Origin of the sequence: Celeribacter persicus (genome assembly GCF_003050785.1) — a bacterium.
In the GTDB taxonomy this organism is placed as follows: Bacteria; Pseudomonadota; Alphaproteobacteria; order Rhodobacterales; family Rhodobacteraceae; genus Celeribacter; species Celeribacter persicus.
Window position 1 is genome coordinate 167,943 of the sequence record NZ_QAOH01000006.1, and the last position, 54,077, is coordinate 222,019.

At 60.1% G+C, this 54,077-nt stretch carries 58 protein-coding genes, 1 tRNA gene and 1 pseudogene (2 of these 60 cut by a window edge); 24 read left to right on the forward strand and 36 right to left on the reverse strand.

Annotated elements, in window-relative coordinates; genetic code table 11:
* Positions 1 to 1,011, forward strand: the 3' portion of a protein-coding gene (locus C8N42_RS09965) for a DegT/DnrJ/EryC1/StrS family aminotransferase (protein ID WP_107816415.1). Its footprint begins 192 nt before the window's first position; the window shows 1,011 of its 1,203 coding nt (coding positions 193-1,203); its start codon lies beyond the left edge, outside the window; the stop codon is at positions 1,009 to 1,011.
* Between the two features lie 52 nt (positions 1,012 to 1,063).
* Here C8N42_RS09965 and C8N42_RS09970 read toward each other — a convergent pair whose 3' ends face one another.
* From C8N42_RS09970 to phaC, 4 genes are all read right to left on the reverse strand, one after another.
* Positions 1,064 to 2,008 (reverse strand): LysR family transcriptional regulator, encoded by a 945-nt coding sequence (locus C8N42_RS09970; RefSeq protein ID WP_107816416.1) that lies wholly within the window; start codon positions 2,006 to 2,008, stop codon positions 1,064 to 1,066.
* 113 nt (positions 2,009 to 2,121) lie between these two features.
* Positions 2,122 to 2,652 (reverse strand): polyhydroxyalkanoate synthesis repressor PhaR, encoded by a 531-nt coding sequence (gene phaR / locus C8N42_RS09975; RefSeq protein WP_107816417.1) that lies wholly within the window; start codon positions 2,650 to 2,652, stop codon positions 2,122 to 2,124.
* A gap of 304 nt (positions 2,653 to 2,956) precedes the next feature.
* Complete coding sequence (locus C8N42_RS09980; RefSeq protein ID WP_107816418.1) at positions 2,957 to 3,400, reverse strand: Phasin; 444 nt, start codon at positions 3,398 to 3,400, stop codon at positions 2,957 to 2,959.
* A gap of 175 nt (positions 3,401 to 3,575) precedes the next feature.
* Positions 3,576 to 5,393, reverse strand: coding sequence for a class I poly(R)-hydroxyalkanoic acid synthase (phaC, locus tag C8N42_RS09985; protein WP_107816419.1), 1,818 nt, complete (start codon positions 5,391 to 5,393; stop codon positions 3,576 to 3,578).
* 176 nt (positions 5,394 to 5,569) lie between these two features.
* Here phaC and phaZ point away from each other — a divergent pair, with 176 nt between their 5' ends.
* Positions 5,570 to 6,844: a polyhydroxyalkanoate depolymerase gene (gene phaZ, locus C8N42_RS09990; RefSeq protein WP_107816420.1), complete on the forward strand. Its 1,275-nt coding sequence runs from the start codon at positions 5,570 to 5,572 to the stop codon at positions 6,842 to 6,844.
* A gap of 56 nt (positions 6,845 to 6,900) precedes the next feature.
* Here phaZ and C8N42_RS09995 read toward each other — a convergent pair whose 3' ends face one another.
* The 3 genes from C8N42_RS09995 to C8N42_RS10005 form a co-directional block, all read right to left on the reverse strand.
* Positions 6,901 to 7,614: an alpha/beta fold hydrolase gene (locus C8N42_RS09995; protein ID WP_107816421.1), complete on the reverse strand. Its 714-nt coding sequence runs from the start codon at positions 7,612 to 7,614 to the stop codon at positions 6,901 to 6,903.
* 71 nt (positions 7,615 to 7,685) lie between these two features.
* Positions 7,686 to 8,429 carry an alpha/beta fold hydrolase gene (locus tag C8N42_RS10000; protein ID WP_107816422.1) on the reverse strand — a complete coding sequence of 248 codons (744 nt, stop codon included), beginning with the start codon at positions 8,427 to 8,429 and terminating at the stop codon, positions 7,686 to 7,688.
* Positions 8,430 to 8,502: 73 nt separating this feature from the next.
* Positions 8,503 to 9,174 (reverse strand): DNA-3-methyladenine glycosylase I, encoded by a 672-nt coding sequence (locus C8N42_RS10005; RefSeq protein WP_107816423.1) that lies wholly within the window; start codon positions 9,172 to 9,174, stop codon positions 8,503 to 8,505.
* A 190-nt stretch (positions 9,175 to 9,364) separates the two neighbouring features.
* Between C8N42_RS10005 and thrS the strand changes: the two genes are divergently transcribed.
* Together thrS and C8N42_RS10015 are read left to right on the forward strand one after the other, a co-directional pair.
* On the forward strand, positions 9,365 to 11,311 hold the full coding sequence (thrS, locus tag C8N42_RS10010) for a threonine--tRNA ligase (RefSeq protein ID WP_107816424.1): 1,947 nt from the start codon (positions 9,365 to 9,367) through the stop codon (positions 11,309 to 11,311).
* A 117-nt stretch (positions 11,312 to 11,428) separates the two neighbouring features.
* Positions 11,429 to 12,931, forward strand: a complete 1,503-nt coding sequence (locus tag C8N42_RS10015) for an SLC13 family permease (protein ID WP_107816425.1) — start codon at positions 11,429 to 11,431, stop codon at positions 12,929 to 12,931.
* On the opposite strand, the gene C8N42_RS10020 is transcribed toward C8N42_RS10015, so the two are convergent.
* Positions 12,928 to 13,296 carry a hypothetical protein gene (locus C8N42_RS10020; RefSeq protein ID WP_107816426.1) on the reverse strand — a complete coding sequence of 123 codons (369 nt, stop codon included), beginning with the start codon at positions 13,294 to 13,296 and terminating at the stop codon, positions 12,928 to 12,930. The genes C8N42_RS10015 and C8N42_RS10020 overlap by 4 nt on opposite strands.
* Positions 13,297 to 13,346: 50 nt before the next feature.
* A complete protein-coding gene (locus C8N42_RS10025; RefSeq protein ID WP_107816427.1) occupies positions 13,347 to 13,658 on the reverse strand; it encodes an arsenate reductase family protein in 312 nt (103 codons plus the stop codon).
* A 244-nt stretch (positions 13,659 to 13,902) separates the two neighbouring features.
* On the opposite strand from C8N42_RS10025, the gene C8N42_RS10030 reads away from it, so the two are divergent.
* Together C8N42_RS10030 and C8N42_RS10035 are read left to right on the forward strand one after the other, a co-directional pair.
* Positions 13,903 to 14,109 (forward strand): cold-shock protein, encoded by a 207-nt coding sequence (locus C8N42_RS10030; RefSeq protein ID WP_066704420.1) that lies wholly within the window; start codon positions 13,903 to 13,905, stop codon positions 14,107 to 14,109.
* Between the two features lie 80 nt (positions 14,110 to 14,189).
* Complete coding sequence (locus C8N42_RS10035) at positions 14,190 to 14,825, forward strand: GDSL-type esterase/lipase family protein (protein ID WP_107816428.1); 636 nt, start codon at positions 14,190 to 14,192, stop codon at positions 14,823 to 14,825.
* A gap of 29 nt (positions 14,826 to 14,854) precedes the next feature.
* Here C8N42_RS10035 and C8N42_RS10040 read toward each other — a convergent pair whose 3' ends face one another.
* From C8N42_RS10040 to C8N42_RS10055, 4 genes are all read right to left on the reverse strand, one after another.
* Positions 14,855 to 15,157, reverse strand: a complete 303-nt coding sequence (locus C8N42_RS10040) for a hypothetical protein (protein WP_107816429.1) — start codon at positions 15,155 to 15,157, stop codon at positions 14,855 to 14,857.
* A 118-nt stretch (positions 15,158 to 15,275) separates the two neighbouring features.
* On the reverse strand, positions 15,276 to 15,593 hold the full coding sequence (locus tag C8N42_RS10045; RefSeq protein ID WP_107816430.1) for a hypothetical protein: 318 nt from the start codon (positions 15,591 to 15,593) through the stop codon (positions 15,276 to 15,278).
* 123 nt (positions 15,594 to 15,716) lie between these two features.
* Positions 15,717 to 16,190, reverse strand: coding sequence for a dihydrofolate reductase (locus tag C8N42_RS10050; RefSeq protein ID WP_107816431.1), 474 nt, complete (start codon positions 16,188 to 16,190; stop codon positions 15,717 to 15,719).
* A gap of 10 nt (positions 16,191 to 16,200) precedes the next feature.
* The gene (locus C8N42_RS10055) at positions 16,201 to 16,995 is read right to left on the reverse strand and encodes a thymidylate synthase (RefSeq protein ID WP_107816432.1); all 795 of its coding nucleotides are present in this window, start codon (positions 16,993 to 16,995) and stop codon (positions 16,201 to 16,203) included.
* A gap of 144 nt (positions 16,996 to 17,139) precedes the next feature.
* On the opposite strand from C8N42_RS10055, the gene C8N42_RS10060 reads away from it, so the two are divergent.
* Positions 17,140 to 17,562, forward strand: a complete 423-nt coding sequence (locus C8N42_RS10060; RefSeq protein ID WP_107816433.1) for a VOC family protein — start codon at positions 17,140 to 17,142, stop codon at positions 17,560 to 17,562.
* Between the two features lie 73 nt (positions 17,563 to 17,635).
* Here C8N42_RS10060 and C8N42_RS10065 read toward each other — a convergent pair whose 3' ends face one another.
* Positions 17,636 to 18,133, reverse strand: coding sequence for a MarR family winged helix-turn-helix transcriptional regulator (locus tag C8N42_RS10065; protein WP_107816434.1), 498 nt, complete (start codon positions 18,131 to 18,133; stop codon positions 17,636 to 17,638).
* A gap of 269 nt (positions 18,134 to 18,402) precedes the next feature.
* Positions 18,403 to 18,681 (reverse strand): succinate dehydrogenase assembly factor 2, encoded by a 279-nt coding sequence (locus C8N42_RS10070; RefSeq protein ID WP_107816435.1) that lies wholly within the window; start codon positions 18,679 to 18,681, stop codon positions 18,403 to 18,405.
* Positions 18,682 to 18,804: 123 nt separating this feature from the next.
* Here C8N42_RS10070 and C8N42_RS10075 point away from each other — a divergent pair, with 123 nt between their 5' ends.
* Both C8N42_RS10075 and C8N42_RS10080 read left to right on the forward strand, forming a co-directional pair.
* Positions 18,805 to 20,007: a pyridoxal phosphate-dependent aminotransferase gene (locus C8N42_RS10075; RefSeq protein ID WP_107816513.1), complete on the forward strand. Its 1,203-nt coding sequence runs from the start codon at positions 18,805 to 18,807 to the stop codon at positions 20,005 to 20,007.
* Positions 20,004 to 20,414, forward strand: a complete 411-nt coding sequence (locus C8N42_RS10080) for a hypothetical protein (protein ID WP_107816436.1) — start codon at positions 20,004 to 20,006, stop codon at positions 20,412 to 20,414. Before C8N42_RS10075 ends, C8N42_RS10080 begins: the two co-directional genes overlap by 4 nt.
* Before the next feature lie 16 nt (positions 20,415 to 20,430).
* On the opposite strand, the gene C8N42_RS10085 is transcribed toward C8N42_RS10080, so the two are convergent.
* The 4 genes from C8N42_RS10085 to C8N42_RS10100 form a co-directional block, all read right to left on the reverse strand.
* Positions 20,431 to 21,789, reverse strand: coding sequence for an MATE family efflux transporter (locus C8N42_RS10085; RefSeq protein ID WP_107816437.1), 1,359 nt, complete (start codon positions 21,787 to 21,789; stop codon positions 20,431 to 20,433).
* Between the two features lie 102 nt (positions 21,790 to 21,891).
* On the reverse strand, positions 21,892 to 22,392 hold the full coding sequence (locus C8N42_RS10090) for a lipocalin family protein (protein ID WP_107816438.1): 501 nt from the start codon (positions 22,390 to 22,392) through the stop codon (positions 21,892 to 21,894).
* Positions 22,380 to 22,733 carry a lipoprotein gene (locus C8N42_RS10095; RefSeq protein ID WP_107816439.1) on the reverse strand — a complete coding sequence of 118 codons (354 nt, stop codon included), beginning with the start codon at positions 22,731 to 22,733 and terminating at the stop codon, positions 22,380 to 22,382. The genes C8N42_RS10090 and C8N42_RS10095 overlap by 13 nt, the downstream gene beginning before the upstream one ends.
* Before the next feature lie 11 nt (positions 22,734 to 22,744).
* A complete protein-coding gene (locus tag C8N42_RS10100; protein WP_107816440.1) occupies positions 22,745 to 23,785 on the reverse strand; it encodes an aldo/keto reductase in 1,041 nt (346 codons plus the stop codon).
* A 198-nt stretch (positions 23,786 to 23,983) separates the two neighbouring features.
* Between C8N42_RS10100 and C8N42_RS10105 the strand changes: the two genes are divergently transcribed.
* A complete protein-coding gene (locus tag C8N42_RS10105; protein ID WP_107816441.1) occupies positions 23,984 to 24,739 on the forward strand; it encodes an SDR family NAD(P)-dependent oxidoreductase in 756 nt (251 codons plus the stop codon).
* Between the two features lie 138 nt (positions 24,740 to 24,877).
* Positions 24,878 to 26,596 (forward strand): methionine--tRNA ligase, encoded by a 1,719-nt coding sequence (metG, locus tag C8N42_RS10110; RefSeq protein WP_107816442.1) that lies wholly within the window; start codon positions 24,878 to 24,880, stop codon positions 26,594 to 26,596.
* A 72-nt stretch (positions 26,597 to 26,668) separates the two neighbouring features.
* Here metG and C8N42_RS10115 read toward each other — a convergent pair whose 3' ends face one another.
* From C8N42_RS10115 to C8N42_RS10125, 3 genes are all read right to left on the reverse strand, one after another.
* Entirely contained in the window at positions 26,669 to 27,493 is an 825-nt protein-coding gene (locus tag C8N42_RS10115; RefSeq protein ID WP_107816443.1) for a glycosyltransferase, read from the reverse strand.
* Between the two features lie 35 nt (positions 27,494 to 27,528).
* Positions 27,529 to 27,615, reverse strand: a tRNA-Leu gene (locus C8N42_RS10120).
* 175 nt (positions 27,616 to 27,790) lie between these two features.
* A complete protein-coding gene (locus C8N42_RS10125) occupies positions 27,791 to 28,630 on the reverse strand; it encodes a glycosyl hydrolase (RefSeq protein ID WP_245890027.1) in 840 nt (279 codons plus the stop codon).
* Positions 28,631 to 28,855: 225 nt separating this feature from the next.
* On the opposite strand from C8N42_RS10125, the gene C8N42_RS10130 reads away from it, so the two are divergent.
* Positions 28,856 to 29,602, forward strand: a complete 747-nt coding sequence (locus C8N42_RS10130) for a rhomboid family intramembrane serine protease (protein ID WP_107816444.1) — start codon at positions 28,856 to 28,858, stop codon at positions 29,600 to 29,602.
* Positions 29,603 to 29,635: 33 nt separating this feature from the next.
* Here C8N42_RS10130 and C8N42_RS10135 read toward each other — a convergent pair whose 3' ends face one another.
* From C8N42_RS10135 to C8N42_RS10145, 3 genes are all read right to left on the reverse strand, one after another.
* Complete coding sequence (locus C8N42_RS10135; RefSeq protein WP_146168256.1) at positions 29,636 to 29,851, reverse strand: hypothetical protein; 216 nt, start codon at positions 29,849 to 29,851, stop codon at positions 29,636 to 29,638.
* Between the two features lie 128 nt (positions 29,852 to 29,979).
* Positions 29,980 to 30,768, reverse strand: coding sequence for an inositol monophosphatase family protein (locus C8N42_RS10140; protein WP_107816446.1), 789 nt, complete (start codon positions 30,766 to 30,768; stop codon positions 29,980 to 29,982).
* Positions 30,769 to 30,886: 118 nt separating this feature from the next.
* A complete protein-coding gene (locus C8N42_RS10145) occupies positions 30,887 to 31,792 on the reverse strand; it encodes a LysR family transcriptional regulator (RefSeq protein ID WP_107816447.1) in 906 nt (301 codons plus the stop codon).
* A 94-nt stretch (positions 31,793 to 31,886) separates the two neighbouring features.
* Between C8N42_RS10145 and metF the strand changes: the two genes are divergently transcribed.
* Positions 31,887 to 32,720: a methylenetetrahydrofolate reductase [NAD(P)H] gene (metF, locus tag C8N42_RS10150; protein ID WP_107816448.1), complete on the forward strand. Its 834-nt coding sequence runs from the start codon at positions 31,887 to 31,889 to the stop codon at positions 32,718 to 32,720.
* A gap of 318 nt (positions 32,721 to 33,038) precedes the next feature.
* On the opposite strand, the gene C8N42_RS10155 is transcribed toward metF, so the two are convergent.
* Positions 33,039 to 34,088, reverse strand: coding sequence for a DUF2235 domain-containing protein (locus C8N42_RS10155; protein WP_107816515.1), 1,050 nt, complete (start codon positions 34,086 to 34,088; stop codon positions 33,039 to 33,041).
* A 143-nt stretch (positions 34,089 to 34,231) separates the two neighbouring features.
* A complete protein-coding gene (locus C8N42_RS10160) occupies positions 34,232 to 35,374 on the reverse strand; it encodes a type III PLP-dependent enzyme (RefSeq protein ID WP_107816449.1) in 1,143 nt (380 codons plus the stop codon).
* Between the two features lie 296 nt (positions 35,375 to 35,670).
* Between C8N42_RS10160 and C8N42_RS10165 the strand changes: the two genes are divergently transcribed.
* Positions 35,671 to 36,102, forward strand: a complete 432-nt coding sequence (locus tag C8N42_RS10165) for an Lrp/AsnC family transcriptional regulator (protein WP_107816450.1) — start codon at positions 35,671 to 35,673, stop codon at positions 36,100 to 36,102.
* A gap of 198 nt (positions 36,103 to 36,300) precedes the next feature.
* On the opposite strand, the gene C8N42_RS10170 is transcribed toward C8N42_RS10165, so the two are convergent.
* From C8N42_RS10170 to C8N42_RS10180, 3 genes are read right to left on the reverse strand one after another with little or no spacing between them, the layout of a single operon-like run.
* Positions 36,301 to 36,681 carry a hypothetical protein gene (locus tag C8N42_RS10170; protein WP_107816451.1) on the reverse strand — a complete coding sequence of 127 codons (381 nt, stop codon included), beginning with the start codon at positions 36,679 to 36,681 and terminating at the stop codon, positions 36,301 to 36,303.
* Positions 36,682 to 36,702: 21 nt separating this feature from the next.
* Positions 36,703 to 37,053, reverse strand: coding sequence for a serine hydrolase (locus tag C8N42_RS10175; protein ID WP_107816452.1), 351 nt, complete (start codon positions 37,051 to 37,053; stop codon positions 36,703 to 36,705).
* Entirely contained in the window at positions 37,054 to 37,251 is a 198-nt protein-coding gene (locus C8N42_RS10180; protein WP_107816453.1) for a hypothetical protein, read from the reverse strand.
* A 203-nt stretch (positions 37,252 to 37,454) separates the two neighbouring features.
* Here C8N42_RS10180 and C8N42_RS10185 point away from each other — a divergent pair, with 203 nt between their 5' ends.
* Complete coding sequence (locus tag C8N42_RS10185) at positions 37,455 to 40,571, forward strand: valine--tRNA ligase (RefSeq protein ID WP_107816454.1); 3,117 nt, start codon at positions 37,455 to 37,457, stop codon at positions 40,569 to 40,571.
* A gap of 77 nt (positions 40,572 to 40,648) precedes the next feature.
* Here C8N42_RS10185 and C8N42_RS10190 read toward each other — a convergent pair whose 3' ends face one another.
* Positions 40,649 to 41,431 carry a crotonase/enoyl-CoA hydratase family protein gene (locus C8N42_RS10190; RefSeq protein ID WP_107816455.1) on the reverse strand — a complete coding sequence of 261 codons (783 nt, stop codon included), beginning with the start codon at positions 41,429 to 41,431 and terminating at the stop codon, positions 40,649 to 40,651.
* 103 nt (positions 41,432 to 41,534) lie between these two features.
* Between C8N42_RS10190 and C8N42_RS10195 the strand changes: the two genes are divergently transcribed.
* Positions 41,535 to 42,638 carry a pyridoxal phosphate-dependent aminotransferase gene (locus C8N42_RS10195; RefSeq protein ID WP_107816456.1) on the forward strand — a complete coding sequence of 368 codons (1,104 nt, stop codon included), beginning with the start codon at positions 41,535 to 41,537 and terminating at the stop codon, positions 42,636 to 42,638.
* A 132-nt stretch (positions 42,639 to 42,770) separates the two neighbouring features.
* On the opposite strand, the gene C8N42_RS10200 is transcribed toward C8N42_RS10195, so the two are convergent.
* Positions 42,771 to 43,970 (reverse strand): pyridoxal-phosphate-dependent aminotransferase family protein, encoded by a 1,200-nt coding sequence (locus C8N42_RS10200; protein WP_107816457.1) that lies wholly within the window; start codon positions 43,968 to 43,970, stop codon positions 42,771 to 42,773.
* Between the two features lie 192 nt (positions 43,971 to 44,162).
* On the opposite strand from C8N42_RS10200, the gene C8N42_RS10205 reads away from it, so the two are divergent.
* Together C8N42_RS10205 and C8N42_RS10210 are read left to right on the forward strand one after the other, a co-directional pair.
* The gene (locus C8N42_RS10205; RefSeq protein WP_107816458.1) at positions 44,163 to 44,852 is read left to right on the forward strand and encodes a phosphatase domain-containing protein; all 690 of its coding nucleotides are present in this window, start codon (positions 44,163 to 44,165) and stop codon (positions 44,850 to 44,852) included.
* Positions 44,849 to 46,765 carry an ABC transporter ATP-binding protein gene (locus C8N42_RS10210; protein ID WP_425430523.1) on the forward strand — a complete coding sequence of 639 codons (1,917 nt, stop codon included), beginning with the start codon at positions 44,849 to 44,851 and terminating at the stop codon, positions 46,763 to 46,765. The genes C8N42_RS10205 and C8N42_RS10210 overlap by 4 nt, the downstream gene beginning before the upstream one ends.
* Here C8N42_RS10210 and C8N42_RS10215 read toward each other — a convergent pair.
* Positions 46,692 to 47,309, reverse strand: a pseudogene (locus tag C8N42_RS10215) (glycosyltransferase); the annotation flags it as partial. The gene C8N42_RS10210 and the pseudogene C8N42_RS10215 overlap by 74 nt on opposite strands.
* Positions 47,310 to 47,403: 94 nt before the next feature.
* Between C8N42_RS10215 and ygfZ the strand changes: the two are divergent.
* The 3 genes from ygfZ to C8N42_RS10230 all read left to right on the forward strand — a co-directional run bounded on the left by ygfZ (position 47,404) and on the right by C8N42_RS10230 (position 49,908).
* Positions 47,404 to 48,135 carry a CAF17-like 4Fe-4S cluster assembly/insertion protein YgfZ gene (ygfZ, locus tag C8N42_RS10220; RefSeq protein WP_107816460.1) on the forward strand — a complete coding sequence of 244 codons (732 nt, stop codon included), beginning with the start codon at positions 47,404 to 47,406 and terminating at the stop codon, positions 48,133 to 48,135.
* 140 nt (positions 48,136 to 48,275) lie between these two features.
* Positions 48,276 to 49,121 carry a 3-oxoadipate:acetyl-CoA acetyltransferase gene (locus C8N42_RS10225; protein ID WP_107816461.1) on the forward strand — a complete coding sequence of 282 codons (846 nt, stop codon included), beginning with the start codon at positions 48,276 to 48,278 and terminating at the stop codon, positions 49,119 to 49,121.
* Position 49,122: 1 nt separating this feature from the next.
* On the forward strand, positions 49,123 to 49,908 hold the full coding sequence (locus C8N42_RS10230; RefSeq protein ID WP_107816462.1) for a fructosamine kinase family protein: 786 nt from the start codon (positions 49,123 to 49,125) through the stop codon (positions 49,906 to 49,908).
* On the opposite strand, the gene C8N42_RS10235 is transcribed toward C8N42_RS10230, so the two are convergent.
* On the reverse strand, positions 49,901 to 50,209 hold the full coding sequence (locus C8N42_RS10235; RefSeq protein WP_107816463.1) for a hypothetical protein: 309 nt from the start codon (positions 50,207 to 50,209) through the stop codon (positions 49,901 to 49,903). The two genes, C8N42_RS10230 and C8N42_RS10235, sit on opposite strands and share 8 nt — an antisense overlap.
* Positions 50,210 to 50,413: 204 nt before the next feature.
* Positions 50,414 to 50,977, reverse strand: coding sequence for an elongation factor P (gene efp / locus C8N42_RS10240; protein WP_107816464.1), 564 nt, complete (start codon positions 50,975 to 50,977; stop codon positions 50,414 to 50,416).
* Between the two features lie 242 nt (positions 50,978 to 51,219).
* On the opposite strand from efp, the gene C8N42_RS10245 reads away from it, so the two are divergent.
* The 3 genes from C8N42_RS10245 to C8N42_RS10255 all read left to right on the forward strand — a co-directional run bounded on the left by C8N42_RS10245 (position 51,220) and on the right by C8N42_RS10255 (position 53,676).
* Entirely contained in the window at positions 51,220 to 51,540 is a 321-nt protein-coding gene (locus C8N42_RS10245) for a DUF6280 family protein (protein ID WP_043868949.1), read from the forward strand.
* A 94-nt stretch (positions 51,541 to 51,634) separates the two neighbouring features.
* Complete coding sequence (locus C8N42_RS10250) at positions 51,635 to 52,126, forward strand: cupin domain-containing protein (RefSeq protein ID WP_107816465.1); 492 nt, start codon at positions 51,635 to 51,637, stop codon at positions 52,124 to 52,126.
* A gap of 98 nt (positions 52,127 to 52,224) precedes the next feature.
* Entirely contained in the window at positions 52,225 to 53,676 is a 1,452-nt protein-coding gene (locus C8N42_RS10255) for a cobyric acid synthase (protein WP_107816466.1), read from the forward strand.
* Positions 53,677 to 53,688: 12 nt separating this feature from the next.
* On the opposite strand, the gene C8N42_RS10260 is transcribed toward C8N42_RS10255, so the two are convergent.
* Positions 53,689 to 54,077: the end of a hypothetical protein gene (locus C8N42_RS10260; protein WP_107816467.1), read on the reverse strand. Its footprint extends 751 nt past the window's final position; the window shows 389 of its 1,140 coding nt (coding positions 752-1,140); the start codon falls outside the window, past its right edge — the gene reads right to left on this strand; its stop codon occupies positions 53,689 to 53,691.

Sequence of the window (54,077 nt, forward strand, 5' to 3'; positions counted from 1 at the left end):
GCCGCCCTGTTCCTGTCGCTCAAGGCGCTGAACCTGCCGCGCGACGCCAAGGTGCTGATCCCGGCCTTCACCTTTGCCGCCGTGCCCTCCTCCATCGTGCATGCCGATTGCAAACCGGTGCTCGTGGAGTGCAACGACAACTACCGGATCGACCTCAACGATTTCCACGCCAAGATTGAAGATGCCGATGCGGTGATGATTTCCCACATGCGCGGCCATACCTCCGACATGGATGCGATCAAGGCGGCCTGCGATGCCAAGGGTATTCCGCTCATCGAAGACGCGGCGCATTCGCTCGGCACCGTCTGGGACGGCCAGAACATCGGCACCATCGGCAAGATCGGCTGTTTCTCCTTCCAGTCCTACAAGCTTTTGAACGCAGGCGAAGGCGGTATCATGATCACCGACGATCCGGAGATCATGGCCCGCGCCGTGATCATGTCCGGCGCTTACGAACACAACTGGGCCAAGCACAATCCGCAGCGCGACAATGCCCTCTCCGCCGAATTTGCCAGGTGGCAGAACCAGCTACCGCTCTACAACACGCGGTTGTCGAACATGTCCGCCGTGCTGGTGCGTCCACAGTTGAAAGAGGTGCCGCGCCGGGTCGCCGACGGGCGTCGCAACCACGATTACACCGCCGCACGCCTTGAGACCTCGCCGCATCTGACCGTTCCCGCCAAGCTCGACAAGGAAGTGCGCGCGCCCGACAGCCTGCAATTCAACCTCGTGGATTTCTCGCGAGAAGAGGCTCTGGCCTTCCAATCCGCAGCGAAAGTACGCGGTGTCTCGGTGCAGGTCTTCGGCCTCTCAACCGACAACGCGCGGGCCTTCTGGAACTGGCAATTCCTCGGCGAGACGCCGGAGCTGCCGAAAACCCGTGAGATGCTGTCGAAAGCCTGCGACACCCGCCTCCCGGCGCGTCTGACCGAAGAGGACTGCGACTTCATCGCGGACGCGCTTCTGGGCGCAGCCGAAGAGGTCAAGGGCGTGCGGGTCGCGGCTGAATAAGCCCCCCTGCCCTCGTCAAATTCAGCGCCTCCCCAGCGGGAGGCGTTTTGCGTTACAGACGTTTGAGATAACCACCGAGCCACGGGTAGGTGGCGACCATCGGGTTGACAACCTGCGCCTGCAATAGCGGACCGAGCTGATCGGCCACTTCCCGCGCCATTTCCGACATGCCGTCGCGGCGCACCGTCAGGGAAATATGTCGCGAGAGCGGCGCAACCGGCAGAGGAATGGCCTCGATCCCATCGGCATAGCGACCGGCGTTGAGCACACCCAGCGAGGACAGGATGGTCCAGCCCGTCCCGCCCGCCACCATGGCGATCATCGCCCGGTAACTGTCAAGCTCGAACCGATGCGTCAGTGTCATGCCCTGCACCGCCAGATGTTCGGCCAGCGTGCGTCCCATGACATGACGGCGGGTGTATTGAATGAGCGGCAGCTCCTTCACCGCGTCATGCCGGCCCTTCGGCACCACGGCCACGAAAGGGTCCTGCAACAGCGGATGGCTTTCCGACCATTCCGCCCCGTCGCCCAGTTCCGCCGCCACGATCACATCGAGCGCACGGTTTTCCAGCCGGTCGAGCAGACGATGCGACGGGCCGGTTTCAAGCTCGAACCGGGTTTCGGTCAGCCGGTCCGCCATCCGGGTGATCAGCAGGGGTGTCACGGAGGCTTCGAAATCCTCCACCATGCCGAGGCGCAATTGTGCAAGGTGGCTGAGGTCGAGCCCGGCGATCTCGGAGCGGGCGCGGGCGGCCTCCAGCAGGATGCTCTGCGCCCGGCGCCGCAGCACCCTCCCCGCAGGCGTCAGGCTCATCGGCCGCTCCCGCCGATTGATCAGCTCCGTTCCCAGCGCGGTCTCCAAATTGGAAATCTGTTGCGATACGGCAGAGGGCGACGCGCCAAGACGCTTGGCCGCGGCAGAGACCGAACCTTCCTCGGAGACGGCCAGGAACACCTCCACCCCCCAAAGCGTCAGACGCCCGACCTTGTCGCTCATGCGATCCCCCGTTTCCTTTGCTGTTGTAAATACTCAATCAAATACGCGGACAACCTGACAGAAAAAAGAAAACCCCGCGCGGGCGGGGTTTATCCGAACGCAAAAGACAGCGCTCACGACAGTTTGGAGAGCTTTTCCTGAAGCTCGGCCAACTGTTTCTTGATCTCGCCGAGATCTTCCTGCGGCTCGGACGGTTCCGCCTTGGGTGCGGACCAGTTTTGCCCCATGCCGCCGGTCATCGCTTTCATGAAGGCTTCCTGCTGAGCCTGAAGCGCCTCGAAACCAGGGATTTGCGTGCCGAAATTCTGCATCATCTTTTCCTGACCCTGCCGCAGCATGTCGAAGCTCTGGGCAAGGAATTGCGGCACGATGGACTGAATATCGGTGGTATAGCTGCGCACCAGATCGGTCAGCACGCCCAGCGGCAACACGCTTTCACCGCGGCTTTCGTGCTCGGCAATGATCTGCAACAGGTATTGGCGGGTCAGATCGTCACCCGATTTCAGGTCCACGATCTGCACGTCGCGACCCTCGCGGATGAAGCCCGCGATGTCTTCGAGCGTGACGTAATCGGAGGTCTCCGTGTTGTAGAGACGACGCGAGGCATAGCGTTTGATCAGCAAAGGATCTTTCTTGTCGGCCATTTGGGCTCCCCTCCCTTATGGGCAATAAAACATTTCGCAAAAAGAGAGGGACTCACTTTTTGAGAAATGTTGCAACATCAAAACATTGCGGCAACGTTTTTCGCCAAACCTGATTCAGGTTCAACGAAGAACGCTTCACAGCAAGCCTATGCGAGCGATTTTTCAAAAGCAAAAGAAATCAGGCCCGATCTGTTACCGCAATCAAAGTGCATCGTGCGCAGATAAGAAAACGGGCCCCACAGGGGGCCCGTTCGCGATCCACGTTTCCAGGGAGGAGGAGAAACGCGGAGAGGTAAAAGGTAAATTACTTCGCCGTCGCTTTTTTCGCGGCTTTGGTCATTTCGTCCGTCGCCTTCTTGGCGGCGGCGGTCATGTCTTCGCCCATGTCCTTGCCGGCAGCCAGAACCAGCTCGATGGTTTCCATCTGGACCTTCTTGGCAACCTCAGCGAAGGCGGCCATGTTTTCGGCGGCCATTTCAGCCTGCACTGAGGCGAACTCGGTCAGCGCCTTGGTATAATCGGCGGGCTCTTCCTTCACGGCAGTCATGTCGGAGACTTTCGCCAGCATGTCCTTGGTCCATTTGGAGGACAGCTCGGTGGATTTCTCGGCGGCTTCGATGGCCACTTTGGAGAGTTTCTCGGTGAAGGACGCCTGAGTTTTGAAGCTTTCCTGCATCGCGGACATATCGAGCGGGAAGTTGCCCATCATGTCTTTCATCATCTTGGTGAAATCGTCGGTCTTGGCCATGTCACATATCCTTCTGGCTTTGCGGTGCGAAAGCGGCCCGTTCCGGGTTTTCGCTGGTGATGCGTGCTCCGGCCTCATTGCCTTTGCTGCGCTTGCAAAAAGAATATGCATGCTGCACCGCAGAAAATCAAGTGATTTATGCTGCAGTGCAGAAAGTCATTAAAACTGCGTCGTCTCAGGGGGTTGCCGTCATTTTCACATAGGTGCCCGGCGCAGGCGCGAGAATTTCACGCCCCGAATCGCCCGGAACCCGCGCAACAACCATCTTGCCCGACTTCGGTTTGAGCCAGGCCTCCCAGGTGGGCCACCACGACCCCTTGTGAAACTCCGCCCCGGCCTTCCACTCCTCTGCCGACAGGGTCATGTCGGGATTGGTGTAATGGCCGTATTTCTGTTTCGATGGCGGGTTGACGATCCCGGCGATATGGCCGCTTTCGGACAGGATGAAACTCTTGTTCTTCGACCCCATCTGGCGGATGCCGTTGTAGGAACTTTTCCAGGCCGCGATATGATCGGTCTCACAACCGATGGCGCAGAGCGGCACGGTGACCCCGGAAAGATGCACGGTGGTGCCGCAAATCGGGAAGCCAACGGTGGCGAATTCGTCGCGCTGGGTCAGACCGCGCAGATATTCCACCGCCATTTTGCCCGGGAGATTGGTCGCATCGCCATTCCAATAGAGAAGATCGAACGCAGGCGGCGCTTCACCCATCATGTAGCTGCGGATCGCCGGCTGATAGATCAGGTCGTTCGAGCGCAGATAGGAGAACGTGCGGTTCATGTAGAGCGACTTCATGAGACCGGTGCGCTTCGCCTCCGCTTCGATCCCGTCGACGAAATCGTCGTCGAGGAATACGCCAAATTCCCCCTGATCGGAGAAATCGGTGAGCGTGGTAAAAAAGGTGGCGGATTTGACCGACGTATCCTTGCGTTGCTTCATCAGCGCAAGCGTAAGGGAGAGCGTCGTGCCCGCGATGCAATAGCCAATGACATTGATCTTCGGTTCGGACGTGATCTCCTTGACCTGTTCAATAGCGGTCAGGAAGCCCTCCTCGACATACTCGTCCATGCCGACATCGGCATAGCCTTCGTTCGGATTGACCCAGGAAACGACGAACACCGTGTAACCCTGATCGACGATCCATTTGATCAGAGAATTCTGCTCCCGCAGATCGAGAATGTAGAATTTGTTGATCCAAGGCGGGAAGAGCAACAGCGGGATCTTGTGCACCTGCTCGGTCGTGGGCGCATATTGGATGAGCTCGAACATCCGGTTGCGGAACACCACCGCCCCCTTGGTCGTGGCGATGTTCTCGCCCAGTTTGAAAGCGTCCTTGTTGGCGAGATTGACGATCATCTCGCCATGATGATCCTCAAGATCGCGCACGAGGTTTTCCAGCCCCTTCACAAGGCTTTCCCCATCCGTCTCAACCGCATGTTGCAGCACCTCCGGATTGGTGGCGAGGAAATTCGTCGGCGCCATCATGTTGATCAACTGCTTGGTGAAATAATCCACCCGTTTGCGATCCTGACCGTCGAGCAATTCCAGATCGCTCACCACCGTCTGCAACGCCTCCGAGTTCATCAGATATTGCTGCTTGAGGAAATTGAAGAACGGGTTGCTCTCCCAGAGCGGATTGGCAAAGCGGCGGTCCTTCGGCGTCTCGTCCGGCGGCGGGGTGAGATCGCCCTGCGCCAGCCGCCTCTGCGCCTCGACATAATGTTTCAGCGTCTTGCCCCAGTAGCCAACCTGATGCTCGATGATCCGGGCCGGGTTGTTCATCATTTCCGCCATATAGGCGGCAGCGGCTTTGAGAAAAAGTTCCTTGCCCGGTCCCTGCAGCGATTGGGGAATCGGTTTCTTCTGTGCGAGCGCAGCAACCAGACGGGCCGACAGCGCCTCTATCTTCGCGATATTGGCGTTGAGCTTGTCCAGATCCGGTGTATTTTCGGACGTTGCCTCGGGCGTTTTGACATCTCCATCCCTTGCCATCACGCATCCTCCCAATATTTTGCACTTGCAGCATTGCTGTTTGCTGTAAGAATATATTCATCACGATAACGACAGAGTGAGCCCGTGGGAAGGCCGATCGCAGCCCGGGCGTCCCCACGAGACCTGACAGGACCGGACCAAAGACCGGTCGGATCAGACGCCCAAAGGAGATGCACATGCGCTACATGGCCACCTACGACATGATGGAAACGATCCGGAACACGAACCAGTGGCTCGGAGCCTCGGCGCTGGCGCTCGGTTCCTACCCGGCTGTGGCCATGATGCCCAACCCCGCTTTCCAGTGGCTGCGCGCCTGGGGCGAGGTGACCGAACGGGCGTTCTCACGCATGGTCGCAAAACCCGACTGGGGCATCGGATCGGTCGTGGGCGAAGACGGGCGCGATCACCTTGTGGAGGTGAAGGTCGAAGTGGCGAAAGCCTTCGGCGATCTGATCCATTTCAAGGTGCAGGGACGCGCCGAGATGAAGCGCCGGGTGCTGCTCGTCGCCCCGATGTCGGGCCATTACGCCACGCTTCTGCGTTCCACCGTCATTTCGCTTTTGCCCGATTGCGAAGTCTATATCACCGACTGGCACAACGCCCGCGACATTCCCGTGTCCGAAGGCAAGTTCGACATCGAGGATTACACGCTCTACCTCGTCGAGTTCATGAAATACCTCGGCCCCAACACCCATGTGATCGCCGTGTGCCAGCCCGCGCCGCTGACGCTCGCAGCCACCGCCTATCTCGCCGAGGAAGACCCGAAGGCCCAGCCGCGCTCGCTGACCCTGATCGGCGGGCCGATCGACCCGGATGCGACACCGACGGAGGTCACCGATTTCGGCAACCGCGTCACCATGGGGCAACTCGAACATTCGATGATCCAGCGTGTCGGCTACAAATACAAAGGCGTCGGGCGCAAGGTCTATCCGGGGCTGTTGCAGCTTTCATCCTTCATCGCGATGAACCTCGACAACCATTCCAAGGCCTTCACCGATCAGATTCAGCGCGTCGCCAAAGGCGAGGCGGGCGAACATGACCGCCACAACAAGTTCTACGACGAATATCTCGCCGTGATGGACATGACCGCCGAATTCTACCTCTCGACCGTCGAGCGGATTTTCAAGGGGCTGGAGATCGCGAAAAACGAGTTCACCGTCGCGGGCAAAAAGGTCGACATCGGCAAGATCACCGATGTCGCCGTGAAAACCGTCGAAGGGGAAGAGGACGACATCTCCGCCCCCGGTCAATGCGTCGCCGCCCTCGATCTTTGCACCGGCCTGCCGGACAGCAAGAAAGCCAATCACCTCGAACCCGGTGCCGGGCATTACGGAATTTTCGCAGGCAAGAGCTGGCGCAACAACATCCGGCCTCTGGTGCTCGATTTCATCGACGCCAACTCCGGACCGCGTGTTGTCGCCGGCAAGGATACCGAAGCGAAAGCGGGATAAACGCGAACGGCGCCAGAGGGCGCCGTTTCTTTTGAGCATTTCTCCAGCAAAGGAGATCAGCGCAGCACGAAGGGCGCTTCCGCCTCAAGCCATGTCTTGAGCGCGCGCGACACGGTGTGCGGTGCTTCCAGCATCGGCAAGTGACCGGCTTTTTCGATCAGCACGAATTCGGCGCGCGGCATGAGCTGGGCGATGAAATCCTGTCGCCGCGGCGGGCAGATCGTGTCGGCGGCCCCGCCGATCACCAGCGCCGGAATGCGCGCACGGCGCAGCACGTTCTGATGATCCGGGCGACGTTGCAGGATGCGCGACTGGGTGAGATAGGTTTCAAGCCCCGCCTCCATCACCATATCGAGCCAGTGGTCACGGATGGCATTGCGATACGGCCCCTCATAAAGCGCGGTGGAGGGCAATTCTTCAAGCAGAACCTCGCCGAAACGCCCGGTGCGCGCCTTGACCATGCGCGGTTCGCGCGCGGCGGCAGCATTGGGCGGTTCCGCCTGCGCAGACCCCGAAATCAGCGCGATGCGAGTGACCCGACCGGGGGCACGGCGCAGAATCTCGGTTGCCACAGAGGCCCCCAGGTCATGCCCGGCGACGGCGAATTTCGGCGGTGCGACAGCCAGAACCGCATCCGCCATCTCGGTCAGGTTTTCCCCTTTCAAAGGTGCGACCATCAATGCGTGATCCCGGCTCAGATCGACGATCTGATCGGTGAAAACGCGTCCATCGGCAAGGAAACCGGGCAGAAGCACGAGGCTTTCGGTCATGAAGGCGGGTCCTGAGAAATCTGGTTTCTTTTCAAATGGCCCGGCGGACAGGCAAGGTCAAGCGATCCGCCTCAGATCCGCCCTGTCACTTCGGTGATCGCCGCCTCGATGGTCGCGAGGCAATCCGGGGTGGAAAACGAGTGATCGGCGCCTTTCACGAGGGTGAGCCGCATATCCTCACCGGCTGCATGATCCAGAAGCCGGATCGCGGTTTCCATCGAGACCGATGTATCCACCGTGCCCTGCAGAAAGCGCACCGGGAAGGGCAAAGGCAGCGGCTCACGCAGCACAAGATGATCGCGCCCGTCCTCGATCAGCCTCCTGGTGATCGGGTAATCGCTGTCATAGCCCGAGGGCATCATAACCACGCCGTCGCGCTCCAAGGTGGCACGCTGATCGGCGTCGAAGCCTGCCCAGAACCCGTCCTCGGTGAAATCCGGAGCAGCGGCGATGGTCACAAGACCGGCGACACGCTCAGGGATGCGTTTGCACATCAGAAGCGAGATCCAGCCGCCCATGGAGGAGCCCACGAGGATTTGCGGGCCTTCGGTCAGGGTCTCGATCACGGTTTGCGCATCCTCGGCCCAGTCGCCGATGCAACCGTCCTCGAATTTTTCCGAGCTTTGGCCATGGCCCGAATAGTCGAAACGCAGGAAGGGACGGCCTTCGATCCGGGCCCAGGCTTCCAAAGCGATGGCCTTGGTGCCCTCCATATCCGACATGAAACCGCCGAGAAAAACGATCCCCGGCCCGACGCCGGGCAAACGGTGATAGGCGATCCTGCGCCCGGATGGCGTGTCGAGAAAATCGGTCATGGCTCACTCCCCTCATGGTCCGCGCCAGCATAGAGCCGGGCGCGGCAATGCCAAGTCGGCTCACGGTCGCATGTCAGGCGTCGATGCTCTGCGCCAACACCCGCGAAATCGTGTTGAGCGTCTGACCCGATTGCGCACGCCATGTGTTGAACGCGTCCTGAACGGCTTTTTTCGCGGCTTTCGTGGTCGGCGCCTTGTCGATCACGCCTTCCGCAATCAGCCGCGCCACCACGCTGTCAGACAAAACGAACCCGTCCCGCCCGCACCAGCGCATCGCCATGGCACCGGTGTTGCCACCCAAACGCGCGCCCTCCTTTTTCAGCCAGTCGAGCAGGTCGAAATACTCCTCGGCGGGCCAATAGGCGATCTTGTTGCCAAAGCCGCCATGCTCGGCACTGACCTTGGCGATGAATTTCGCGTTATCGACGATGGCCTTGATCTTCGCGGCGGATTTGATCATCCGCGCGTCCTTGGTCAGGGCCGTGATCTCATCTTCGGAAAGACCCGCGACATAGGCCACGTCGAAACCGTGAAACGCCTCTTCGATGCCGGGCCATTTGCCCTCAACGACTTTCCATGACATGCCCGCCTGAAAAATATGTTTGGCCATTTCCGCAAGCCAGACCGCATCGGGGGTTTCGGCCATTTCATGCGGGAGTTTGGGAATATAAACGTCGCGAAGAACCGCCTCCACGCCACCTTTGCGCTCGGCGGCAATGGCAAGAATTTCGTCATAAGTGCGCATGTGAATCTCCTATCTCGGACGTTTGCAGAGTGCTTCGCCGCACCGCCGCAATCAAGGAAACTTGTGTGACATTTGGATGTTAAATGGCTGTTTGCAATTGACATAGGCAAAACGGCGCGCGACAAGGCGCGTCACATACATACCCGCAACCGGGCGCTTGGTAGGCGCCAAACCGACGAGGAGAGCCAATATGGCACCGATTTCTCTCACATTCCCCGATGGCAATTCGCGCAGCTTCGACGCTGGCGTGACCCCTGCCGATGTGGCCGCAAGCATTTCCAACAGCCTTGCCAAGAAAGCGATCTCCGCGTCCGTCAACGGTCAGCACTGGGACCTCCAGTGGCCGATCAATGAGGATGCAAGCATCGCCATCAACACCATGCAGGACGACGCCCCCGCGCTCGAACTGATCCGCCACGACCTCGCGCATATCATGGCGCGGGCGGTGCAGGAGCTTTGGCCCGATGTCAAAGTGACCATCGGCCCCGTGCGCGACAACGGGTGGTTCTACGATTTCGACCGCGAAGAGCCGTTCACGCCCGAGGACCTCGGTGCGATCGAAGCGAAGATGAAGGAGATCATCAACGCCCGTGAGCCGGTGAAGACGGAGATCTGGGGCCGCGACGAGGCGATTGATTATTACAACGCTCGCAACGAGCCGTTCAAAGTCGAACTGGTGAACCGCATTCCCGAGGGCGAACCGCTGCGGATGTACTGGCATGGCGACTGGCAGGATCTCTGCCGCGGACCGCACCTCCAGCACACGGGGCAGGTTCCCGCAGATGCCTTCAAACTGACCCATGTGGCGGGGGCCTATTGGCTGGGCGACAACACCCGTCCGATGTTGCAGCGCATCTACGGCGTGGCCTTCAAAAATCGCAAGGACCTCAAGGCATGGGAAACCATGATGGAAGAGGCCGCCAAGCGCGATCACCGCAAGCTGGGTCGTGAAATGGACCTCTTCCACATGCAGGAAGAGGCTCCAGGTCAGGTGTTCTGGCACGCGAATGGCTGGAAAATCTATACCACGTTGCAGGACTACATGCGCCGCCAGCAGGAGCGCGACGGTTATGTCGAGGTGAACACACCGCAGGTCATCGACCGCAAGCTCTGGGAAGCTTCCGGCCACTGGGACAAGTATCAGGAGAACATGTTCATCGTCGAAGTGGACGAGGAACATGCCCGTGAGAAAACCGTCAACGCGTTGAAACCGATGAACTGCCCCGGCCATGTGCAGGTGTTCAATCAGGGCCTCAAATCCTACCGCGACCTGCCACTGCGCATCGCAGAATTCGGTTCGTGCAACCGCTACGAACCCTCCGGCGCGCTGCACGGGATCATGCGGGTGCGCGGGTTTACGCAGGACGATGGGCATATCTTCTGCACCGAAGAACAGATCGGTTCGGAAACCAAGAAATTCATCGCCTTCCTCGCGAAGATTTATGACGATCTGGGTTTCAAGGACTGGACCATCAAACTCTCGACACGACCGGAAAAGAGGATCGGCTCGGATGAGACATGGGACAAGCTGGAGAAGTCTCTGGGCGATGCCTGTCATGCGGCGGGCTATGACTTCGAAGTGCTCGAAGGCGAAGGGGCATTCTACGGTCCGAAGCTTGAATTCACGTTGACGGATGCCATCGGCCGCACCTGGCAATGCGGCACGCTTCAGGTGGACAGCAACCTGCCCGAACGTCTGGGCGCGAGCTACATCGGTCCGGATGGGGCCAAACACCGTCCAGTCATGCTGCACCGCGCGACGCTGGGCTCTTTCGAGCGTTTCATCGGCATCCTGATCGAGAACTCGGCAGGGCATCTGCCCTTCTGGCTCGCCCCGCGTCAAGTGGTCGTCGCCTCCATCGTCTCCGAGGCCGACGAGTACGTGAACGAGGTGGTCGCCGCGCTGAAAGCCGCCGGTGTGCGGGCCGAGGCCGACATTCGCAATGAGAAGATCAACTACAAGGTGCGCGAGCACAGCCTCGGCAAAGTGCCGGTGATCCTCGCGGTGGGCGCCCGTGAGGTCGAGGAAAAGACCGTCACCCTGCGCCGTCTCGGTCAGAAACAGACCGCCGTCAAAGCATTGAACGAGGTTGTGGCCGAACTGTCGAAAGACGCGACACCGCCGGATCTGGCCTAAGCCTTATCGCAAAACAAATCGCCGCGCGTTTCTCCGGAAGCGCGCGGTTCTTTTTGTCACATCCCCTCCCCCGGCCCTGCCACAAAGCATATATAATGGGGGTATCGGGAGGAGCAGATGACCAGCCATCTCAAGAAACCGGAACTGAGGGCACAGACCGAGCCCTCTCACCTGCCGCAATCCGCCACGACCACCCGAATTTCCACGACCCGTCTCGTGGCTCTGATCGCCGGGCCTCTGGCCATGGCGCTCCTGTTGCTGTTGCCCCCACCCGAAGCGATGACGCCCGAGGCCTGGCGGCTCATCGCGGTGACGGTCTGGATGGTGATCTGGTGGCTGTTCGAGGCCCTGCCCCTGTCGGCCACGGCACTTCTCCCGGTCGTCATCTTCCCACTGATGAACATTATGCCCGTGAGCGATGTCACCGCACGCTATGGCTCCCATCTGATCTTTCTCTTCCTCGGCGGCTTCATCCTCGCCGCCGCCATGCAGAAATGGGGACTGCACCGGCGCATCGCCCTTGGAATCGTCGCGGCCATCGGCACCACGCCCTCGCGCATCGTCATGGGGTTCATGCTGGCCACCGCTTTCCTGTCGATGTGGATTTCCAACACGGCCACGGCGGTGATGATGTATGCGGTGGGCGTCTCCGTCATCGACTTTGTCGGCTCGCAGACACGGGATCATAAGGAAGCCGACCGTTTCGGCATTTCGCTCATGCTCGCCATCGCCTATGCCGCCTCCATCGGCGGGGTCGGCACGCTGATCGGCACGCCGCCTAACGCGCTTCTGGCAAGCCTTCTCTCGGAGAATTACGGCATCGAAATCGGCTTTTTCGACTGGATGAAGATCGGCATTCCCGTCGTCCTGATCATGCTGCCCCTGACATATGTTTTGCTCACACGGGTGATTTTTCCTTCCCGCACCCTCGAAATGACCTCAGTTCAGGGCGTCATCGACAATGAGCGCGAAGCTCTCGGTCCGATGAGCCGGGCAGAAAAACTGGTGGCTCTGGTCTTTGGTACGGCGGCACTCCTCTGGATCAGCCGCGGTTTTCTCGGCCTGCCCATTGGAGATGCGGGCATCGCCATCGCCGCCGCCCTCGCGCTTTTCGCCATCCCGATCAGCCGCGAACGGGGATTTCTGGTCGATTGGAGCGTCGCGCGCACCCTGCCTTGGGGCGTGCTCCTGCTCTTTGGCGGCGGGCTGGCGCTTGCAGGCGCGTTCGAGGCCACGGGGCTTGCGGCATGGATCGGCGATCGGGTCGGAGCATTGGAAAACGTCCCGCTTTGGCTTCTGATCCTCGTCGTGGCCTTTGCGATCATCTATCTGACAGAGATCACGTCCAACACCGCTTCGACCGCAACCTTCCTGCCGATCCTCGCTGCCGTCGCCGTGGGGCTCCAGATCGACGTGCTCTGGCTTACCGTGCCAGTGGCTCTGGGGGCGTCTATGGCCTTCATGATGCCGGTCGCGACCCCGCCCAATGCGATCATCTTTTCCTATGAAAAGCTGACGCTGAAACACATGGCTCAGGCGGGATTCTGGCTCAATATCCTTGCGGGGCTGGTGATTTTCGCCGCAATGGAACTGCTCGCGCCACTGGTGTTCGGGATTTAGAAATGCGCCTTCGGCTCATCGGGCTTGCCCGCCGCGAGCGCCAGCAGACCGCCCAGAATGCAGAAGCCCAGCGGAAACATGGTAAAGACATTGAAGCCGAAGCCGTTATATATCAACCCGGCGGCCACCAGCATCAGCACCCCGCCCCAGAGCGCACGGGCGCGCGCCATGGCGCCGCCCGCGATGGCGAGGAGCGGGGCGAAGAAACTCGTCACCCGGATCAGGTCGACGTTCGACACCTGTTCGAACAGCCCTTCGACCTCGCCCCAATGATCAATCGCCTCGGTATAGCCGTAGCTGAAAAAGCCCACGAGCATGGCGAGTACGCCGCCCAGAATGCCCAAAACCAATGCCGCGTTGCGCATCTGTTTCTCCTTGCCTGTGTTCTGCTCAGATAGGGAGTACGACGGCGCAATTAAAGAAGCACGGCCTGCACATCCTTGCCCCAGCCAAGATAGAGCACCCCGTCATGCTCAATCACCGGGCGCTTCATCAGCGTCGGATGATCCATCAGCAAATCGAGCGAATCGCGGGCACGTTCTTCTTCCGACAGCCCTCGCCAAGTGGTCGAACGTGTGTTCACCAAAACCTCCCCGAAAGCAGCATGGAATCGCTCCAGTTGCGCGCGCGTCAGTGGCGTTTCACGGATATCCGTCAGTTCCACACCCAGCGCTTTTACCGCTTTTCGGCAGGTATCGCAGGTCTTGATCCCGTAAATCAGCGTCATTTCGCTCTCCTCTGTGGCCCATTTTGTGGCGCTTTGACGGCTTTTCAGGCAAATTTGCCGACAGGCCACCACTGTTACGATTTTGTCGCTTGCCTTTATACGCACTTTCTTCACACTCGAAAGCGTGACTGCTGACTTTCGAACGACCGCTCCTTTTCCACGGGGCAGCAGGAAGACTTGGAAGACCTGGCTGCACCGGCCCGTCGCACGTTGCGGCGGATGAAACGACAAGGAGAGACGGGATATGCCCACCGGCACCGTAAAATGGTTCAACACCACCAAAGGCTACGGCTTCATTGCCCCCGATGATGGCGGCAAGGACGTTTTTGTCCATATTTCCGCGGTCGAGCGCGCCGGCATGACCGGCCTCGCGGACAACATGAAAATCGGCTACGAGCTGCGCGAAGGCCGTGACGGCCGCGCCTCCGCCACCGAGCTTCAGGCGCTCTGATCCGTTAAGATCGGAAATCTGATTGAAATTTAGCGGTTCCGAGCCGATGCTCGGGGCCGCTTTTCTGTTTGGAGACCCGCATGCCCACCATCCTCACCTTCGGCGACAGCAACACCTATGGCACGCAACCGATGCGGACCCGCCCTTCCGACCTTCCCCGTCTCACCCGGCGCTGGCCGGTGGTGATGGCGGAGGCTTTAGGTTGGGAGTTGATCGAAGAGGGCCTGCCGGGACGCACCTTCGCCTTCCCGGACCCGGAAATGGGTCCGCATATGGACGGGCGGCTGGGGCTGTTCATCGCTTTGGAAAGCCACGGGCCGATTGATGCGATGACCATCATGCTCGGCACCAACGATCTCAAGGCGCATTTCGACGCCACCTCCGAAGACATCGCACAGGCCTGTGGCTTTCACCTCGATGTCGCATTGTCGGAAGAGATGCAGGCGCGTCACGGCGGTTTCGAACCGATCCTGATCCTGCCGCCGCGCCCTCATGCGGCGGGCTGTCTGGCCGAAACCTACACCGGGGTCGCAGAAAAGGTCGACGCGGTGCAGGCCGCCATGCGTGCCGAGGCGGAGGCACGCGATGTCGCGGTGTTCGATGCGAATTCCGTGATTGCGGTGTCCGACCTCGACGGGGTGCATTTCGACGCCGGCGCCCATGAAGCCCTCGGCCGTGCGATCGCGGAGTTCATCCTTTCGGAGATTGAGGATTAAAGCGTCCCGCCTTTATCTGATGTCTCGGGTTAAAGGCCGGACGCTTTAGGATCGAGCGCCATCATTTCCCAGGCCTCTCCCATGGCCAGGATACAGACCCGCCCCTCGGCATAGCTTTGCACCAGGGTCCAATCCCCGGTCGTCGGGTTGGTCCAGATTTCCATGACCGCCTCCGGCCCGCGCAGGCCAGCGCCGGACTTCACCGCGCCGAATTGGCGCGCGAGTTTCGCATGAATCTCGTCCTGTGCCCCGCACAGAACCTCTCCGATCAGATTTTGCGCCTCGGCTCCGGCACCCAGACCGATCACGGCGGCGGCGAGAAGCCCTGTCATCCGATTGCTCATGCACAAAACGTAACATGAAAATGACAGTCACGGTGCGAAAATCTGCATTTGCGCGCAAAGCTCCCGAGCCAGACAAAGAAAACCCCGCTCAAAGCGGGGTTGTCGCTCAGTTGCCGCCCATCATGATCGTGTCGGGCGCATAGACCACCGTCGGGGGCGGGGATGTGACGGCGGAGGTCATGACCGGGGCCACAGGCTTCGCAGGCGGCATCGGGCGCGCCGCGGCGCCGGGACCCGCCATGGTCGGACGACCGCAACTGATGCCATGGAGCCCCGTCACAGGTTGCAACCCGGCGGGACAGTAATTCGCATTGGTTTCGGTGTAGGCCACAGTCGGCACCGTATAGCTATAGGGCTGTGTGCCCTGGGCAAGTGCCGGAGCGGCGGCAAGGGCGGTAATGACAGCGAAAACGGACTTTTTCATCACTCATACTCCATGATGGACTTGGCAAAAGCCTAGCCCCCATCGAGATATGCAGCAAGTTTTGGTTAACCCGCCCGACCGATTGTCCACCCCGGCAAAACAATCAGGGACGAAAAGGCGAATTTACTTCACCCACTCCACAACCTCGCAGCGCGGTGTCACTTCGCGTAGTACCATGCGCGAGACCTCGCGCCACTCTTCCGCATCGAACTCCGGGAACCATGTGTCCGCCCCCTCGACCTCCGTGTCAACTTCGGTGATCACCAGACGGTCGGCGAGCGGCAGCATGGCCTTATAAATCCCGAAGCCGCCCATGGCATAAATCCGCGCGCGGCCCTCGGACTGCGCAAAGGCAATCGCCTCTTCCACGGAGGCAAAGACATGCTCGTGGTCGACGCCTTGCCCAGACACCACGAGATTGAGGCGATTTTTCAAAGGCTTGAATGGCAGGCTGTCCCAGGTATTGCGCCCCATGATGACGGCCCCGCCCATGGTCTCGCGCATGAAGAACTTCAAATCCTCCGGCGCCTCCCAAGGGATCGTGTTGTCCTTCCCAATGGCCCCATTGCGGTCGCGCGCGGCGATGAGTGTGATCATGCGCGCGCCCTCAAACCGCCACCGGCGCCTTGATTGCCGGATCGGGATCGTAATCCAAAATTTCGATGTCCTCGAATTTGAAATCGAACAGGTTTTTCACATCGGGGTTGAGCCGCAGCTTTGGCAGGGCTTTGGGCGTGCGCGACAGTTGCAGCTCCACCTGTTCCATGTGGTTCGAGTAGATATGCGCATCACCGATGGAATGCACGAATGTGCCCGGCTCATAGCCCGTCACCTGTGCCAGCATGGCGAGCAGAAGCGCGTAAGAGGCGATGTTGAACGGCACCCCGAGGAACATGTCGGCGGAGCGTTGATAAAGTTGCAGATGCATCTTGCCGCCCAGGATTTTCACCTGCCAGAGCGTATGACAGGGCGGCAAGGCCATATTGTCGACTTCCGCCGGGTTCCAGGCGGAAACGATCAGGCGGCGGGAATCGGGACTGTTGCGGATCGCACTCAGCAGGTTCTCGATCTGGTCTATGGGGCCACGTTCATGCCCCGGCCATTTACGCCATTGCGCGCCATAAACCGGCCCGAGATCGCCGTTTTCATCTGCCCATTCGTCCCAGATCGAAACACCGTTGTCTTTGAGATAGCGAATGTTGGTGTCGCCCGACAGAAACCACAGAAGTTCATGGATAATCGAGCGCAGGTGCAGTTTTTTTGTGGTGACCATCGGGAAACCGTCAGCCAGATCGTAGCGCGCCTGAAGCCCGAAATAGGACTTTGTGCCGGTCCCGGTGCGGTCGGTGGTGTCGACCCCATGGGCCAGAATGGTTTTGAGCTGGTCGTGGTATTGCTGCACGTCGCATCCCCCAAGATGTTGTGGGTTCCGGGAGTCCAGTCATACAAATGCAAAGGGGGTTCGCCAAGCCGGAAGAACGCAAAAACGTGGAATTCGCCGCGCGGAAGGCTAGAGTTCAGGCAAACACAAACAGGAGGAAGCCAAATGCGCTATTTGCACACGATGGTCCGGGTGAAGGATCTGGAAAAATCCATGGCGTTTTACGAATTGCTGGGGCTAAAGGAAATCCGGCGGATGGACAGCGAAGCCGGGCGATTTTCGCTGATCTTCATGGCGCCTGAAGGCCAGCCCGAATGCCCCATCGAGTTGACCTACAACTGGGACGGCGACAAGGGGCTGCCGTCGGACAGTCGCCATTTCGGCCATCTGGCCTATGAGGTTGAGGACATCTACGCGCTTTGCCAGAAGCTGATGGACGCAGGCGTCGTGATCAACCGACCGCCGCAGGACGGGCATATGGCCTTTGTGCGCTCGCCGGACAATGTGTCGATTGAATTGCTGCAAAAAGGCGAACGGCTTGCACCTGCCGAACCATGGGCCTCGATGGAAAACACCGGACATTGGTGATCCGCTGGTCTTTGAGGGATGAAATGACGTCCGCACGCGGGGAGGCGCATTCCATCGCAAGGTCGGATTGAAATTAATAAATATACCGAATCTGATCGGCCCAGTAGCGCTCGACCCGGCGCAAGGAGCTGTTGATGTCTTCGATCCCTTCGGAAGAGATCACACCCTTGCCCTGCAACCCCTCCGCATGGCGGGTGAAAAGATCGGCGACGGTGACACGCACATGGTTGCCCTTGTCGGTCAGCTTGACGCGCACGGAGCGGCGGTCGATCTCGCAGCGCTGGTGATGCATATAGCCCATGTCCACCAGTTTCTTGAGATTATAGGACACGTTCGAGCCCTGATAATACCCCCGCGATTTCAACTCGCCCGCGGTCACCTCATTTTCGCCGACATTGAACAGCAAAAGCGCCTGTACAGCATTGATTTCGAGGATTCCGACCCGCTCGAATTCGTCCTTGATCACATCGAGCAACAGCCGGTGCAACCGTTCAACAAGCGACAGCGCCTCCAGATATTGCGACATGAAAGGAGATTTGATCGGTTTTTCAAAGGTTGAATGCATGCTCATCTGTCACTCCGCCGAAGGCTCATCGGAGACAGATTGCCGCGAATTTCCCAAAATATAGTTAAAGCGTCCCGCCTTTAACCTGAAGCATCAGATAAAGGCGAGGCGCGTGCAACATTCATATCCTGCTCTGCGTTCCGCCAAAGCTGTGTCTCAGGTTTTTGGCGGAACGCTTTAAACCGCGCAAATTTCTCGAATCGTCGCAAATTGGTGAAAAAATTGCGTGGCTTTAGCGGAAGCACAGATCACGAATTCTTAACGAAAACTCGCCTTTACCCTTTCGCCCCCCAAGAGGCCTGATCGGCGGAGGCAATGAGTTTGTCGAGCATCGGCTTGATTGCTTGCGGCACGGGTTTGAGCCCGGTGGCATAGGAGAGAAGATCCTGATCGTGCTCATCCATCAGACGTTCGAAGTCATCGAGCTCGGCCTCGCTCATGGTCGCGAGATGCACATCGGCATAACCGCCGATCAAAAGGTCCATCTCCTTGATCCCACGCCGCCAGGCCTGGATTTTCAGACGTTTGCGGCGAATGTCGATGGTCTCAGTCATGGCTCTCTCCCGGAATCGCAGACTTTTTGCACGCATTGGCATTTTGTCGCAAGAGGACGTCTTGGCGGCAGGCCGGTTTTGACGCTATCACTACGGTGATTTTACGCAAATGGACTCATGACCATGCCCTTCCTTTCCGAAACGCTGTCCCGTGTGAAACCTTCGCCGACCATCGCCGTGACCAACAAGGCGCGTGAATTGAAAGCGGCGGGCAAGGATGTGATCGGACTTGGTGCCGGTGAGCCGGATTTCGACACGCCGGAGAATATCAAGGCGGCGGGCATTCGCGCCATTGAGGACGGCAAGACGAAATACACCGCCGTAGACGGGTTGCCGGAACTGAAAGAGGCGATCTGCGCCAAGTTCAAACGCGACAACAATCTCGATTATACCCCCGCACAGGTCTCCGTGTCGGGCGGTGGCAAACAGGTGCTTTATAACGCCCTGGTCGCGACGCTGAACGAAGGTGACGAGGTGATCATCCCCGCGCCTTATTGGGTGTCCTACCCGGATATGGTGTTGCTCGCAGGTGGCACACCGGTCGCGATCGAAGGCACGCTTGAGAACGCGTTCAAGATCACGGCGGACCAGCTTGAGGCTGCGATCACGCCAAAGACCAAATGGTTCATCTTCAACTCACCGTCGAATCCGACCGGCGCGGGCTATTCGAAAGCGGAACTCAAGGCGCTCACCGATGTGCTGATGAAACATCCGCATGTCTGGGTGATGTCGGACGATATGTATGAACATCTCGCTTTCGACGGGTTCGAGTTCTGCACCCCTGCCGAGATCGAGCCGGGTCTTTATGAGCGCACGCTGACGGTGAACGGTGTGTCGAAAGCCTATGCGATGACCGGCTGGCGGATCGGCTATGCGGCAGGGCCCGTAGCACTGATCAACGCGATGTGCAAAGTGCAGTCGCAATCGACCTCGAACCCCTGCTCGATCTCGCAATATGCCGCGATCGAGGCCCTCAACGGCCCGCAGGATTTCATCGCGGAAAACAATAAGGCCTTCGTGCGCCGCCGCAACATGGTGGTGGAGATGCTGAACGTCGCCGAGGGCATCACCTGCCCGACGCCCGAAGGTGCGTTTTACGTCTACCCGGATATTTCCGGTTGCCTGGGCAAGACTTCGGCGGGCGGCACGAAGATCGACAATGACGAGGATTTCGCCTCTGCACTTCTCGAAGAAAACGGCGTTGCGGTGGTGTTCGGCGCGGCCTTTGGCCTATCGCCCAACTTCCGCGTGTCCTATGCCACTTCGGATGAAGCTCTGAAAGAAGCCTGCACCCGTATTCAAGCCTTTTGCAAAGGGCTGAAATGAGCGTCGATCTTCCCGAATATTACTTTCGTGTCCGTGAAAACGGCGCCTTTGTGTTCCGGGTGGACACGGAAAATCGTCAGCGCCGGATCGAGATGGAACAGATCGCGGCGGTGAACGTCAAGAACGGGGAGATCAAACCGCATGGCGGGCGAGAACTCTCGCCCGAGGACCTGCGTGTTATCGAAGAGTGGATGGCCGAGCGTGTGGCGTTGCTGGCGCAGCGCGACATCGACGACATCCACCGCGCCATCGACTATCTCAACCTGACCGCCCATTGGGTGCAAACGCGCGCTACCGACGAGCAGTTGGAAAACGTCACCGACGCGCTTTTGCTGGCGATGCATGACCTGCGCACCGTTCTGGTCCGCAAGAAAGCCGACCGGATCCTGAAAAAGGCCGAATCCTGAAAAAGGTTGAGAGGCCTTAGCCCGCCCGCAAGATGTGGGATTTCTGGACCCAGAAACGATAGCTCATCGTCAGCCATGCGGTGGTGAGACCCAGGACAAAGCCCATCCAGACCCCTTCGCCCCCCCAGTTCAGCACGAAACCGAAAAGGTAACTCGCGGGCATTCCGATGATCCAGTAGCTTATCGTGGCCAGCCACATCGGCACAGCCGTATCATGCACACCGCGCAACAGGGAGAGTGCCACCACCTGACCACCGTCGGAAAACTGCATCATCGCCGCGAAAACCATGAGCATGGAACCGATGGCGATCACCTGATCGCGGGCCGGTTCATCCGGTGCGATAAAGAGACCCATGAGCGTTTCCGGGAACAGCAGGAACAGCAAGGAAGCCACAACCGCCATGATCGCCGACATGCCCACGGCCACCAAAGCCCCTTTGCGCAAATCTGCTTCATCTCCGCGACCAAGCGCATTGCCCGCCCGGATCGTCCCCGCCTGCGACAGACCGATCTGGGCCATGAAGGCAATTGCGGACAGTTGCAGCGCAATCCCGTGGGCGGCAAGCGTTTCCGTCCCGATCCAGCCCATCATCAGGGCGGCGGCATTGAACAAGCCGACCTCGGCGAGAGAGGTCAGGCCAATCGGCACGCCCATCCTGAACACGGTGGCGAACATCGCCCAGTCGGGCTTGAACGGGTTGCGGAAAAGATCGTTCTCCGGCGTCGCCCTGGCGGCATAGAGCGCGAGCACGATCAGCATACAGATATTGACGATCAGCGAGGCGATGGCGGACCCCAGAACGCCCAGTTCCGGCGCACCGAAATTGCCGAAGATCAGGATATAGTTCAACCCGGCATTGAGCAGCACCGCCCCGATCACCGCGAACAGCACCACGCGGGTGCGTTCGAGCGCGGAGAAATAGCTGCGGAAGACGGCAACGATCAACGCCGGGAACATCTCGATCCCGGCCACCGCCAGATAGGGCCGGGCCTGGGCGGCGATATGGGGCTGTTGACCGAGCGCCACAAGGATGTCGTCGGAAAAGCCGAAGATCGGGTAGATCACAACGCCCGAGATGACCGACAGCCAGATCGCCATGCGGGTCGCACGCCGCACGGTCGTCGCGTCCCCCTGCCCTGCGGCGGTGGCGACCAGCGGCATGACCGCAAAGGCAAACCCCGCCAGAAGGATAAACAGGATGAACCAGAAGCCCGAGGCCAGAACGAGCGCCGCCAGTTCATCGAGCCCGTACCAGCCCATCATGATCACATCGGTCATGTGTACGGCAAACTGCGCAAGTTGAGACCCCGCCAAAGGCAGGCCCAGCGCGAGGATGTTTTTCGCGTGCTCAAGATATGTGCGTTCCACGGTCATGGCACGGCCTATAGGCGGGTTTGCCCTTACCGCCTAGTCAAAAATTCTGCATCCCCCCATCAGCATCGGTGAAGAGAGGTTTTTCGCTCACATTCCCGACGCTTACCGGCGACGCGCCGGGCGCAACCGGCTGATGTCATAGCCGTTCCAGTCGAGGATGCCCTCGACCGCCGGTTTGCGATCCGGCGGAAGCACCATATCGCGTGACAGGACATGCGCCTGCCCGGATGGGTATCCGATCACCGCCGTGTGGTATTCGGCATCGACCCAGAGCACCCAGAACTCATCTCCCGCGAATGCATACCGCCCCGGCCCAACCTGCCGCGCAAGGCCCTGACGCGGATAACCGTCGGCACAAGGGCCTTCGGTCACCATCAGATCGCCGTTTTTCTGGCGGGTATAGGTCACGGCCCCGATGACACAGGAAGCGCCTTCCGGCACGAAAGCCGCCACCTCATACCAGCGCCCGGAAAATTTCAGCGCGTCAAAGGCCGCGATGGAGGACATGTTTGCACCCGGATCGCGGAACCCCGTCGCCTTGGGTGCGGGCGCGAAACAGCCGGAAAGCAATGCCAGAGACAGGGCAGCGATCAGTCCACGCACAGGCTCACCTGTCGCCCTTCGGCGTCCAGAAGATCGTTGCAGCCAAAGAGCGGCGTGATCGGTGCGCAGGTACGCGAGCGGGCAAGGCACATATTGCTCGAACAATCCGTGGATTTCGAACAGGATTTGCCCGCATCCTTCGGCGTCGTAAAACAGGTCATGAACCCACCGAGACCCGCAGCGCGGAAATCGCCGCCCCGCGCATCACACGCCGCCTTCCCGGTCTCCGCCGCCTTCGGATCATAGCCCGCAAGCCCGTAGCCGGGGGCATCTTCCGGCGTATCGGACTGACAGGCCGCAAGCGTCAGAGCGGCAAGCGTCGCCAAAAAGGCTTTGCGCATGATCGGGGTCCTCAATAGGGCAGCGGATGCGCTTTATGGAGGGTTTCGATCTCCTTGAGCAGCGCCGCATCGAGCGTAATATCGCGCGCATCCAACGATTTCTCAAGCTGTTCCACAGAGGTCGCCCCGATGATCGGCATCGTGTCGAAAGGCCGCGTCAGGGTCCATGCCACAGCCATGGTCGCCGGGTCGATCCCATGTTTCTTTGCCAGTTCGACATAGGCACGCTCAGCGGGCCATGTGCGTTCGGCGACACGCCCCCCGAGATTGTCGTTCAAATCCATGCGCGAGCCTTTCGGCACCACGGTGCCGCCCTCGTATTTGCCGGTCAGGATGCCGGCGGCCAGTGGCGAATAAGCCAGAAGCGTGATGTCCTCATGCACCGCAAGCTCCGCCAGATCGGTGTCATACAACCGGCACATCAGCGAGTACTCGTTCTGGATCGACTGCATCCGCGGCGCGCCCATCTGCCCCGCCAAACGCAGCCATTCCGACATGCCCCAGGCGCTCTCGTTCGAGGTACCAAACTCGCGCACCTTGCCCTTTTTCTGCAAGGCCGTCATGACCTCCAGAACGCCCCGCATATTGTCCTCGATCTCCGCCTTGGACGGTTGTTTGCTCGGGTCGAATTTCCAGTTCTGGCGGAAGGCATAAGACCCCCGGTTCGGCCAGTGGAACTGATAGAGATCGACATAATCCGTCTTCAGCCGCTTAAGACTTGCGTCCAGCCGCGCTTCGAGGTTCGACGCCTGAATGCCCTCCTCGTTGATATTGCCCGGTCCCGCGATCTTGGTCGCGATCACCCAGTCCTCGCGCCCGCCACGCGCCGCAAAATACTGGCCGATGATCTCTTCGGTATCGCCCGCCGTCTCCTTGCGCACCGGGTTCACCGGATACATTTCGGCAGTGTCGATGAAATTGATCCCGACCTCTTTCGCGCGGTCGATCTGGGCATGCCCCTCGGCCTCGGTATTCTGGCTGCCCCAGGTCATGGACCCGAGACAGATCTCGGACACCAAAAGATCGCTACGGCCGATTTTACGCATTTTCATAAGGGAGATATCCTGTGTCAGTCCGTGTTGCGGCTCACACTAGCCTTGCTGCGCCACAGGGCAAGCCACATGGCGGCGGTTTTTCCGCACAAGTCGCATTCACGCATATCTTCGGTGCACATTTGCACGTCGTCAAATCGCTTTGCGGGATTATCTGATATCTTGAAAAGACACGAGAATACCTTTGGAGGATTGATCATGGACATTCGCTTCGACGGGAAAACCGCCATTGTCACAGGCGCGGCTTCGGGCATCGGCGCCGCCATTGCCGAAGAACTGGCGAGCGGAGGCGCAAGTGTCATCGTCGCTGACCTGAACGCGGAAGCGGCTGCTGCGGAAGTGACCAGGATCGAAGCTGCGGGCGGTAAGGCGCTTGCCACGACCGTCGACGTATCCGACCCCGAAGCCGTCAAAGCCATGGTCGATTTCGCAGTCGAGAAAACCGGCAAGCTCGATCTTCTGGTGAACAACGCAGGCATCGGCGGGCCCTTGTCGCCGATCACCGATGTGGACCCGATCAAATGGAAACAGGTCATCGACATCAACCTGATGGGCGTGTTCTACGGCATGCATTACGGCGCGCAGGCGATGAAGGCCACGGGCGGAGGGGCAATCGTCAACATGGCCTCGATTCTGGGCTCTGTGGGCGATCTCAACATTTCGGCCTATGTCTCCGCGAAACACGGGGTCGTGGGGATGACGAAAGCGGCCGCGCTCGAAATGGCCGCCGACAACATCCGCGTCAATTCAGTGGGGCCGGGCTATATCGAAACCCCGCTCGTGGTCGGCGCTTTGCCCGACGAGGTGCTCGAAAATCTCCGCTCGCGTCACGCCAGCAAACGGCTCGGCAAACCCGAAGAGGTGGCGGCCCTCGTCGCCTTCCTCCTCTCGGATCGGGCGAGCTTCATCACCGGCTCCTATCACCTTGTGGATTCCGGCTACACGGCACTCTAATTCCTCTCCCTGTTGGAGACTGGCGCGCGGCACTCCTGCGCGCCTTTTTTTGTGGATGATCCCTGCCCTCTGGCTCTTTGCCCGCAAGCGCGATAGAGAAACGGGAAGATATCTTTAACGGACGACCGGACGACCCACATGGCACGCACGCTCATCACCTCCGCCCTGCCCTATATCAACGGCATCAAGCACCTCGGCAATCTCGTGGGCTCGCAACTCCCCGCCGATCTCTATGCCCGCTATCGCCGGGCACGCGGTGATGAGGTTCTGTTCCTCTGCGCCACCGATGAGCATGGCACACCGGCCGAGATTGCGGCACAAAAAGCGGGCAAGCCAGTTGCCGAATATTGCGCGGAACTGCATGACGTTCAGGCCGAAATCGCGGCGGGCTTTCGCCTGTCCTTCGATCATTTCGGACGTTCGTCCTCGGCACAGAATCACAAGCTGACCCAGCATCTCGCCAAGCAGCTCTATGATGCCGGATTGATCGAAGTGGTGGAAGAGACCCAGATTTACTCCATCACCGATGGCCGTTTCCTGCCCGACCGTTACATCGAAGGCACCTGCCCGAACTGTGGCTATGACTCCGCACGCGGCGATCAATGCGACAACTGCACGAAACAGCTCGATCCGACCGACCTGATCAACCCGCATTCGACCATTTCTGGCGCGACCGATCTGGAACAACGCAGCACGAAACACCTCTACCTGAAACAATCCAAGATGCGCGATGCGCTCAATGAGTGGATCGACAGCAAAACCGACTGGCCGGTTCTGACCACTTCGATTGCAAAGAAATGGCTCAACGATGGCGACGGTTTGCAGGACCGTGGCATCACCCGTGATCTGAGCTGGGGCGTGCCGGTGCAATTCGAGGACGCGCCATGGGAGGGCATGGATGGCAAGGTATTCTACGTCTGGTTCGACGCCCCCATCGAATATATCGCCTGTGGCGCGGAATGGGCCGAAAAACAGGGGCTCGGCGAAGAGGCTTGGCAGCGTTGGTGGCGGACCGATAAGGGCGCGGGCGATGTTCGATATGTGGAATTCATGGGCAAGGACAACGTGCCCTTCCACACCCTGTCCTTCCCGGTCACCATGCTGGGCTCCGGTGAGCCTTGGAAGATGGTCGATTACATCAAATCGTTCAATTACCTGAACTATGACGGCGGGCAATTCTCCACCTCGCGCGGGCGCGGTGTGTTCATGGATCAGGCGCTGTCGATCCTTCCGGCGGATTACTGGCGCTGGTGGCTCCTGTCTCACGCGCCGGAAAGCTCGGACAGCGAGTTCACATGGGAAAACTTCCAGGTCTCCGTCAACAAAGACCTCGCCGACGTGCTGGGAAATTTCGTCTCCCGGATCACCAAATTCTGTCGGTCCAAGTTTGGTGAAACCGTTCCGGAAGGTGGCGCCTATGGCGAACAGGAACAGGCGTTGATTGCCGATCTGAGCGCGAAAGTCGCGGAATATCAGACGCATATGGACGCGATCGAAGTGCGCAAAGGAGCGAACGCGCTGCGCGCCATCTGGGTTGCGGGCAACGAATACCTGCAATCTGCCGCGCCTTGGGCAACCTTCAAGGAAGACCCGGAGAAGGCGGCGGCACAGGTGCGCCTCGGCCTCAACCTGATCGGGCTTTACGCGCGTCTCTCCGCACCCTTCATTCCGGATACGGCGGGCAAATTGCAGACCGCTCTGGCGCTCCCGGATCTCGACTGGCCGGAAGATGTGGCGGGGGCGCTCGACGCGCTCAAACCGGGTCACACCTTCGTCGTGCCGGACAATCTTTTCGCCAAGATTGCAGACGAGCAACGCGAGGAATGGCAGGCGAAATTCGCCGGAACGCGCGGCTAAGGCGCATTCGCAAAAATGTTCGAATCAGCCAAGGAAAGTCCTCCACTCGGAGGACTTTTTCTTTGGCCGGTCTCAGATTTCGGCCAATTGAGCAATACCATTGCGCGCCTGCGTCTCCCCCGATTTGCGCAGGGTGAGAATGTAATCGCGGTTGGCTTGCTTGACCTGCTGATCGGCATAGGATCGGCCGTGATCGAGATGATAAGCCGGGGCGGTGTAGCGCACATGACGCCCGCGAATACCCGCGTTGCGCAGCCGCACACCGATCTCCTTGTCGAGCCCGCCATAGGACATGTTGCCCTCGAACCCGTTGACCCGCAGAACATCCTCACGCCAGACCGAGGCGCAGGCCCCCTGAAAATTCGGCGAGACCGGCGAGAGGCGGTCGAGAAGCGCCATGACGGCGGGCGGAAACGGCATGGATTTCAGCCATTGTGATCGCCCCTTCGGGGTCCAGCCCGCCAAATGCCCTTCTGACCAGTCATAGCTCTGCGCCTGCAAAAGCCGCTGGGTCAGTTCGGCGTCGAGACGGATCAGCGACCCGGTGAGATAGCGCCCGCGCATGGCACAGGAGAAATGCCGCCGCAGGGCCTTCGGATGCAGGATCACATCGTCATCGAGAAAGACCAGATAATCGCATTCGGAGCCGGCAATCGCCCGGTTCAGCGCAACGGATTTACGAAAACCACGATCCTCATGCCACGAGCGCCGCAGCGGCAGGTCGGGATACGTCGCCCGAAACGCCTCAATCACCGGCTCTATCCGCGCATCAGACCCGTCATCGGCGAGACAAATGGATGTGGGGCGCAGGCTCTGCTCCGCGATACTCTTGAGACAGAGGCGCAGATACTCCGGCTTGTTATAGGTCGCGACAATGACTTCGGATGTGAAATTCACGGTTCACCCTTTTTGCTCAGATGGCCCATCGGCCCTGGTACCCGCGGCCGGACTCGAACCGGCACGGCCTATACGGCCTAAGGATTTTAAGTCCTCTGTGTCTACCATTCCACCACGCGGGCCTGCCTCATCCGGGCAAAAGGCCGGGCCGGTTGCCCCGGACCAACCTGTGCCGAACCTCCTAACATCTTGCCGGAGCCTTGCCCAGAGGCGCGCGCAAACAAACATGTCGCGGCGGAGAGTTACAGGATGGAGGGCCGGAGGCAAGCCGATTTCAAATCAGGGGGATGTGGCATGTCATTCGTCGTTCGATGCCACACGCCGGGCGCTGATGCGGCTGAGCGTGCGGTCGAAGGCCACACCCACCGGGGTCGGCTGCAACGTATTGGACACAAGGTTGATCTGCGGCTGCGCCCCGCCATAATGATAAGGGTTGGCGGCAAACCAGGCGTGACGCTCGACAAACGGCAGGCGCTCCATCATCAGGATCGCAGCCTCGGCGAAAGCTGCGTTTTGCGCATAGCTGACGCCACGAACGTTCTGCCAGTCGACATAGGCGAATTCCGTGACCCAGATCGGGCGCTTGTATTCGGCATGAACGGCGCGGAGCCAGTTTTCAAAGGCTTTCACATCGCCATTCGAGGAATAGTAATGCACCGCCATGAAATCGACATGCAAACCTCTGGTCTCTACCTCCGCCATAAAGCGGCCCTGCCATGAATTCTTGCCGAGTGTTTGCCCCTGCGTCACCGCAGGACTGCCAAGGCGCAGACCGCGCGCTTCGAGCTTTGGCCAAAGCGCGATGGCCTGTTCTACCGACAAGTTGCTCCCTTCGCTCTTACGCGAATCCGGTTCGTTGAAACCCAGAAGCGTGCGCACCGGCAGGTCGGAAACGATTCTCTTGTTCACATCCGCAGCGTCACGGATCATCGGTACGAATTCGACGGAGCGGCGGCGTTTGTCCTCTGACCACATTTGTGTCGGACGCCAAGTGTAATACCAGTCGAGCGCGGGCGCATCCTCGATCCAGCGTAACATCGTGTTGCTGGAATTCTCCCATGCGCCGATCCCGGCCTTGTCCGCGAAAAGCGCCGTGGGCATGAGCATGAGAACCGCCAAGAGAAGTTGTCTGACCATAAATGCCTCGTGATTTTCAGTGAAGTTATAGAGGCGAGATGCCTGGAATCGGGCCGGATTGTGACAAAACCCGGACAGAAAGCGTGATTTCGCCGGGGAACGCAGCGGCAACGCGGGAAATCGCCGAGCGTGACGATGGCGCAGTGCGGGTCACCTTGCCATAGCCTGCCGAACCCGGCAGGTTGTTTCTCTTGACCTTGCGGCTCGGGGGCCCACATTGGCGACATGTTTCCGATCCGCGACCATAATCCTTCCCGCCGTCCCGCTCTGGTCACCTATGCGCTGATCGCGGTGAATATCGCGGTATTTCTGGCGATGCTGCCGAGCTATGGCGACGAGCGCGCGCTTTTGACGATTTACTCGAACTGGGCGTTGTTGCCCGCGCGGATCAGCTATGGCGAGGGCTATGACACCTTTCTCACCTCCATGTTCATGCATGGCGGGGTGATGCACATCGCGGGCAATATGTTGTTCCTGTGGATTTTCGGCGACAACCTCGAAGACGAGATGGGGCATGGGCGCTATCTCGCCTTTTATTTGCTCTGTGGGCTGGCAGCCGGTATGGCGCAGTATCTCGCGGACCCGTCTTCGCGCGTACCCATGGTCGGGGCCTCCGGGGCGATCGCCGGTGTCATGGGCGGCTACCTTCTGCTTTTCCCCAGGGCGCGCGTCGATGTGCTCTTCATTTTCATCATCTTTTTCAGGGTCTTTCCCCTCCCCGCCTGGGTCATGCTCGGCCTGTGGTTCGCACTTCAGGTGGTGGCGGAGCTGGGCTCCAGCGCAGGCACCGGCGGGGTGGCGCATCTCGCGCATGTCGGCGGTTTCGTCGCGGGGGTTGTGATGGCCACGCCACTCTGGCTCAGGCTCGGCGGTACGACCTATTGGCACCGCACACATGGGCGCCCGATGCATGCGGAAGCCCGCTATGTATCGTCCCGAAGCTCCGTGCCCATCGTCCGCCGCCGCCGTTAAAGCGTCGGAAACTTTCCAATTCAGGCCGAAGGATCAGCCCTGTTCCGGTGCGGTGTAATTCGCGACGTCAATGCTTTCGACGTCCGCATTCAGTCTCAGGGTAAAGCCAAAGGCCCCTTGCCATATAATCCCCAGCACAACAATGCTCAGTCCGATGACAGCCGCGACCAGCACAACCCAATCGACCGTCACCGCCCCTTGCTCGTCCGCCCGGAACCGTGCCCATATATGTTTGAATTCGCCAATCACGTGTGTCCCTCCGATGATCACACTCATAGTTGCATGAGAAAGCGACCAAATCACGGCAGGAAACGCGCATTTGAAGGGAACCGAAGAGTGCCCGACAGCGTCATATGACAGGCTTTACAGGCGCGCCCTCAGGCGGAGCGGATCACCGCCGCGAAACGCTCGAACAGCGCCTCGTTGCCGCAGATCACTTCGCCGCTCTCGACCGGATTGTCCTCGGGATGAATGCCTTCGACAAAACCGCCCGCCTCTTTCACCAAAAGCACGCCTGCGGCCATGTCCCAGGCGTTCAGACGGCGCTCCCAGAACCCGTCGTAACGACCGGCGGCCACGTAAGCCAGATCGAGGGCTGCGGCACCCCAGCGACGCACACCGGCGGTGGCGGGCAGGAGCCGCGCCAGATCGCGCAGCGTCTCCGGCAAATCGCCACGACCGCCGAAGGGAAGCCCGGTGGCAAAGATCGATTCGATCATCTTGGTGCGGCCCGACACCCGGATGCGGGTATCGTTCATCCAGGCCCCCGCGCCTTTTTCGGCCCAGAACAGCTCGCCCTTGGCCGGATCGAACACCACGGCGGAGACGATCTCGCCCTTGTGCTCAAGCGCGATGGAAATCGCCCAATGCGGCAGACCGTGCAGGAAGTTCGTCGTGCCGTCGAGCGGATCGACAATCCAGCGGCGCGTCGGGTCCTTGCCCTCGACGGGTTTGCTTTCCTCGCCGGTCCAGCCGTAATTCGGGCGCGCCTCCATCAGGGTCTCGCGGATAATCTCTTCGGCGCGGATATCGGCCTTGGACACGAAATCGCCCGCGCCCTTGGAAGAGACCTGAAGGTTCTCGACCTCACGGAAATCCTTGACCAGCGAACGACCTGCCGCGCGGGCGGCTTTGATCATGACATTGAGATTGGCGCTGCCTTGCATGGTCCGGGCTCCGAAAGGGTGTTGAGATGTTCAAACCGGGCGTATACGCCGCCCGGCCCGCCCTGCCAAGAGTTTCAAGGCAAAGAAATGCGCAGAAAGTCGACGTTTTTGCCGGGTTTCAGCCGCGCTGAAGCTTCACGGCCTCGGTTTTCGCAATGCGCAGCACATGCGCCATGTAGGGTTTGCTCACATCGCCCTCGCGCACGGCGGCATACATCCGGCGGGTGATGCCGGTCGCGGTCAGCGGACGGATGGCGTAATCCGGGTGGCTGCGAATATTGCGCATCACCCAGTCGGGCAACACGGTGATGCCTCGCCCGGCAGCCACCAGCATCAGGATCACATCGGTCAGTTCGACCTGCCGCACCGTGGCTGGCTGCACCCCGGCGGGGGTCAGCAAGTCCTTGAATACATCGAGCCGGGCACGATCCATCGGATAAGTGATCAGCGTTTGATCCGCGAAATCCTCGGCCACAAGAAAAGGTTTCGTCGCCAGTGGCGATTTCGAGGACAGGGCACACATCGGCGCATAATCGAACAGCGGCACGAAGGTGATGCCGGGAATATCCTCGGGGTCGGAAGAGATCACGAAATCCACTTCCTCGCGTTCCAGCGCCGGAAGAGCACCGAAAGCGAGGCGCTGGCGAATGTCGACGTCGATCTCCGGCCAGGCCTTGCGAAACTGGTTGAGCACCGGGAAGAGCCAGTCGAAACAGGCGTGGCATTCCATGGCGATGTGCAACCGGCCCGAGGTGCCCTCCTCAATACCACGAAACTCGTCTTCGAGCGCCTGCACCTTGGGCAGAACATCCTCGGCCAGCGCCAGAAGCTTCATCCCCGCAGGAGAGAGTTTCAGAGGTTTCGAACGCCGCACGAAAAGTTCCACCCCGGCCTGATCCTCAAGCCCCTTGACCTGATGGGAGAGCGCGGATTGGGTGATGTTGAGCCGGTCGGCGGCGCGCGCCAGACCGCCCTCCTCATGGATGGCCTTGATCGTGCGCAGGTGACGGAATTCGAGGTGCATCTTGAATGGCGCTCATGTTGATCTTGAGAATTATGAATTTGTCTCACATGGCTTGTCATGACACAAGACCCGTCAGTTCAATGAGGACCAGACGATGACCAAAGCGCCAAAAATCTCTTTCGAATTCTTTCCGCCGAAGGATATCGAGGCCTGTTTTTCTCTGTTCGAGACCTTGCAGGTGCTGGGCGACATGGTGCCGGAATTCGTCTCCGTGACCTATGGCGCGGGCGGCACGACGCGGGAGTTGACCCATGACGCGGTGGCCTTACTGCATCGCAAATACGGCTGGAACGTCGCCGCGCACCTGACCTGCGTGAACGCGACACGCGAGGAAACCCTTGCGATTGCAAAGGGCTACAAGGATGCCGGTGTGAACGAAATCGTGGCGCTCCGGGGCGATCCGCCGAAAGGTCAGGGCAAATTCACCCCGGCGGAAGGCGGCTTTGCCAATTCTGCGGAGTTGATCGCGGCCCTCAAAGCCACCGGCGATTTCAAGATTCGGGTGGGCGCCTATCCGGACCCGCACCCGGATGCGGTAGACGCCAATTCCGACATCACCTGGCTCAAGCAAAAATTCGAAGCCGGAGCCGATTCGGCGATCACGCAGTTCTTTTTCGACCCAAACACGTTTTTCCGCTTCCGCGACCGCTGCGCGAAAGAAGGTATCACGGGAACGATCATTCCCGGCATCCTGCCGATCACAAGTTGGAAAGGCGTCCAGAAATTCGCGGCCGCCTGCGGCACACCGGTGCCCGCCCGTTATGCCGAGGAATTCGAAGCCTCCGAGGATCATCAGGCATTGGCCATCGAGCTTTGCACCGGGTTGTGCGAGGCGCTGATCGCGGAAGGCGTCGAAGACTTGCATTTCTATACGCTGAACCGACCGACATTGACCAAGGCAGTCTGTGCGAATTTGGAAGTTATTTGAGGGGGTGAATAAAAATGGGTGCGGAACAAGGCGAAGCCGCCGCGCCTGCGCCTGCCCATCCCGGCGGGCTGGCGCATTTCACCGGCGCACAGACCTCTGAAAATCGCAATATCTTTCACTAAAGCGCCCCGCCTCTAACCTGAGCTATCAGATAAAGGCGGGGCGCGTGCAACGCTCATATCTCGCTCTGCGTTCCGCCAAAAGCTGTGTCTCAGTTTTTTGGCGGAACGCTTTATAAAGCGCATCGCTCAATCGTTTGAGCGCCATCCCACGGGCAGACTTGTCACGGCTACCGCTCAAATGTCCGCGATGGACATGTCACCGTTTCAACGCCGGGTGCAACACCTCTGACGGGTCCGCCCCCACCACCCGGGTCTCGCGCAGCAGAAAGAATTTGCCCCAGCCCCGGTTCATGCCGATGGACGGCCCGTGCGGGTCGGCGAGATAACGGGCGCGCCAGTCTTTCGGCAGATGCAGCCCCGCCGCTTCCGCCTTGTCGAGCATCCACACAAGTGTGGCGTTCGACAGTCGACGCTCCGGATTATAGCCCGACAGCTGCCCGCCGACATCACCATGCGTGCCGGGAAACCACATCTGTTGAAGCACCTGTCTTTGTCCCCCGAACAGAGGGGGCTCGGGGTTGCTTTCGAACAGGAAGGGCGCATAGGCGCTGCGGCGTTCATCATGGGCCAGCGCATGATAAGCGCGTTTGACACAGCGCGCGGGCATGCGATCGTGGAACTCATGAAACACGGTCGAATAGCGCCAGACGATCGGCATATGCAGCCCCAGCGCCGAAACCGTGTCCCAGACGCCCAGAAAGTCGATCTCCACCCTTGGGTGGCAATGCGCCTCGGTGAACTCCGCCGCAGCGCGGCTGTGTGGGGCCATCTGGTAATGACGATAGGCAACACGGATATTGCGTTCTGTCGCTTCCTCCGCCCGCAACAGCCCGATCATGTCGATCAGCCCGGAAAGCGAACGCACCGCATAGGCGCCGCGCGAATAGCCGAAGAGGAAAATCCGGTCGCCGGGGCGGTAGCGCGAGGCGAGCGCACCATAGACCCGCTGAATCTGTTTGTGAATGCCACGCCCCTCGATCACATCCATCGTATCGCGCCAGCCACGCCACTGAATGCCCGCCTCGTAGCGCACCAGCATGTTCGCCCCCTGCGCCGCCTCCGTGCAGAGTTTGTAGGCGAGACCCGCGTTGGTCTCATACCCCGGCGAGAGCGAAGAAAGCGTGCCGTCCATGATGATCACATGGGACAACGGACCACGGGAATGATGCCCCCCGGAGGTGCGCACCCGCTGGCGAAATTTGAACAGGTGAGACAGGCGGCCGAAGAGGCCTTTTCGTTGTTCCATACCCATGATTTAGCATGGAAAAATGAAAAATCCCCTCCCTTTGCGAGGGAGGGGACGTTGCGTCACAGGCTTGTCGGTCCGCGCGGAACCATTCGGGCCGGGACATTCGGCCCGGACGGCCCTTGTGGCGACAAGCGCGACGATCAGATATGGCGCTGCACCGTTTCCACGGTGATCTGGCCAAAGCCGTTGAATTTGGTCGCAGTCGCCACGGAATAGGCGCCCAGACCGTAGAAGATCACGTGATCTTCCTCTTCCATGTCCGCCGGGAAACCGAGTTCGGACGGCAGTTTGTCGAGGCTGTCGCAGGTCGGGCCGAAGACGGTGCGGAACACCGGTTCGCCTTCACGTTTCACGCCTTGCGGACCGAAGACGCCTATGCGGTCGATCACACCGACGAGGTGCAGCTCGGAGAGGCCACCATAAACGCCGTCATTCAGGAACACATGCGCGTCGTCACGGATCGCCTTGACGCGGGTCACGAGCGAGTAGCTTTCGGCCACAAGACCACGGCCCGGCTCACAAACGAGCGCTGGCATGTCGTCGCCGAAAGCCTCAGCCGCCACACGACCGATGAGGTCGAAGGTCGGCTCAAGCTGCGGCACCACCTCGTTGAGACGGTGGGACGGGAAGCCGCCACCGACGTTGAGGCGCGCGATTTTGACATCGGCCATGCGGGCAATCTCGGCGGCGGCACGGATGTATTTGTCCCATGCGTGCGGATCGGTGCATTGCGTGCCCGGGTGGAAGGTCAGCGACGGGGTGAAACCCAGTTGCGAGGCGAGCAGAAGCAGTTCAGCGGCGGCCTCGACGGTCGCACCGAATTTCGCACCGAAGTTATAGGCCGCGCCTTCGACCGGCAGTTTGAAGCGCACGGAAATCTCTACACCGTCGGCAGGCACCAGTTCGCCGAGCTTCACCAGTTCGGAATGGCTGTCGACGGAATAGGATTTCACACCCATTTTGACGGCGTGCAGGATCTCGGTGCGCGAGCGAACCGGGTTGTTGTAATGCATGGCGGCACCGGGGGCGATACGGGCAATGGTGTCCATCTCGACAGGGGAGGCCACGTCGAACCCTTTGACGCCAGCGGCGACGAGGTTGGCCAGCACTTCTTCATCCGGGTTGGATTTCACCGCATAGGTGACAAGCCCCGGGAACCCTTTGATAAAACGACGGGCAGTCGCTTGCAGGATGGCCGGGGAAAAGAACAGCACCGGGTGTTCCGGGGCATGAGTGCGCAGGTATTCTCTGGGCGTTGCCCAGATGGTTTTAGAGAGCCCCATTGGTCATGTCCTTTACCAACAGAGCGCAGCCACATCTTGCCCGGGAAAACTCCGGTTGGGATTGCGCTTACGCGATTAATCCTAACCAGGCCAGGTGCGGGACCGCCTCGTTTCGTGCGTGGGCGACCGTCCTTCGATCCTGTTTTTCGTAAGCGCTATATGCGTGTTGATTTGGTCGATAGAAATAGTAAAATCGTGCGGAATGCCGGTCAATTTCACAAAACTGCCGGTCAAATTTACTATGCTTTATCAAGCGGTCCAAAACACCGGGCCGTGCAGGATTTCGGAGCGCCAAAATGGACGAACTTGATCAAAAAATCCTGATGGCTCTGGCCGCCGATTCATCCACTTCGGTGTCGCGCCTGTCGCGACGTTTCAAGGTGGCGCGTTCGACCGTGCAGGCGCGTCTCGAACGGATGGAAACCAATGGGACGATTGCGGGCTATACGATCAAGCTCGGCGATGTGGCGCTGGCACGACGCATCAAGGCCACCGTGCTCATTCAGGTGGAGCCACGCACATCGGCCTCGGTGGTGACGAAACTCAAGACGATCCCGGAGGTGGAAATGGTCGCAACCTCGACCGGGCGGGTCGACCTGATCGCACAGATCGCCTGCGACACCACCGAAGAGATCGACCAAACGCTAGATCAGATCAATGGCATTACGGGCGTGCAGGACATCGAGAGCCTGATTCATCTGTCGATCAAGTTCGACCGATCCATCTGATCCGTATGAGACTATTCCGCCGGGTGCGGGCGCGCCCGATGCTCCTCCCGAAGCGGCGCCATCCGGGCCTGCCGGATGCCCCTGGCCATCTCCTCCGCACCCCTCACGGCAAAGACGATGCCCCGCGCCAGGTCAGAGAGCTGATTGACCGTCCCGGCGACGTAAACGCCGAGATCGGGGGCATAAAAGCAGATGCTTTCACCGAAGCCGAAATGACCGATACAACGTGGGGGGGCGTAGCAACCGCTGCGGCTGGAAGGTCATGCGGTAGGGAAAATACCACCACCAAGGGGCCTGAACCTTCATGATACCGGTGCCGAATTCGGTCGGGAAGAACATCAGACGCCAGCGTGGCAACACGCGCTTGTCGCACAGATAGCCCTCGAAAAAGCCGCGTGCGAAGATCTGCGACTCGCGCGAGGTGGTCACAATCCCGTTGTCGGCCTGAAACGAGGTCAGGGCGCGGGGCACATGCACCGCCCTGCGGCCCGACAGGGGCGACACCGGATGGCGGTCGGTCGGATCGCAATAGATATAGGTAGAGCGCAGCCCAAGACGTTCGGCGACGCGGGTCTGCACAATCTGGGCATAACTTTTCCCCTAAATCTGTTCGATCACCCGGCCCAGAAGGCGATAATTCGTATCGGTATAAATCGCGCGTTTGGATGCCCCCGGCGCGATCACGGCACCATGAGAACGGATGCGCTGGATGATGTCTTCAAAGTTCCATGCGCTGTCGATGCCGTCGGCAATCGTGTGACGCAGGCGACGGGCATGCATTTTGTAGAAGAAATAATCACCGAAACCCGATCTGTGCGACATCAGGTGACGGATCGTCACTTCCCCGGTCCGGTCAACCCCATCCTTGACATGCAACTCGGGAAAAGACGCGCCGGTCCCAAGATAGTGCACAAAGGGCCGGTCGGAGTCGACTTTCCCCTCCTCCAGCAATTACAAAAGGATCGCGGTCACGAAGAGTTTCGTGACACCGGTGGCGAAACAGGGCGTGCGGCTGTCGAGATTGCCCACGCCGATATGCATCTCCCGCCCCGTCTCCCGGTCGAACATCGACAGCGTCACACCGCAATGCATCCCGCTTCGGACCATGCGGTCGGCCAGTCTTTGCAATCGCGCGGAGGCAGCGCTCATATCTTTCTCCTCTCGGACCCGGAAGATGTGATGCCACAGCAACGCTTAACACCCCGTCAATTTGGTCGCGTTTCACGGGGTTTTCTCTCGGAAATGTGGGGAGTTTCTCCCTTTCCCTCTCATCTCCTGCGGGGTAAAAGCGCTGGACCCTTGAGCGCGGGGCCTTTCCCCGTGCCCGGACCGGAATGAAGCGAGAGACCACGATGGCCATGGAAAAGACGTTCGACGCGCAGAAATCTGAAGCGCGCATCTATGCGGAATGGGAAAAAGCCGGGGCGTTTAAAGCCGGCGCCCACAAGAAACGCGACGAGACCTTCACCATCATGATCCCGCCGCCGAACGTCACAGGCGCTTTGCATGTGGGGCACGCATTCAACAACACCATTCAGGATATTCTGATCCGCTGGCACCGGATGCGCGGGTTCGACACGCTGTGGCAACCGGGTCAGGACCATGCGGGCATCGCGACCCAGCTCATGGTCGAAAAGGAACTGGCGAAGACGCAGCAGCCGTCGCGCGCCGAGCTTGGCCGCGAGGCATTCCTTGAAAAGGTCTGGGAATGGAAGGGCAAATACGGGTCCACGATTATCAACCAGCTCAAGCGGCTTGGCTCCTCCTGCGACTGGTCCCGCAACGCCTTCACCATGTCCGGCGCGCCGGGTGCGCCCGCCGGTGAAGAAGGCAATTTCCATGACGCGGTGATCAAGGTCTTCGTCGATATGTATGAGAAAGGCCTCATCTATCGCGGCAAACGCCTTGTGAACTGGGACCCGCATTTCGAAACGGCGATCTCGGACCTCGAAGTCGAGAATATCGAAGTTGCGGGCCATATGTGGCACTTCAAATACCCGCTCGCGGGTGGCGCCACCTACGAATATGTCGAGAAAGACGAAGACGGGAATGTGACCCTGCGCGAAACCCGCGATTACATCTCCATCGCGACGACGCGCCCCGAAACCATGCTGGGCGATGGGGCGGTTGCCGTTCACCCGGATGACGAACGTTACGCACCGATTGTGGGCAAGCTCTGTGAAATTCCGGTGGGCCCGAAGGAGCATCGTCGTCTGATCCCGATCATCACCGACGAATACCCGGATATGACTTTCGGTTCCGGTGCGGTGAAGATCACCGGCGCGCATGATTTCAACGACTATCAGGTCGCGAAACGCGGCAACCTGCCGATGTATCGGCTTATGGACACCAAGGGCGCGATGCGCACCGACGGTCTGTCTTATGAAGACAGCGCAATCCTTGCCGCCGAAATTCTTGCGGGCAAACCGTTTACAGAGGCCGAAGTCGACACGATCAACCTCGTGCCCGAGCATCTGCGCGGCCTCGACCGGTTCGAGGCACGCAAGGCTGTGATCGCAGAGATCAATGAGGAAGGTCTGGCGGTCATGACCACCAGAACCACGAAAGACGATGAGGGCAATGAGACCACGATCTCGCTCCCCTATGTCGAAGATAAGCCGATCATGCAGCCCTTCGGCGACCGCTCCAAGGTCGTGATCGAGCCGATGCTGACCGATCAGTGGTATGTGGACGCCGAGAAGATCGTCGGCAAGGCGCTCGATGCGGTGCGCACCGGCAAGACCAAAATCATGCCGGAGAGCGGTGAGAAGACCTATTTCCACTGGCTGGAAAACATCGAACCGTGGTGCATTTCGCGTCAGCTCTGGTGGGGACACCAGATCCCGGTGTGGTACGGGCTCGATCTGTCGGCACCGGATTTCACCGATGACGAGGGCGACGGGGCGCTCGACGAGGTGGAACTCATTCGCCTCCTGACCGAAGGCGGCATGCTTCATCGCGGCACGGTGCATCACTGCGCCGCCGATTTCGAAACTGTCCATGGCAAGTTCTTTGCCGATATGGACAACCTGCCGACCCCGCTCAATCACTGCCGCGTGGTCGAAGTGGCGAGCCGTCAGGAAGCGAACGAGATCTTCGCAAACGCGCTGGCACAGTACAACGTCACGCAAGACCCGACCAAGCTGGTCTACCCGGTCTGGCGCGATCCGGATGTGCTCGACACATGGTTCTCCTCGGGCCTATGGCCGATCGGCACGCTCGGCTGGCCGAACTGGGATGAGAGCACCTCGAAATACTTCCCGACCGATGTTCTGGTCACCGGCTTCGACATCCTGTTCTTCTGGGTCGCCCGGATGATGATGATGCAGCTTGCGGTGACGGGCGAAGTTCCCTTCCACACTGTCTATCTGCACCAGCTCGTTCGTGACGAGAAGGGCAAGAAGATGTCGAAAACCACCGGCAATGTCATCGACCCGCTGCAGATCATCGACGAATACGGCGCCGATGCGCTGCGTTTCACCAATGCCTCGATGGCCTCCATCGGCGGTGTGCTGAAGCTCTCCGTGGATCGCATCAAGGGCTATCGCAACTTCGGCACGAAGATCTGGAACGCCGCACGCTTTGCCGAGATGAACGGTGTGTTCGAGAATTACACCCCCGGCGTCGTCCCGACGCCCTCCGCCACGGTGAACAAATGGATCATCGGCGAGACGGTGAAGGTGCTGCGCGAGGTCGATACGGCCTTCGAGGAATACCGCTTCAACGACGCCGCGAACGCGCTCTATGTCTTTGTCTGGGGCAAGTTCTGCGACTGGTATGTCGAATTCTCGAAACCGCTCTTCTACGACGGGGACGAGGCGACGCTGGCGGAAACGCGTCAGACGATGGGTTGGGTCTTGGATCAGGCGCTCGCCATGCTGCACCCGATCATGCCGTTCATCACGGAAGAGCTTTGGGGCACGGTGAATGGCGCGCGTCCGCTTCTGGCGCTGTCCGACTGGCCTGAGCTGTCGGACGATCTGATCGACGCCGAGGCCGGCGCGGAGATGAACTGGGTCATTGATCTGGTGGAACAAATCCGTTCGTCGCGTGCCGAGGTGCATGTACCGGCAGGTCTCAAAATCCCGATGGTGCAGGTCGAATTGGACGAGGCGGGCAAGACCGCGTTTGCTAATAACGAAGCGCTAATCATGAAGCTTGCGCGTCTTGACAGCATATCGGTCGGCCCGATGCCGAAGGGTGCGATCACGATTTCGGTGACGGGCGGGACATTCGCCCTGCCACTCGAAGGGGTGATTGACATCGCAGAAGAGAAAGCGCGGCTTGAGAAGAGCCTCGGCAAGCTCGCGAAAGAGCTTGGTGGCCTGCGCGGCCGGTTGAACAACCCGAACTTCGTGGCCTCCGCGCCCGAAGAAGTGGTTGAGGAAGCCCGTGAAAACCTCGCCGCGCGCGAAGAGGAAGAAGCCAAGATCAAATCGGCTCTCGCCCGTCTCTCCGAAATCGGTTGATCCGGTTCGATGGATTGACAAAGGCCCGCCGATTTGGCGGGCCTTTTGTTTTGAGTATTTATCCCATCAGAAAACCATCAGTCATAGACCGGCGCGCGCTTCTGCATCTGTGCCATGACGGTTTCTATTTGGTGCGGCGTGCCGATCAGCGCGCGTTGTTCGCGGCTCTCCTCCATCAGGATATGCGCGCGGTCCTGCGAGGTTTCGGCCGTGGCGATCAACCGTTTCGCGGCGCGCATGGCGGAGGGGCTTTTGCTTGCAATCGTGGTGGCAATCTCAAGCGCGCGGGCATGGGCATCCTCGACCAGCTCAGTCACGAGGCCAAGTTCGGCGGCACGCCCGGCCGGGACGATCTCGTTCGTGTAGGTCAGCATCCGCAGAACATCGGAGCGCAGCACGCGCGGGAAAAGCACCATACCGCCCATATCCGGCACGAGGCCCCATTTCATTTCCATGATCGAAAGCTGCGCCTCGGGGGAGGCAATGCGAATATCGGCGGCGATGGCGAGTTGCATCCCGGCGCCGAAACAGGGTCCGTGGATCGCCGCAACGACCGGGATCGGCAGGTCATGAAGCGAAAGCGAGAAGGCCTGAAACGCGTTACCATCGCCATGGGTGCGCTCCATCACGAGAGCATCGAGGTCCTCACTCATGAAGCGTTGGAAATTCGAGGTGTCGAGCCCCGCGCAAAACGCCTTGCCCGCCCCGGAAAGCAAAACGACACGGGCGTCGGAAGCACCGATCTCCGCCACGCGGGCCAGCAGATCGGCGATCAGCTCTTCGGTCACCGCGTTCATCTTGTCGGGACGGTTCAGGGTCAGGTGGGCGATGTGGTCTTTGATCTCAAGCGTGACAGTCATGGCGGCTCCTCCTCATTGCGACAGGCTAGCAGGGCACAAACGCATGGTCAGGTCTGACGTTACGGCGCTTGCGCAACCCTGAAGTTTGAGGCAGGACAACCGCATGACAGACACACGCCTCACGCCCCTCACCCAGACGCTCCCCTCCACCGTGCCCTTCGTCGCGCCCGAGCGCATGGAGGAACTGCGCGGGACGCGTTTCGATGCCCGTCTCGGGGCCAATGAACTGTCCTTCGGCCCCTCGCCGAAAGCCCTGTCTGCCATGGTGGACAGCCTTGACGGCATCTGGAAATACGGCGAGCCGGAGAACCGCGATTTGCGTTTTGCACTTGCCGCGCATCTCGGAATTGCACCCGAAGAGGTGACTGTCGGCGAAGGCATTGATGGGCTGCTGGGCAATCTGGTGCGGCTTTACGTGGCTCCCGGCGATGCGGTGGTAACCTCGGCGGGCTCTTATCCGACGTTCAATTATCATGTGGCAGGCTTCGGCGGCGTGCTGCACACCGTGCCCTACAAGAGCAATCACGAAGACCCGGAGGCGCTGATTGCGAAGGCTAAGGAGGTCGGGGCAAAGCTGGTGTACTTGTCCAATCCGAACAATCCCATGGGATCGGTGCATCCGGCGGAAACCGTGCAGGCGATGATCGAGGCGGTGCCCGAGGGATGCCTGATGATCCTCGACGAGGCCTATACGGAATTCGCGCCGGAGAGCACGCGTCCGGCGCTCGACACCGCAGACAAACGCGTCATCCGGTTCCGTACTTTTTCAAAGGCTTATGGCATGGCAGGCGCCCGGATCGGCTACGGGATCGCACATCGCGACATCGCCACCGCCTTTGACAAGATCCGCAACCATTTCGGCGTAAACCGGGTGGCGCAAGCGGGGGCTTTGGCGGCGCTGGCCGATCAGGGCTATCTGGTGCAGACGCTGGAACGTGTCGCAGAGGGACGCACAGAACTTGCACGGATCGCACAATCTAACGGTTTGACGCCCCTGCCCTCCGCAACCAATTTCGTTACCATGGATTGCGGGCGCAATGGCGATTATGCACGGGCGCTTGTGAAAGCCCTCGACGCGCACGGGGTGTTTGTCCGAATGCCGGGGATGGCGCCTCTGGATCGCTGTATCCGCGTGTCCGTCGGCCTGCCGAAGGAGATCGCGGTGTTCGCCGAACGTCTGCCTCTGGCACTGGCCGATCTGGGCTGACGCTTCTCTCTGACGTTAACGTTAATCGGATTAAGGTTAACGCCGGAGAGAGAGGGCACCGCATTCACACCCGGAAAACGCCATGCAAAAAGGCGCCCGAAGGCGCCTTACTTTTACTCCAATGGGGACGGATCAGACCCGCTCGGCCAGAACCGTCGCCGCCGCGCGCGAGGCACCCGTGCCATGCGGGATTTGCAGCGCGGTGAAAGCGGTTTCCATCGCCCCGATGATGCCCAGCACCATATGCGCGTTGATGTGGCCCATGTGACCAATGCGGAAATAGCCGGCGGCCTCTTCCGAACCGATCTCGCCGAAGCCCAGAGAAATCCCCAGAGTGATGCCAAGATGTTCGGTCATCCATTCGCGCAGACGCGTACCATCCGGCCCGCCAAGGCTCAGTGTGGTCACCGCATGTGAGCGGTATTCCGGCTCTTTGATGTTGAAGCGCAGGTTGCCGCCCTGCCCCCAGATATCGACCGCCGCCCAATAGGCACGCGCGAGGGTTTCGTGACGCTGCCAGACATTCTCCAGACCTTCGTCGAGGATCATATCGACCGCCTGACGCAGCCCGTATAGGTGATGCGTCGGGGGCGTGCCATCGAAATATTCATAGAGATGCACCGGCTTCGCACGGGTTTCCCAGTCCCAATAGGGCGCGCGCAGATCGTTGCCCTGCCCGGCAAGGCGAGCCTTTTCGGAGAACCAGACAAAACCCATGCCCGGAGGCGTCATCAGGCCCTTTTGCGAGGCGGCGATCATCACGTCGACGCCCCAATTGTCCATTTCGAACCGGTCGCAGCCCAGAGACGCGATGCAATCAACGGCGAAAACGGCGGGGTGCCCGGCGGTGTCGATCGCCTTGCGCATGGCGGCAACGTCGTTGCGCACTGAGGTGGCGGTGTCGACATGGACGGTCATCACCGCCTTGATCTTGTGATCCGTGTCGGCACGCAGCACCTCTTCGAGACGGGCAGGATCGACCGGGGCCTGTTTGCCGAATTCGATGGTCTCCACATCGGCCCCGAGACGGCGGGCGACATCGGCCCAGCCATGGCCGAAATTGCCGGTCAGACAGACCAGAACCTTGTCGCCACGGGAAATCATGTTGGTCAGAGAAGCCTCCCAAAGCCCGTGGCCGTTGGAGATATACATCGCCACATGCTCTTTGGTGCCTGCAATGGTCTTGAGATCGGGAACGAGGCCATGGGTCAATTCGACCAGCTCGCCGGTGTAGATGTTCGGTGCCGGACGATGCATCGCCTGCAACACCGGATCGGGGATCACGGAGGGACCCGGAATGGCAAGATAATGGCGGCCGTTGGCAAGTGTCATGGGAAACCTCGAAGCAAAAGAGGCTCAAGCGGTAACGCCCTCGCACGCGTCCGTCAATTGCGCGCGCCGTCACATCGGGGTGCGCGGCTTTGCAACGCGGGGTCACGCTCCACGCGCACCGCCCCATCCCCGTCGCTTGCCCCATGAGACAAAGAAAGCTAAAGAGGCGCGATCCATGATGAAACGGTCCGCATGTTCAAGACGCTGAAAAAAGGGTTCAAGAAACTCGAACGGGCCGAGGTCGGCGCCTTTGGCAATGACATCTCGACGCCCCGGACCCGTCGGTTGGCGATGTGGCATTTCCACCTGTTCGACCATGCGTTTCTGCGCGGAATATGGACCAATCTCCATGAGTTCGCTCCCGGAGCCTGGCGCTCGAACCAGCCATCGCCCAAACGCATCGCCCGCTATGCCAGAATGGGCATCAAAACGATCCTGTCACTCAGGGGCGACAAGGACGTGTCCTATACTCTGCTGGAACGGCAGGCCTGCGAGGAGCACGGCATCCGACTTGTCATCACGCAAAAGGCAGGGGCCCGCAACGCGCTCAGGGCAGAGGATTACGTCGAACAACTCGACATTCTGGCCTCACTCGAAAAGCCCTTTCTCATCCATTGCAAATCCGGGGCCGACCGGGCAGGCTTGGCGGCGGCGCTTTATCTGCTGCATTGTGAAGGTGCTTCGATTGCTGAGGCGAAAAAGATGCTTTCACCGCGTTTCATGCACCTGAAGAGCACCAAGACCGGCATTCTCGATTACATCCTCGGGATGTATGAAAAGGACGTCGAAGCCCACGGCCCGATCCCGATCCGCGAATGGTTCCTGACCCGTTACGATCACAAGGCCGCCAGAGAGTTCAAAACCTTCCGGTCCTTTCCATGACACACGATCCGCAACATTTCATCCCTGAAATCCCCTCACTGAAGCTGATTTCCTGGCTGTGGCGGGGCTATCTGCGGCCCTATCTGGGGTATGTCTTCATCGCAATCCTGCTGATGTCGACCGAAGGCGCGATGCTCGGCGCGCTGTCCTATCTGATCAAGCCGATGTTCGACAAGGTTCTGGTCGCAGGGCAATCGAGCGCCGTACTCTGGGTGGCGCTCGCCGTCTTCGGCGTGTTCAGCCTGCGCGCCATTGCCTCTTTCGGCCAGCGCGTGATCATGACCCGCGTCGGGCAAAAGGTGGCGGCGACCCTTCAGGGCGATCTCGTCGCCCATATGCTGACGCTCGACGGAAAGTTCTTTCAGGACAACTCCCCCGGCACGCTGATCGAGCGCACACGGGGCGATTCCTCGGCGGCGGCGACCGTCTGGGGCACGATACTGGCCGTGGTCGCACGAGACATCATCTCGCTTCTGTCTCTGCTCGCCGTGGCAATCTCCGTCGACTGGCGCTGGACACTCATCGCAGTGGCGGGCACGCCGCTTCTGGCCGTGCCCGTCACGATATTGCAAAAGCTCGTCCGCCGCACCACGCGGATCGCCCGGATCGCCTCGGCGCGAGTCTCCACGAGGCTCGACGAGATTTTCCATGGTGCAACTACGATCAAACTTTCCGGCACGGAGAAACGCGAAGCACAACGGTTTCACGATGAAATCACCCACATGGTCCGCGCCCAGATCAAATCCGAGGCCGGTCAGGCAGGCATTCCCGCGCTGATGGACATTGTCGCGGGGCTCGGGTTCTTTGGCGTGCTGCTTTACGGTGGTCATCAGATCATCGAGGGCACCAAGACCGTCGGTGAATTCATGTCGTTCTTCACGGCCATGGCACTGGTGTTCGAACCGCTGCGGCGTCTGGGCAATGTCTCCGGCGTCTGGCAGGCGGCGCGCGCCTCTCTCGAACGCATCTATGCGATTTTCGAGGAACGCCCGGAAATCACATCGCCCGCCAAACCCGTCGCTCTGCCGGTGCCGCCATCGCGCGCCGACATCCGGTTCGAGAATGTCGGCTTCGCCTATGCCGACAGCCCGGTGTTGCGCGGCACCACGTTTACGGCCGAAGCCGGCAAGACCACGGCGCTCGTGGGGGCTTCCGGGGCGGGCAAATCCACCGTGTTTCACCTGATGACCCGGCTGGCCGATCCGGTGACGGGGCGGATCACCATCGGCGGGGTGCCGACGACCGCACTCGATCTCAAAGCGCTGCGCGGGCTGTTTTCCGTGGTGTCCCAAGATGCGCTTTTGTTCGACGAAAGTTTGCGCGACAACGTGTTGATGGGATCGGAGACGGATGAGGCGAAACTCAAGGCCGCGCTGAAAACCGCCCATGTCGCCGATTTTGCCGCCCAACTCGATCACGGGCTCGACACCCCCGTGGGGCCGCGCGGTTCCGGGCTTTCAGGCGGGCAACGTCAACGCGTCGCCATTGCCCGCGCCGTGTTGCGTGACCGACCGATCCTTCTTCTCGACGAGGCGACCTCCGCACTTGATGCGCAATCTGAAAAGATCGTGCAGGAGGCGCTTGAAAAGCTCTCGGAAGGACGCACCACACTGGTGATCGCCCACCGGCTCTCGACCATCAAGAATGCCGACAAGATCGTGGTGATGGACAAGGGTCGCGTGGTGGACGAAGGCACCCATGACGAACTTCTGGCGCGCGGCGGGCTTTATGCCGATCTCTACCGGCTGCAATACTCCGACGGGCGCACAGTTATCGACGGTAGCCCTGTACAAGCCGCGCGGGGTCGGCCCCGAGGCGAAAACGGAGAAGACGGAAAAGGTTCCGGGCTCCTTGCCGCCACCAGCCGGATGTTCGGTAACGTGATGGGTCTGTTCGGACGCGCAAAGGACTGAGCGCGATGCGCCCTCTGAGACGACGGGCGAGGTCCACATCCTCCATCAACGGCATGTCGGCATAGCCGCCGATCTCATCGTAAAGCTCGCGCGAAATGAGCAAAGCCTGATCGCCATAGGGCAGATCGAAGAGCTTCGTGCGCAGATTGGCCCAGCCGGAGGTGAGGCTCGGCCCCATGCCTTTGGCGTCCCGAAACGACAGGGAAAACACCAGCGCCTTGTCATAGTGTCTGGCCAGATGTTGCACCACCGCCTCGGCCCAGCCCTCCGGCATCCATGTGTCGGCATGGAGCACCAGAAGCCAGTCGCCTTCGGCCTTCTCCGCCCCGCGCCTGAGCTGCCCGCCCCGCCCCGCCGGTCCGATGACGAGTTCGGCCCCGACGAAATCCGCCATTTTCTCCACCCCGTCGGTCGATCCGCCATCGGTCAGGATCAGCTCGCGCACCAGTCCGGCGTCCAGCCCTTCCATCAACGACAGCATGGTCTCGCGCAGCAAAGGCGTCACGTTCAGGGTCGGGATGATGACGGAGATCGGCGCGCGCATAGGGGGGTCCGGCAAGGTTGCAGCTTTTCGTTTGGTTCCCCCTTCCTATATGAAGAGGCACAATGCGAGAAAGTGCAGGGGCGACACAGTGGCGATGGAAAACGACAGAAAAGTCATTGAAATCACCGGCGAAGACCGGATGCATTTCCTTCAGGGGCTGATCACCAACGATGTGAACCGGCTTGAAGAGGGTGCAGTCTATGCCGCCCTCCTGACGCCGCAAGGCAAATTCATCGTGGATTTCTTTCTGGTGCCCGAGGGGGAGACAATCCTGATGGATGTGCCTGCCTCCGAGGTCGATAGCCTCATGAAACGTCTGACCATGTACAAGCTCCGTTCCAAGGTGACGCTCACCCTCACCGACCGCCCGGTGTCGCGCGGCCCAGGTCCGGCCTCTGATGGCGCGGTTCAGGACACGCGCGCACCTGAAATGGGCTGGCGTGCTTATGACGGGCGACCTTCGGTGAAGGCCGATTGGGACGCCATTCGCGTCACCCATTGCATCCCCGAATTTGGCGCGGAACTGACGCCGGACACGTTCATCCTTGAGGCTGGCTTCGAGCGGCTGCACGGCGTCGATTTCCGCAAAGGCTGCTATGTCGGTCAGGAAGTCACCGCCCGGATGAAGCACAAGACCGAGCTGCGCAAGGGGTTGACCACCGTCGGGATCGAGGGTTCTGCCCCTGTGGGGACAGAGATCGTGACCGAGGATGGCAAAACCGCCGGAACGCTTTTCACGCAATCGGGCGGTCGGGCCATCGCCTATCTGCGGTTCGATCGGGCGAAAGGCATGCTCAAAGCCGGTGACGCCACGCTTACCGTTTAAAGCGTTTCGCGAAAGGCTTTAACAGAAACGAAAACTCTTTTCTGTTCAATCCGTTCTGGCGGCGGCATGATGGCATCATCCGCCGATGGGAGGCGATTTGCGCGCCGTAAAGGCAATCATATTGAAAGGAAGAGGCGACCATGAGCGATGTCGCGGGCAAACCCTGTATCATATGTGTGGCGATCACCGGCTCTCTGCCGACCAAGGCGGACAACCCCGCCGTACCGATCACCATCGAGGAACAGATCGAGAGCACCCATGAGGCCTATGAGGCCGGGGCCGCCATCGCCCATTGCCATGTGCGCGACGACGAGGGCAAACCGACTTCCGACCCCGAACGGTTTGCCCGGCTTATGGAGGGAATTCAGCTTCATTGCCCCGGCATGATCGTCCAACTTTCCACCGGCGGTCGCTCCGGCGCGGGTCAGGCGCGCGGTGGCATGTTGCCTCTGCGCCCGCCGATGGCCTCGCTTTCCGTCGGTTCGAACAACTTTCCGACCCGTGTTTATGAGAACCCGCCGGATCTCGTTGACTGGCTCGCCGCCGAGATGAAAACCTACGGCGTCAAGCCGGAGATCGAGGCTTTCGATCTGTCGCATATCTACAAGGCGCATGAGATGATGGAGCGTGGCCAGATCGGTGCACGTCCCTATGTGCAATTCGTCATGGGCGTAAAAAACGCCATGCCCGCCGAGAAGCGCGTGTTCGATTTCTATGTCGAGACGGTGAAATACCTGTTCGGCGATGACATTGCGTGGTGCGCCGCTGGGATCGGGCGGCATCAGCGCGAGTTGAACGACTGGGCCGCTGCGGCGGGCGGGCATCTGCGCACGGGGCTTGAAGACAACATCCGCCTCGACAAGACGACGCTCGCGCCTTCGAACGCAGCCCTCGTGGAACTGGCCGTCAACGCCGCGCAACGGTATGACCGCCCCATCGCCACGCCCGCGCAGGCACGTAACATCCTCGGACTGCGCGCGGGCTGACATGGACCTGCGCGCCCGCCTCAGCCGGTTCGGGATCGAGGCGCGCGGGATCACGCGACTCCATGGCGGCGATCTGTCCGAGGTGTTTAGGGTGGAGACATCGGACGGCACTCTGGTCGCTAAATCCGGGCCAAGGGTTGGCATCGAGGCCGGTATGCTGCGCACCATGGCGGAACTTGGTGCCCCAGTGCCGGAGGTCCTGCACATCAGCGCCACGCTCATGGTGATTGAGGATTTGCCCGAAGCAGCCCCCACGGTCGCAGGCTGGCAGACGCTCGGCGCGGCCCTGCGCCAGATGCATGATCGGAATGCGGGTCAAAACGGCTGGCCGGAGGATTACGCCTTCGGTCCCGTCCCGCTCGACAACCGCCCGACCGCCAATTGGCCGGAGTTCTGGGCCGAGCGTCGGATTTTGCCCTTCGCCGAAGACTTCCCCAATCTTGCGCCCCGGCTTGAGCGCCTCGCAAGACGATTGGCAAACCTTCTCCCTCACCACGCCACCGGGCTTTTGCATGGCGATCTCTGGTCCGGGAACGTGCATTTCTCGACCAAGGGTGCATTCTTCATCGACCCCGCCTGTTACCACGGCCATGGCGAGGTCGATCTGGCGATGTTGCACCTGTTCGGCACCCCGCCCGAGGCCTTTTGGCAAGGTTACGGCACACCCGCCCCGGACTGGAAAATCCGCCGGGCGATTTATCAACTCTTCCCCGCGCTCGTACATTTAAAACTCTTCGGCACGGGCTATCATGGCCTCGTGGAACGCTGCCTGTCAGAGATCAGATAATGATCGTTGCGCACTCCAAAGCACACCCGGCCACGCAAAGCACATCGCCATTGCAGCCCCTTGCGCATTCCTTGAGACATTTTCCCGCGTCTTCCGGCGTCCGCAAATCCGGGTCGAGAATGGTCAGTTCCGGCACACCGTCGGGACCGATCGTCACCCGTCCGACCTCCTCGTCATCCTCGGCCAGCAGGATGGTGATCTCCCTCTCGCCATCAATCCGTGCGCGTAGACCATGCCCCGTGTCCATGTCCACGGCTGTCAGCGTGTAAAGCAGCTTATGTGTCTTCGTCGTCTCCGTCATGAGTGCCTCCTCAGTCTGATAAGCCGATCCTGACTATTTTACTTCAAATTCACCTTGATCTGATCCCATGCCACAGGCGCACAGAAGCCCCCGCAGCAAAAAGGCAGCCTCACGGACCGCCTTGTCACAATAGCTGCGTCTTGTCGTGCAGAGCCTCAGGCGCGTTCCGCATATTCCGCCACGCCAAAGGGGCACATCGGAGCGTTATGCGCGCTCCGAATACTCCATCGTCTCGGTATTCACCACGATGTCCTCGTCCGTGCCCACGAAGGGCGGAACCATGACGCGCACACCATTGTCGAGGATCGCCGGTTTGAAGGAGTTCGCAGCGGTCTGACCTTTGACGACCGGCTCGGTGTCTACGATCTTGCAGATGACTTTCTGCGGCAGGGTCGCGTTGAGCGCCTCGGCTTCGTAGAATTCCACCACGATGGTCATACCGTCCTGCAGAAACGGGCGACGTTCGCCCAGAATGTCGGCCGGGATCGTGACCTGATCGTAGGTCTCGGTATCCATGATGTGCAGAAGACCGTCGCTCTCATAGAGGAATTGCATGTCCTTCTGCTCAAGACGCACCCGCTCGACCTTGTCGGCGGAGCGGAAACGCTCGTTGAGCTTGCGACCATCGCGCAGGTTCTTCAGCTCGACCTGAGCGAAGGCACCGCCCTTACCGGGCTTGACGTGATCGACTTTTACAGCGGCCCAGAGGCCCCCGTCATGCTCCAGCACGTTGCCGGGGCGGATTTCGTTACCGTTGATTTTGGGCATTTGATTATACGCGATTGGTTGAAGATGGATCAGCGCACCCTATATCTGGCCAGTCGCTGGCTGACAAGCGTGCTGAAAAGCGGCGAACAGGATGCGGGCGATTTCGGTATGGGTGACGTGCCCGCGCTCACCATGCCGTGAATGCATAGGAGATATGCAAATCAGGCGTACCCGAATCGACACAAACCTGTCATAAGGCCCTGCACGCCAGAAAGACAAGAGCAATAAAACAAGGAAAAACCATGGCTGAGTTCGTGGATGGCACCGCATTCAATTACGAGCAAGGACAACGCGCCCGCAAGCTGTTCGCTGCGGTCGTCTTGGCTGCGCTCGATGATGCGATTGCCGATGACAAGAAATATGGCAACGGCCCGGAACAGATCGCCCGCTGGGCGCGGTCTCGCGACGGCCGCGAGGTTCTGTCCTGTGCCGGTATCGACCCGTGCGAGCGTGTCGTCTCCGGTCTGATGGAATTCGTCTCCAAAGGTATCCGCACCTCCGTGGCGCTGTCGCGCGAGGAAAGCGAACGCCGTCACGCACAGGAGGCTGCGGAAGCCGCATAAGCGACCGCCTCTGCCATTTCGAACAAGACGCGCCATGCTGCTCGCTGGCGCGTCTTTTCTTTTGCGGGCATGATCTTCGTAAAGGAGATCCGTCATGAGCAAGAAAATCGACATATCCGCGATCACGCCCAAGATCGGCACACTTTACCCGACGCCACATCACAAAGGCACGCGCGACCGGGTCAAACGTGCCCTCGGGGATCAGGCCGGGCTGACGCAATTCGGCGTCAACCTCACGACCCTGCCTCCCGGATGCGCCTCCGCCCTGCCCCATTGGCACGAAAAGGAAGACGAGTTCGTCTATATCGTCGCGGGTCACCCAACACTGGTCCATGGCAAGACCGAAGAACGCCTCTCACCCGGCGATTGCGCTGGCTTCAAGGCGGGTGAAGAAATCGGCCATTGCCTGCGCAACGACACGAACACCGATGTCGTTGTACTCGAAATCGGATCCCGCAAGGAAGGTGAACGCGCGTTTTATCCCGGGCTCGACCTGATGGCCGACACGGCACAGGCGAATTTCTATTTCCACCTCGATGGCACGCCCTACCCGGACATTCGTCGCCGTGGCCCGGGAGAAGACTGAATCGGGGAGAAAATTGAGTATTTTTGCCATCAGAAAGCCCCTTCCATCTTCCAGCTCGCTTAAATACTCATGACGCGCGGTTGAGAGGGAAAAGCGGCATGGCCAAGGCGATCATGATACAGGGCGCGGGCTCGAACGTGGGCAAGTCCATGCTGGTCGCTGGCATCGCCCGCGCCTTCACCCGACGCGGTTTTTCCGTCGCGCCGTTCAAACCTCAGAACATGTCGAACAATGCCGCCGTCACCGAGGATGGCGGCGAGATCGGTCGGGCGCAGGCGCTACAGGCCCGTGCCTGCGGATTGCGGCCGCACACCGATATGAACCCTGTGCTTCTGAAACCCGAAACCGATCAGGGCGCGCAGGTGATCGTACAGGGCAAACGTGTCGGCACGCTCAAGGCGCGCGATTACGGGCAGGAAAAACCGACCCTTTTGCCGAAAGTACTCGAAAGCTTTCAGCGGCTGGTCGCAGATGTCGATCTCATGGTGATCGAGGGTGCGGGCAGCCCGGCGGAGATCAACCTGCGCCGTGGCGACATTGCCAATATGGGCTTTGCCGAGGCCGCAAAGGTTCCCGTCGTTCTGATCGGCGACATCGACCGCGGCGGCGTGATCGCACAGCTTGTGGGCACCCATACCGTGTTGCCGCCCGAGGATCGCGACCGGATCAAGGGGTTTGCCGTCAACAAATTCCGCGGCGACGTAAGCCTCTTTGCCGAAGGGGCCAAAGAAATCGCTACCCGCACCGGCTGGCGTGATCTTGGCACTTTGCCGTGGTTTGCCGACGCCCATCGCCTGCCTGCCGAAGACGTGATGGACATTGCCTCGCGCGGAAACGGGCGAGTGAAAATCGCCGTGCCCAAACTCTCCCGAATTGCCAATTTCGACGATCTCGACCCGCTCGCTGCCGAACCCGATGTAACCGTGGAAATCGTGGAGCCGGGACGCGCGCTTCCCGGAGATGCCGATCTGGTGTTGATACCGGGGACGAAATCCACGATCGGCGATCTCCATTTCTTTCGTGAACAGGGCTGGGACATCGACCTGCGCGCACATCTGCGGCGTGGCGGCCATGTGCTTGGCATTTGCGGCGGGTATCAGATGCTCGGACGCTGGATCGACGATCCCGATGGAATCGAGGGCCATCCCGGTCGGCATGAGGCACTGGGGCTTCTGGATGTCGGCACCCGGATGCAGGGGGACAAGCGGCTGGCGGAGGTCATCGCCACCGATCTCTCCTCCGGTGCGGAGGTGCGGGCCTATGAGATACACATCGGGCGCACCGAAGGCAGCGATATGGAGCGCGCATGGTTGACACTGGAAGGCCGGCCCGAAGGCGCGGAAAGCCCGGACGGGCGGGTGCGCGGCTGTTACCTGCACGGGCTGTTCAACTCGGATGCCTTCCGTGCCGCTTATCTCGAACGGTTCGGCCTCACGGGCGGGCTTGCGAATTTCGATGCAGGCGTCGAAGAAACGCTCGACCGGCTTGCGGACCATATCGAAGCCCATCTGGACCTCGATGCGCTTTACGATCTGGCCGAAGAAATTTGAGGGTCAGGGAACTTATTCGAACTCGCGCAGGGTCAGCGCGCGTTGCACCTCGCGGCGCACAAGACGGCGGACGTTACGGGTGATGCGCTGGCCCAGCTCACCCTGAAGCTCTTCGCGGATGACCTGCGCCACGAGATCGCGCAGCGCCTGTTCATCCATGATGTCCTCGTCGGCATAGCCCGCAAGCGCCAACTCTTCCTCAAGGCTCGGGTCGGGATCATGCGCCACTTCCGCTGCCGCCCCGAGGTCCTCGACTTCCTCCTCGATCTCCGGCTCATGCTGCTCCGCAACAACCTCCACCGGCGACGCGGGCATCTCCTCGATCACCTCTGCATCGTGAATGGCATCGTCGATCGCATCGGACACCGGCTTTGCCTCTTCGCTCTGGCTCATCGCAACCT

What these genes read in the sequence shown, in the direction of transcription:
- C8N42_RS09980 (WP_107816418.1), bottom strand. Translation starts at nt 3,400, where the DNA reads ATGGCCAAGACCGACGATTTCACCAAGATGATGAAAGACATGATGGGC.
- phaC (WP_107816419.1), bottom strand. Translation starts at nt 5,393, where the DNA reads ATGGCAAGGGATGGAGATGTCAAAACGCCCGAGGCAACGTCCGAAAAT.
- C8N42_RS10145 (WP_107816447.1), bottom strand. Translation starts at nt 31,792, where the DNA reads ATGCACCTCGAATTCCGTCACCTGCGCACGATCAAGGCCATCCATGAG.
- C8N42_RS10250 (WP_107816465.1), top strand. Translation starts at nt 51,635, where the DNA reads ATGAGCAAGAAAATCGACATATCCGCGATCACGCCCAAGATCGGCACA.
- C8N42_RS10085 (WP_107816437.1), bottom strand. Translation starts at nt 21,789, where the DNA reads ATGACCGTGGAACGCACATATCTTGAGCACGCGAAAAACATCCTCGCG.
- C8N42_RS10050 (WP_107816431.1), bottom strand. Translation starts at nt 16,190, where the DNA reads ATGATCACACTCATCGCCGCGCGCGACCGCAATGGGGCCATTGGGAAG.
- C8N42_RS10070 (WP_107816435.1), bottom strand. Translation starts at nt 18,681, where the DNA reads ATGACTGAGACCATCGACATTCGCCGCAAACGTCTGAAAATCCAGGCC.
- C8N42_RS10125 (WP_245890027.1), bottom strand. Translation starts at nt 28,630, where the DNA reads ATGGTCAGACAACTTCTCTTGGCGGTTCTCATGCTCATGCCCACGGCG.
- C8N42_RS10020 (WP_107816426.1), bottom strand. Translation starts at nt 13,296, where the DNA reads ATGCGCAACGCGGCATTGGTTTTGGGCATTCTGGGCGGCGTACTCGCC.
- C8N42_RS10080 (WP_107816436.1), top strand. Translation starts at nt 20,004, where the DNA reads ATGAGCGTCGATCTTCCCGAATATTACTTTCGTGTCCGTGAAAACGGC.
- C8N42_RS10045 (WP_107816430.1), bottom strand. Translation starts at nt 15,593, where the DNA reads ATGAAAAAGTCCGTTTTCGCTGTCATTACCGCCCTTGCCGCCGCTCCG.
- C8N42_RS10190 (WP_107816455.1), bottom strand. Translation starts at nt 41,431, where the DNA reads ATGACTGTCACGCTTGAGATCAAAGACCACATCGCCCACCTGACCCTG.
- C8N42_RS10100 (WP_107816440.1), bottom strand. Translation starts at nt 23,785, where the DNA reads ATGAAAATGCGTAAAATCGGCCGTAGCGATCTTTTGGTGTCCGAGATC.
- C8N42_RS10030 (WP_066704420.1), top strand. Translation starts at nt 13,903, where the DNA reads ATGCCCACCGGCACCGTAAAATGGTTCAACACCACCAAAGGCTACGGC.
- C8N42_RS09970 (WP_107816416.1), bottom strand. Translation starts at nt 2,008, where the DNA reads ATGAGCGACAAGGTCGGGCGTCTGACGCTTTGGGGGGTGGAGGTGTTC.
- C8N42_RS10035 (WP_107816428.1), top strand. Translation starts at nt 14,190, where the DNA reads ATGCCCACCATCCTCACCTTCGGCGACAGCAACACCTATGGCACGCAA.
- C8N42_RS10200 (WP_107816457.1), bottom strand. Translation starts at nt 43,970, where the DNA reads ATGACACTTGCCAACGGCCGCCATTATCTTGCCATTCCGGGTCCCTCC.
- C8N42_RS10040 (WP_107816429.1), bottom strand. Translation starts at nt 15,157, where the DNA reads ATGACAGGGCTTCTCGCCGCCGCCGTGATCGGTCTGGGTGCCGGAGCC.
- C8N42_RS10185 (WP_107816454.1), top strand. Translation starts at nt 37,455, where the DNA reads ATGGCCATGGAAAAGACGTTCGACGCGCAGAAATCTGAAGCGCGCATC.
- phaR (WP_107816417.1), bottom strand. Translation starts at nt 2,652, where the DNA reads ATGGCCGACAAGAAAGATCCTTTGCTGATCAAACGCTATGCCTCGCGT.
- C8N42_RS09995 (WP_107816421.1), bottom strand. Translation starts at nt 7,614, where the DNA reads ATGACCGAAAGCCTCGTGCTTCTGCCCGGTTTCCTTGCCGATGGACGC.
- metF (WP_107816448.1), top strand. Translation starts at nt 31,887, where the DNA reads ATGACCAAAGCGCCAAAAATCTCTTTCGAATTCTTTCCGCCGAAGGAT.
- C8N42_RS10015 (WP_107816425.1), top strand. Translation starts at nt 11,429, where the DNA reads ATGACCAGCCATCTCAAGAAACCGGAACTGAGGGCACAGACCGAGCCC.
- C8N42_RS10165 (WP_107816450.1), top strand. Translation starts at nt 35,671, where the DNA reads ATGGACGAACTTGATCAAAAAATCCTGATGGCTCTGGCCGCCGATTCA.
- C8N42_RS10065 (WP_107816434.1), bottom strand. Translation starts at nt 18,133, where the DNA reads ATGAGCATGCATTCAACCTTTGAAAAACCGATCAAATCTCCTTTCATG.
- efp (WP_107816464.1), bottom strand. Translation starts at nt 50,977, where the DNA reads ATGCCCAAAATCAACGGTAACGAAATCCGCCCCGGCAACGTGCTGGAG.
- C8N42_RS10005 (WP_107816423.1), bottom strand. Translation starts at nt 9,174, where the DNA reads ATGCGCACTTATGACGAAATTCTTGCCATTGCCGCCGAGCGCAAAGGT.
- C8N42_RS10255 (WP_107816466.1), top strand. Translation starts at nt 52,225, where the DNA reads ATGGCCAAGGCGATCATGATACAGGGCGCGGGCTCGAACGTGGGCAAG.
- C8N42_RS10060 (WP_107816433.1), top strand. Translation starts at nt 17,140, where the DNA reads ATGCGCTATTTGCACACGATGGTCCGGGTGAAGGATCTGGAAAAATCC.
- C8N42_RS10230 (WP_107816462.1), top strand. Translation starts at nt 49,123, where the DNA reads ATGGACCTGCGCGCCCGCCTCAGCCGGTTCGGGATCGAGGCGCGCGGG.
- C8N42_RS10205 (WP_107816458.1), top strand. Translation starts at nt 44,163, where the DNA reads ATGTTCAAGACGCTGAAAAAAGGGTTCAAGAAACTCGAACGGGCCGAG.
- C8N42_RS10195 (WP_107816456.1), top strand. Translation starts at nt 41,535, where the DNA reads ATGACAGACACACGCCTCACGCCCCTCACCCAGACGCTCCCCTCCACC.
- C8N42_RS10095 (WP_107816439.1), bottom strand. Translation starts at nt 22,733, where the DNA reads ATGCGCAAAGCCTTTTTGGCGACGCTTGCCGCTCTGACGCTTGCGGCC.
- metG (WP_107816442.1), top strand. Translation starts at nt 24,878, where the DNA reads ATGGCACGCACGCTCATCACCTCCGCCCTGCCCTATATCAACGGCATC.
- C8N42_RS10130 (WP_107816444.1), top strand. Translation starts at nt 28,856, where the DNA reads ATGTTTCCGATCCGCGACCATAATCCTTCCCGCCGTCCCGCTCTGGTC.
- C8N42_RS10245 (WP_043868949.1), top strand. Translation starts at nt 51,220, where the DNA reads ATGGCTGAGTTCGTGGATGGCACCGCATTCAATTACGAGCAAGGACAA.
- C8N42_RS10075 (WP_107816513.1), top strand. Translation starts at nt 18,805, where the DNA reads ATGCCCTTCCTTTCCGAAACGCTGTCCCGTGTGAAACCTTCGCCGACC.
- phaZ (WP_107816420.1), top strand. Translation starts at nt 5,570, where the DNA reads ATGCGCTACATGGCCACCTACGACATGATGGAAACGATCCGGAACACG.
- C8N42_RS10000 (WP_107816422.1), bottom strand. Translation starts at nt 8,429, where the DNA reads ATGACCGATTTTCTCGACACGCCATCCGGGCGCAGGATCGCCTATCAC.
- C8N42_RS10025 (WP_107816427.1), bottom strand. Translation starts at nt 13,658, where the DNA reads ATGACGCTGATTTACGGGATCAAGACCTGCGATACCTGCCGAAAAGCG.
- ygfZ (WP_107816460.1), top strand. Translation starts at nt 47,404, where the DNA reads ATGGAAAACGACAGAAAAGTCATTGAAATCACCGGCGAAGACCGGATG.
- C8N42_RS10140 (WP_107816446.1), bottom strand. Translation starts at nt 30,768, where the DNA reads ATGCAAGGCAGCGCCAATCTCAATGTCATGATCAAAGCCGCCCGCGCG.
- thrS (WP_107816424.1), top strand. Translation starts at nt 9,365, where the DNA reads ATGGCACCGATTTCTCTCACATTCCCCGATGGCAATTCGCGCAGCTTC.
- C8N42_RS10180 (WP_107816453.1), bottom strand. Translation starts at nt 37,251, where the DNA reads ATGAGCGCTGCCTCCGCGCGATTGCAAAGACTGGCCGACCGCATGGTC.
- C8N42_RS10160 (WP_107816449.1), bottom strand. Translation starts at nt 35,374, where the DNA reads ATGGGGCTCTCTAAAACCATCTGGGCAACGCCCAGAGAATACCTGCGC.
- C8N42_RS10225 (WP_107816461.1), top strand. Translation starts at nt 48,276, where the DNA reads ATGAGCGATGTCGCGGGCAAACCCTGTATCATATGTGTGGCGATCACC.
- C8N42_RS10235 (WP_107816463.1), bottom strand. Translation starts at nt 50,209, where the DNA reads ATGACGGAGACGACGAAGACACATAAGCTGCTTTACACGCTGACAGCC.
- C8N42_RS10155 (WP_107816515.1), bottom strand. Translation starts at nt 34,088, where the DNA reads ATGGAACAACGAAAAGGCCTCTTCGGCCGCCTGTCTCACCTGTTCAAA.
- C8N42_RS10210 (WP_425430523.1), top strand. Translation starts at nt 44,849, where the DNA reads ATGACACACGATCCGCAACATTTCATCCCTGAAATCCCCTCACTGAAG.
- C8N42_RS10105 (WP_107816441.1), top strand. Translation starts at nt 23,984, where the DNA reads ATGGACATTCGCTTCGACGGGAAAACCGCCATTGTCACAGGCGCGGCT.